The organism is Pseudomonas sp. MF08875, assembly GCF_059862525.1.
This window is the reverse complement of sequence record NZ_JCBCUW010000001.1, coordinates 1-54271: the sequence shown is the minus strand read 5'-3', so window position 1 is coordinate 54271 and position 54271 is coordinate 1. Positions and strand designations below refer to the sequence as shown.

At 61.0% G+C, this 54271-nt stretch carries 57 protein-coding genes and 2 tRNA genes (1 of these 59 cut by a window edge); 36 read left to right on the top strand and 23 right to left on the bottom strand.

Annotated features, from left to right (window positions below; genetic code table 11):
* From AC19YT_RS00295 to AC19YT_RS00275, 5 genes are all read left to right on the top strand, one after another.
* Positions 1 to 882, top strand: the end of a protein-coding gene (locus AC19YT_RS00295; RefSeq protein ID WP_500609523.1) for a TonB-dependent receptor plug domain-containing protein. Its footprint begins 1578 nt before the window's first position; the window shows 882 of its 2460 coding nt (coding positions 1579–2460); its start codon lies beyond the left edge, outside the window; the stop codon is at positions 880 to 882.
* A 12-nt stretch (positions 883 to 894) separates the two neighbouring features.
* Positions 895 to 1869: an aliphatic sulfonate ABC transporter substrate-binding protein gene (locus AC19YT_RS00290; RefSeq protein WP_256576504.1), complete on the top strand. Its 975-nt coding sequence runs from the start codon at positions 895 to 897 to the stop codon at positions 1867 to 1869.
* A 215-nt stretch (positions 1870 to 2084) separates the two neighbouring features.
* Entirely contained in the window at positions 2085 to 2861 is a 777-nt protein-coding gene (locus AC19YT_RS00285) for a 2OG-Fe(II)-dependent halogenase WelO5 family protein (protein ID WP_095107109.1), read from the top strand.
* 4 nt (positions 2862 to 2865) lie between these two features.
* The gene (locus tag AC19YT_RS00280) at positions 2866 to 3615 is read left to right on the top strand and encodes a tRNA-dependent cyclodipeptide synthase (protein ID WP_095107111.1); all 750 of its coding nucleotides are present in this window, start codon (positions 2866 to 2868) and stop codon (positions 3613 to 3615) included.
* Positions 3616 to 3738: 123 nt separating this feature from the next.
* A complete protein-coding gene (locus tag AC19YT_RS00275) occupies positions 3739 to 5163 on the top strand; it encodes an MFS transporter (protein ID WP_500599690.1) in 1425 nt (474 codons plus the stop codon).
* A 135-nt stretch (positions 5164 to 5298) separates the two neighbouring features.
* On the opposite strand, the gene AC19YT_RS00270 is transcribed toward AC19YT_RS00275, so the two are convergent.
* Complete coding sequence (locus AC19YT_RS00270) at positions 5299 to 6318, bottom strand: DUF4917 family protein (protein ID WP_500609522.1); 1020 nt, start codon at positions 6316 to 6318, stop codon at positions 5299 to 5301.
* A 158-nt stretch (positions 6319 to 6476) separates the two neighbouring features.
* On the opposite strand from AC19YT_RS00270, the gene yiaY reads away from it, so the two are divergent.
* Entirely contained in the window at positions 6477 to 7625 is a 1149-nt protein-coding gene (gene yiaY / locus AC19YT_RS00265; protein ID WP_095107117.1) for an L-threonine dehydrogenase, read from the top strand.
* Positions 7626 to 7667: 42 nt separating this feature from the next.
* Here yiaY and AC19YT_RS00260 read toward each other — a convergent pair whose 3' ends face one another.
* A complete protein-coding gene (locus AC19YT_RS00260; protein ID WP_095107119.1) occupies positions 7668 to 8903 on the bottom strand; it encodes an aminotransferase class I/II-fold pyridoxal phosphate-dependent enzyme in 1236 nt (411 codons plus the stop codon).
* 235 nt (positions 8904 to 9138) lie between these two features.
* Here AC19YT_RS00260 and AC19YT_RS00255 point away from each other — a divergent pair, with 235 nt between their 5' ends.
* The 4 genes from AC19YT_RS00255 (at position 9139) to AC19YT_RS00240 (ending at position 13732) form a co-directional block, all read left to right on the top strand.
* The gene (locus tag AC19YT_RS00255) at positions 9139 to 10053 is read left to right on the top strand and encodes a LysR family transcriptional regulator (RefSeq protein WP_095107121.1); all 915 of its coding nucleotides are present in this window, start codon (positions 9139 to 9141) and stop codon (positions 10051 to 10053) included.
* A gap of 132 nt (positions 10054 to 10185) precedes the next feature.
* Complete coding sequence (locus AC19YT_RS00250; RefSeq protein ID WP_500599695.1) at positions 10186 to 11397, top strand: CaiB/BaiF CoA transferase family protein; 1212 nt, start codon at positions 10186 to 10188, stop codon at positions 11395 to 11397.
* Positions 11394 to 12335, top strand: a complete 942-nt coding sequence (locus AC19YT_RS00245; RefSeq protein ID WP_095107124.1) for a hydroxymethylglutaryl-CoA lyase — start codon at positions 11394 to 11396, stop codon at positions 12333 to 12335. Before AC19YT_RS00250 ends, AC19YT_RS00245 begins: the two co-directional genes overlap by 4 nt.
* A gap of 56 nt (positions 12336 to 12391) precedes the next feature.
* Positions 12392 to 13732, top strand: coding sequence for an MFS transporter (locus AC19YT_RS00240; protein WP_095107125.1), 1341 nt, complete (start codon positions 12392 to 12394; stop codon positions 13730 to 13732).
* A gap of 6 nt (positions 13733 to 13738) precedes the next feature.
* Here the strand turns inward: AC19YT_RS00240 and AC19YT_RS00235 are convergent, their stop codons facing one another.
* Entirely contained in the window at positions 13739 to 14227 is a 489-nt protein-coding gene (locus AC19YT_RS00235) for a DMT family transporter (protein ID WP_095107127.1), read from the bottom strand.
* A 77-nt stretch (positions 14228 to 14304) separates the two neighbouring features.
* On the opposite strand from AC19YT_RS00235, the gene AC19YT_RS00230 reads away from it, so the two are divergent.
* The 4 genes from AC19YT_RS00230 (at position 14305) to AC19YT_RS00215 (ending at position 18057) form a co-directional block, all read left to right on the top strand.
* A complete protein-coding gene (locus AC19YT_RS00230; RefSeq protein ID WP_095107128.1) occupies positions 14305 to 15231 on the top strand; it encodes a LysR family transcriptional regulator in 927 nt (308 codons plus the stop codon).
* 108 nt (positions 15232 to 15339) lie between these two features.
* Complete coding sequence (locus AC19YT_RS00225) at positions 15340 to 15984, top strand: LysE family translocator (protein WP_095107131.1); 645 nt, start codon at positions 15340 to 15342, stop codon at positions 15982 to 15984.
* Positions 15985 to 16065: 81 nt separating this feature from the next.
* Positions 16066 to 17406 carry a sensor domain-containing protein gene (locus AC19YT_RS00220; RefSeq protein ID WP_095107719.1) on the top strand — a complete coding sequence of 447 codons (1341 nt, stop codon included), beginning with the start codon at positions 16066 to 16068 and terminating at the stop codon, positions 17404 to 17406.
* A gap of 150 nt (positions 17407 to 17556) precedes the next feature.
* Complete coding sequence (locus tag AC19YT_RS00215; RefSeq protein ID WP_500609521.1) at positions 17557 to 18057, top strand: DUF4142 domain-containing protein; 501 nt, start codon at positions 17557 to 17559, stop codon at positions 18055 to 18057.
* A gap of 193 nt (positions 18058 to 18250) precedes the next feature.
* Here the strand turns inward: AC19YT_RS00215 and AC19YT_RS00210 are convergent.
* The 5 genes from AC19YT_RS00210 to AC19YT_RS00190 form a co-directional block, all read right to left on the bottom strand.
* Positions 18251 to 18324, bottom strand: a tRNA-Gly gene (locus AC19YT_RS00210).
* Between the two features lie 145 nt (positions 18325 to 18469).
* Positions 18470 to 19354, bottom strand: a complete 885-nt coding sequence (locus tag AC19YT_RS00205; protein ID WP_500599699.1) for an alpha/beta fold hydrolase — start codon at positions 19352 to 19354, stop codon at positions 18470 to 18472.
* A gap of 307 nt (positions 19355 to 19661) precedes the next feature.
* Entirely contained in the window at positions 19662 to 20354 is a 693-nt protein-coding gene (locus AC19YT_RS00200) for a pseudouridine synthase (RefSeq protein ID WP_500609520.1), read from the bottom strand.
* Between the two features lie 33 nt (positions 20355 to 20387).
* On the bottom strand, positions 20388 to 20606 hold the full coding sequence (locus AC19YT_RS00195) for a cysteine-rich CWC family protein (RefSeq protein WP_500599701.1): 219 nt from the start codon (positions 20604 to 20606) through the stop codon (positions 20388 to 20390).
* Complete coding sequence (locus AC19YT_RS00190; RefSeq protein WP_095107146.1) at positions 20599 to 22086, bottom strand: sensor domain-containing diguanylate cyclase; 1488 nt, start codon at positions 22084 to 22086, stop codon at positions 20599 to 20601. Before AC19YT_RS00190 ends, AC19YT_RS00195 begins: the two co-directional genes overlap by 8 nt.
* Before the next feature lie 274 nt (positions 22087 to 22360).
* Between AC19YT_RS00190 and AC19YT_RS00185 the strand changes: the two genes are divergently transcribed.
* Positions 22361 to 22810 carry a DUF3757 domain-containing protein gene (locus AC19YT_RS00185; protein WP_500609519.1) on the top strand — a complete coding sequence of 150 codons (450 nt, stop codon included), beginning with the start codon at positions 22361 to 22363 and terminating at the stop codon, positions 22808 to 22810.
* A 178-nt stretch (positions 22811 to 22988) separates the two neighbouring features.
* On the top strand, positions 22989 to 23408 hold the full coding sequence (locus AC19YT_RS00180) for a hypothetical protein (RefSeq protein ID WP_500609518.1): 420 nt from the start codon (positions 22989 to 22991) through the stop codon (positions 23406 to 23408).
* A gap of 90 nt (positions 23409 to 23498) precedes the next feature.
* Here AC19YT_RS00180 and dspII read toward each other — a convergent pair whose 3' ends face one another.
* Positions 23499 to 24611 carry an enoyl-CoA hydratase/isomerase DspII gene (gene dspII, locus AC19YT_RS00175; RefSeq protein ID WP_500609517.1) on the bottom strand — a complete coding sequence of 371 codons (1113 nt, stop codon included), beginning with the start codon at positions 24609 to 24611 and terminating at the stop codon, positions 23499 to 23501.
* A gap of 132 nt (positions 24612 to 24743) precedes the next feature.
* Between dspII and ung the strand changes: the two genes are divergently transcribed.
* Entirely contained in the window at positions 24744 to 25439 is a 696-nt protein-coding gene (gene ung, locus AC19YT_RS00170) for a uracil-DNA glycosylase (RefSeq protein WP_095107154.1), read from the top strand.
* A 9-nt stretch (positions 25440 to 25448) separates the two neighbouring features.
* Here ung and AC19YT_RS00165 read toward each other — a convergent pair whose 3' ends face one another.
* The 5 genes from AC19YT_RS00165 to AC19YT_RS00145 are packed head-to-tail and all read right to left on the bottom strand — an operon-like array spanning position 25449 to position 29654.
* Entirely contained in the window at positions 25449 to 26477 is a 1029-nt protein-coding gene (locus AC19YT_RS00165; protein ID WP_500609516.1) for an AbrB family transcriptional regulator, read from the bottom strand.
* On the bottom strand, positions 26470 to 27984 hold the full coding sequence (locus AC19YT_RS00160) for a tripartite tricarboxylate transporter permease (RefSeq protein WP_500609515.1): 1515 nt from the start codon (positions 27982 to 27984) through the stop codon (positions 26470 to 26472). Before AC19YT_RS00160 ends, AC19YT_RS00165 begins: the two co-directional genes overlap by 8 nt.
* A gap of 1 nt (position 27985) precedes the next feature.
* Positions 27986 to 28444, bottom strand: a complete 459-nt coding sequence (locus tag AC19YT_RS00155; RefSeq protein WP_500599708.1) for a tripartite tricarboxylate transporter TctB family protein — start codon at positions 28442 to 28444, stop codon at positions 27986 to 27988.
* Between the two features lie 59 nt (positions 28445 to 28503).
* The gene (locus tag AC19YT_RS00150; protein ID WP_095107162.1) at positions 28504 to 29481 is read right to left on the bottom strand and encodes a Bug family tripartite tricarboxylate transporter substrate binding protein; all 978 of its coding nucleotides are present in this window, start codon (positions 29479 to 29481) and stop codon (positions 28504 to 28506) included.
* 44 nt (positions 29482 to 29525) lie between these two features.
* Positions 29526 to 29654, bottom strand: a complete 129-nt coding sequence (locus AC19YT_RS00145) for a hypothetical protein (RefSeq protein ID WP_256576518.1) — start codon at positions 29652 to 29654, stop codon at positions 29526 to 29528.
* A gap of 225 nt (positions 29655 to 29879) precedes the next feature.
* Here AC19YT_RS00145 and AC19YT_RS00140 point away from each other — a divergent pair, with 225 nt between their 5' ends.
* Positions 29880 to 30551 (top strand): response regulator, encoded by a 672-nt coding sequence (locus AC19YT_RS00140; protein WP_500599711.1) that lies wholly within the window; start codon positions 29880 to 29882, stop codon positions 30549 to 30551.
* On the top strand, positions 30544 to 31932 hold the full coding sequence (locus AC19YT_RS00135) for a sensor histidine kinase (RefSeq protein WP_095107166.1): 1389 nt from the start codon (positions 30544 to 30546) through the stop codon (positions 31930 to 31932). The genes AC19YT_RS00140 and AC19YT_RS00135 overlap by 8 nt, the downstream gene beginning before the upstream one ends.
* Here the strand turns inward: AC19YT_RS00135 and AC19YT_RS00130 are convergent.
* Both AC19YT_RS00130 and ygfZ read right to left on the bottom strand, forming a co-directional pair.
* Positions 31929 to 32750, bottom strand: a complete 822-nt coding sequence (locus tag AC19YT_RS00130) for an HDOD domain-containing protein (RefSeq protein WP_500609514.1) — start codon at positions 32748 to 32750, stop codon at positions 31929 to 31931. The genes AC19YT_RS00135 and AC19YT_RS00130 overlap by 4 nt on opposite strands.
* 36 nt (positions 32751 to 32786) lie before the next feature.
* Positions 32787 to 33728 (bottom strand): CAF17-like 4Fe-4S cluster assembly/insertion protein YgfZ, encoded by a 942-nt coding sequence (ygfZ, locus tag AC19YT_RS00125; RefSeq protein WP_095107170.1) that lies wholly within the window; start codon positions 33726 to 33728, stop codon positions 32787 to 32789.
* A 149-nt stretch (positions 33729 to 33877) separates the two neighbouring features.
* On the opposite strand from ygfZ, the gene AC19YT_RS00120 reads away from it, so the two are divergent.
* Together AC19YT_RS00120 and AC19YT_RS00115 are read left to right on the top strand one after the other, a co-directional pair.
* Positions 33878 to 34132, top strand: coding sequence for an FAD assembly factor SdhE (locus AC19YT_RS00120; protein WP_095107172.1), 255 nt, complete (start codon positions 33878 to 33880; stop codon positions 34130 to 34132).
* Positions 34116 to 34568, top strand: a complete 453-nt coding sequence (locus tag AC19YT_RS00115) for a protein YgfX (RefSeq protein ID WP_500609513.1) — start codon at positions 34116 to 34118, stop codon at positions 34566 to 34568. Before AC19YT_RS00120 ends, AC19YT_RS00115 begins: the two co-directional genes overlap by 17 nt.
* Here the strand turns inward: AC19YT_RS00115 and nadB are convergent.
* Positions 34537 to 36153, bottom strand: a complete 1617-nt coding sequence (gene nadB / locus AC19YT_RS00110; protein WP_095107176.1) for an L-aspartate oxidase — start codon at positions 36151 to 36153, stop codon at positions 34537 to 34539. The two genes, AC19YT_RS00115 and nadB, sit on opposite strands and share 32 nt — an antisense overlap.
* A 563-nt stretch (positions 36154 to 36716) precedes the next feature.
* Here nadB and rpoE point away from each other — a divergent pair.
* From rpoE to AC19YT_RS00090, 4 genes are all read left to right on the top strand, one after another.
* The gene (gene rpoE, locus AC19YT_RS00105; RefSeq protein WP_003172477.1) at positions 36717 to 37298 is read left to right on the top strand and encodes an RNA polymerase sigma factor RpoE/AlgU; all 582 of its coding nucleotides are present in this window, start codon (positions 36717 to 36719) and stop codon (positions 37296 to 37298) included.
* A gap of 32 nt (positions 37299 to 37330) precedes the next feature.
* Positions 37331 to 37915: a sigma-E factor negative regulatory protein gene (locus tag AC19YT_RS00100; RefSeq protein ID WP_095107178.1), complete on the top strand. Its 585-nt coding sequence runs from the start codon at positions 37331 to 37333 to the stop codon at positions 37913 to 37915.
* A gap of 8 nt (positions 37916 to 37923) precedes the next feature.
* Positions 37924 to 38889: a MucB/RseB C-terminal domain-containing protein gene (locus AC19YT_RS00095; RefSeq protein ID WP_500609512.1), complete on the top strand. Its 966-nt coding sequence runs from the start codon at positions 37924 to 37926 to the stop codon at positions 38887 to 38889.
* A gap of 245 nt (positions 38890 to 39134) precedes the next feature.
* Positions 39135 to 40562 carry a DegQ family serine endoprotease gene (locus AC19YT_RS00090; RefSeq protein ID WP_095107182.1) on the top strand — a complete coding sequence of 476 codons (1428 nt, stop codon included), beginning with the start codon at positions 39135 to 39137 and terminating at the stop codon, positions 40560 to 40562.
* 66 nt (positions 40563 to 40628) lie between these two features.
* Here the strand turns inward: AC19YT_RS00090 and AC19YT_RS00085 are convergent, their stop codons facing one another.
* On the bottom strand, positions 40629 to 42062 hold the full coding sequence (locus AC19YT_RS00085; protein WP_095107184.1) for a M48 family metalloprotease: 1434 nt from the start codon (positions 42060 to 42062) through the stop codon (positions 40629 to 40631).
* 96 nt (positions 42063 to 42158) lie between these two features.
* Between AC19YT_RS00085 and AC19YT_RS00080 the strand changes: the two genes are divergently transcribed.
* Together AC19YT_RS00080 and AC19YT_RS00075 are read left to right on the top strand one after the other, a co-directional pair.
* The gene (locus tag AC19YT_RS00080) at positions 42159 to 42398 is read left to right on the top strand and encodes a sulfurtransferase TusA family protein (RefSeq protein ID WP_095107186.1); all 240 of its coding nucleotides are present in this window, start codon (positions 42159 to 42161) and stop codon (positions 42396 to 42398) included.
* 29 nt (positions 42399 to 42427) lie between these two features.
* On the top strand, positions 42428 to 43498 hold the full coding sequence (locus AC19YT_RS00075; RefSeq protein ID WP_095107188.1) for an AI-2E family transporter: 1071 nt from the start codon (positions 42428 to 42430) through the stop codon (positions 43496 to 43498).
* A gap of 54 nt (positions 43499 to 43552) precedes the next feature.
* On the opposite strand, the gene AC19YT_RS00070 is transcribed toward AC19YT_RS00075, so the two are convergent.
* Together AC19YT_RS00070 and AC19YT_RS00065 are read right to left on the bottom strand one after the other, a co-directional pair.
* Positions 43553 to 44026, bottom strand: coding sequence for a peroxiredoxin (locus AC19YT_RS00070; RefSeq protein ID WP_095107190.1), 474 nt, complete (start codon positions 44024 to 44026; stop codon positions 43553 to 43555).
* Between the two features lie 11 nt (positions 44027 to 44037).
* Positions 44038 to 44598, bottom strand: coding sequence for a glycine cleavage system transcriptional repressor (locus AC19YT_RS00065; RefSeq protein WP_095107192.1), 561 nt, complete (start codon positions 44596 to 44598; stop codon positions 44038 to 44040).
* A gap of 318 nt (positions 44599 to 44916) precedes the next feature.
* On the opposite strand from AC19YT_RS00065, the gene dapA reads away from it, so the two are divergent.
* From dapA to AC19YT_RS00020, 9 genes are all read left to right on the top strand, one after another.
* A complete protein-coding gene (gene dapA, locus AC19YT_RS00060) occupies positions 44917 to 45795 on the top strand; it encodes a 4-hydroxy-tetrahydrodipicolinate synthase (protein WP_095107194.1) in 879 nt (292 codons plus the stop codon).
* A gap of 17 nt (positions 45796 to 45812) precedes the next feature.
* Positions 45813 to 46928, top strand: coding sequence for an NlpB/DapX family lipoprotein (gene bamC / locus AC19YT_RS00055; protein ID WP_095107196.1), 1116 nt, complete (start codon positions 45813 to 45815; stop codon positions 46926 to 46928).
* Between the two features lie 5 nt (positions 46929 to 46933).
* A complete protein-coding gene (locus AC19YT_RS00050) occupies positions 46934 to 47692 on the top strand; it encodes an MBL fold metallo-hydrolase (protein WP_095107198.1) in 759 nt (252 codons plus the stop codon).
* 28 nt (positions 47693 to 47720) lie between these two features.
* Entirely contained in the window at positions 47721 to 48434 is a 714-nt protein-coding gene (purC, locus tag AC19YT_RS00045; RefSeq protein WP_095107200.1) for a phosphoribosylaminoimidazolesuccinocarboxamide synthase, read from the top strand.
* Between the two features lie 83 nt (positions 48435 to 48517).
* Positions 48518 to 48607 (top strand) — tRNA-Ser (locus tag AC19YT_RS00040).
* A gap of 390 nt (positions 48608 to 48997) precedes the next feature.
* Complete coding sequence (locus AC19YT_RS00035) at positions 48998 to 49498, top strand: hypothetical protein (protein ID WP_044272802.1); 501 nt, start codon at positions 48998 to 49000, stop codon at positions 49496 to 49498.
* Positions 49470 to 49853, top strand: coding sequence for a hypothetical protein (locus AC19YT_RS00030; protein WP_152641137.1), 384 nt, complete (start codon positions 49470 to 49472; stop codon positions 49851 to 49853). The genes AC19YT_RS00035 and AC19YT_RS00030 overlap by 29 nt, the downstream gene beginning before the upstream one ends.
* A gap of 57 nt (positions 49854 to 49910) precedes the next feature.
* Positions 49911 to 50222 carry a cyclic-phosphate processing receiver domain-containing protein gene (locus AC19YT_RS00025; RefSeq protein WP_044272804.1) on the top strand — a complete coding sequence of 104 codons (312 nt, stop codon included), beginning with the start codon at positions 49911 to 49913 and terminating at the stop codon, positions 50220 to 50222.
* A gap of 19 nt (positions 50223 to 50241) precedes the next feature.
* A complete protein-coding gene (locus AC19YT_RS00020; protein ID WP_044272805.1) occupies positions 50242 to 51018 on the top strand; it encodes a hypothetical protein in 777 nt (258 codons plus the stop codon).
* Between the two features lie 43 nt (positions 51019 to 51061).
* Here AC19YT_RS00020 and AC19YT_RS00015 read toward each other — a convergent pair whose 3' ends face one another.
* From AC19YT_RS00015 to AC19YT_RS00005, 3 genes are all read right to left on the bottom strand, one after another.
* A complete protein-coding gene (locus AC19YT_RS00015) occupies positions 51062 to 51928 on the bottom strand; it encodes a GTPase family protein (RefSeq protein ID WP_052439779.1) in 867 nt (288 codons plus the stop codon).
* Between the two features lie 69 nt (positions 51929 to 51997).
* Positions 51998 to 52672 (bottom strand): hypothetical protein, encoded by a 675-nt coding sequence (locus AC19YT_RS00010; protein WP_044272806.1) that lies wholly within the window; start codon positions 52670 to 52672, stop codon positions 51998 to 52000.
* A gap of 214 nt (positions 52673 to 52886) precedes the next feature.
* Positions 52887 to 53909, bottom strand: a complete 1023-nt coding sequence (locus AC19YT_RS00005; RefSeq protein ID WP_044272807.1) for a replication initiation protein — start codon at positions 53907 to 53909, stop codon at positions 52887 to 52889.
* Positions 53910 to 54271 lie beyond the last annotated feature (362 nt).

Sequence of the window (54271 nt, the reverse complement as noted above, 5' to 3'; positions counted from 1 at the left end):
TTTCGCGCGCCGTCCCTGGCCCAGAGCGTGTTTTCCACCACCAGCACCGTCACCCAGTTCGGCGCCAACGGCACCACCAGTTCGGTGCGCACCAAGCAGATGCGCCCCGATTCACCGGAAGCCATCGCCCTCGGCGCCCGCGACCTGGAGCCGGAAACTTCGCGCAACTACAGCCTGGGCTTCACCGCCGAACCCATCGAACGCCTGCGCCTGACGGCCGACTTCTACCTGATCGACATCGACAAGCGCATCCTGCAAACCGGCATCCTCAAGGGCTCGGCGGTGTCGCAGATCCTTGTCGAAAACGGCCTCTCGCCCAACCTCGCCGGGCAGTACTACACCAACGCCGCCGACACCCGCACCAAGGGTGTGGACCTGGTGCTGGACTACCGCCAGTCCCTGGGCCAGTACGGCGAAGCGAAATGGAGCGTGGCCTACAACCGCAACAAAACCAGCATCCGCGACCTGGCCGATACCCCGGCGCAACTGGCGCGCCTGGGCTCGGGTTACGTGCTGTTCGACCGCCAGCAGCAGATCGACCTGACCGAATCCACGCCCAAGGACAAGTGGATCCTGTCCACTAACTACAAGGTCGGCGACTGGACCACCAACCTGCAACTGACCCGCTTTGGCGAATACACCGAAGGCTCCAATATCCCGGCCAACGACCGCACCTACAGCGCCAAGTGGATCACCGACATAGACGTGGCCTACGACGTCACCCAGAACCTCACCGTGGCCCTGGGCGCCAACAACCTGTTCGACGAGTACCCGGACAAAATCGGCCTCAAGGCCTGGGCCGGCACCTACGAATACGGCATGTTCTCGCCCTACGGCTTGGGCGGCGGCTACTACTACAGCCGCGTCAGCCTGGCGTTCTGATTGATGCGCCCAATGAACACACCCGCCCTCCCACAGGCGAGGCTTATACCGGCCCGCAGCACGGCTTTGGCGCTATGGCCGCTGCTGCTGTCGCTGCTGTGCGTTAACGCCCTGGCCGACACGCCGTTGCGGGTGTCGAGCCAGAAACAGTCGCTGAAGATCCTCCTGCAAGCCGCCGGGGAATTGGAGAACGTGCCATACCCCATCGAGTTCGCCTCTTTTGGTGCGGCGGCGCCGACGGCCGAGGCGTTGGCGGCGGGGGCGGTGGACATCGGTAGCCTGGGGGATGCACCGTTTGTGTTTGCCGCCGCGGCCGGGGCGCCGCTGAAAACCGTGGGGGTCATCAAGCTCAACGTCACCCAGACCGCCGTCGCCATTGTGGTCAAGGCCGATTCGCCGCTGCGCGACGCGGCCTCCCTCAAGGGCCAGCGCATTACCACTACCAAGGGCTCCATCGGCCATTTCCTGGCCCTGGCGGCGCTGCGCTCGGTGGGGCTGCATGGGCGCGACGCACAGTTTGTGTTCCTGCAACCGGGGGACTCGCGCAGCCTGCTGGCCAATGGCGGCGCACAGGCCTGGTCGACCTGGGACCCCTACACCAGCATGGTGCAGATGGAGGGCGGCAGCCGCGTGCTGGTCAGCGGCGAAGGCCTGTTCGCCGGGCACATGCTGCTGGTGGCCAACGACGCGGCGATCCGCGACAAACCGGCGCAACTGCGCGATTTCCTGCAACGCCTGGGCCGCGCCTACACCTGGGCCGACGCCCATCAGCAGGCGTTTTCCAACATCCAGGCCGGCTACAGCGGTTTGCCGGTGGCGATCCACGCCGCGTCTAACCGTTACGCCCGCGCCCACCGTATCGATGTCGGGCCGGCGGTGGTCGATGACGTGCAGCACACCGCCGACCTGTACCGCGAGGAGGGCATCATCCACGGCACTTTCAATGCCGCCCATTACTTTGACGGGCAATTCAACGAACCCAACTAACAGCGCGGTAAAGCGCGAACTGTAAGCCTTGCGCAGATCAACTATGCACCACTTTAAAGTGGCCGCTTATCGCGCCTATTTGCCTGATTTTCAATACATTTTTAAGTTAGGTGAATAGAGATAAAGGGTATTTCACAAGGGCTTTACAGCTACCTAAAGTTGCTGTGAAACAAATTGTTTCAGTGTTAAACATTCCAGGGATTCAGGGAGTTTGCATGTTTACAGTCACCACTGCCGAGCAACTTACCGCGCAGCATATTCTGGATGTCGTGGAGAAACGTTCCTATGGCGTCCAACTCAAAGGCTTCTGCCCGCCCGACACGCTGCACGTGGCCCGTGAGCGCCTCCTGCACCAGGACTTGCGCAGCGCCTTCAGCCAGCAAACCGAGTTCGTGCGCATCGGCAAGGCCTACATCGAGATCCAGGACGAGCGCAGTCGCGCCGAGTACCACGCCCAGGCGCCGGGCACTATCCGCCGCATCCGCGAACTGTTCCGCCCGCTGGCCTCGCCCATCGATGAACTGCGCCTGCTGCTGGACGAGACCTGGCCCCAGGGCGCGCACCTGCTGCAAGTGGACGGGCAAAAGTGTTTTGTCGGCATCGCCCGCTTTCAGGGCAGCGGTGTCGACCTCACGCCCCACACCGACGACCTGGAGCGCAATGCGCCGCCGGGCCACGAGCCGAAACTGCTTAGCCAACTGTCGACCAACATCTATTTGCAGATCCCCGAGGACGGCGGCGAGCTGGAGATCTGGGGCATCGAGCCCGACGAGCAGGAGTACCAGCGCTTGCGCGGCGAACGGGCCTACGGCATCGAGCGCCACCTGTTGCCGCCGCCGGATTTCGTCATCAAACCCGAGCCCGGCGACCTGATTCTGCTCAACCCGCGCCTGATCCACGCCGTGCGCCCTTCGGCCAGCAGCACCCGGGTCACCCTCGGGGTTTTTATCGGTTACTACGGCGAACACCAGCCATTGGCCTACTGGAGCTAAACCCATGAGCAGCGTGCAAGAAATCAACCTCAAGGCGTACTTCAACAAAGGTGGCGAAGACCACAGCTTCGACGGCAAGAAAGTGGTATTGGCGGTCAGCGTCGGCCAGGAGTACCACGAAGACCAGAAGCTGCGCTCTACCATCCACCTGATAAACCAGTCCGGTTTCAGCCACGTCAAAGTGGTGGTGGCCGACACCCTGCAACGCCACAACAAGCACGGCAAATCCCCGGGCGAAGCGTTGTCGGCGTCGATCCGCGACGGCGATGCGTGGCTGGCGCGCAACCAGGGCATCCTCGACGGCTTGCGGGTGCCGTACCACATCACCCGCTGGAACCAGGAACTGGCCAGCGACCACTACGCCGACCTGCGCCAACAGCTCAACGGGGTGTACCAGCAGCGTGCGGAACTGCGCGAGGCCATCGAAAGCACCATTGCCGTGTTCACCGACCGCTTGCGCCTGCGCGACGAGCACGCCGATATCGAACGGGCAGCGGCCCAGTGCCGCGAATACATCCTCGAAGAAATCCCCATCATCCTGCCGCTGTGGGCGGGCGAGGGTTATGACTACGTGCTCTACCCCCAGCCAATGACCGCCGCCATGGCCACCAGCCGCGACCTGCTGATCGAACCCCACAGCCCCGACCGCGTGCGCTGGCTGCCGCTCAAATTCAAAAAACGCGGCATCCCCATCCCCTTCAACCTGCCGGGCGTCATCCATCCCAACTGGTCCAGCGGGGCGATTGCGATCTAGCCCGCCAACGGGGGGGCAGCAGGCTAATTGTGGGGGCGGGCAAACCCGCTACTACAGAGCGTGCTGATTGCTCGGTAAGCGGCTTTTCTAATGGTTTTTTTGACTTTCAACCAAGGAGTTTCCATGGGCGTTTTTGCGCAACAGCAACGCAAGTGGTGGGCGTTGCTGGGGGTGAGCATTGCCAGTTTTCTCGGCTGTGTCGATTTCACCATCGTCAACACCGCGCTGCCGGCGTTGCAGGCCGATTTGGGCGCGTCGGTGGACAGCCTGCAATGGGTCATCAATGGCTTCATCCTGGCGCTGTCGAGTGTCATGGTGCTGGTGGGGCGCTTGGCGGACCTGCATGGGCGCAAGCGCGTGCTGTTCATCGGCCTTGGGGTATTTGGCCTGGCGTCGCTGGCGGCGGGGCTGGCGGGGCGGGTCGATGGCCTGATTGCCGCGCGGGTGGTGCAGGGCCTGGCCTGCGCGGTGTTGTACACCGCGTCCGGGGCGATTGTCGCCAGCACCTTTGCCAGTCATGAGCAGGGCAAGGCCTTCGGCGTGCTGTTTGGCGTCAACGGCGTGGGGCTGGCGGTGGGGCCGGTGTTGGGCGGGGTGATTAGCGCCGCGTTCGGCTGGCCATGGATCTTCCTTATCAACGTGCCGTTCGTGCTGCTGAGCCTGGGCATTTGCGCCTTGAGCGTCGATGAGTCGCGCAGCGGCGATACGGGCGCAACCCTCGATTGGCCCGGCGCGTTGTTGCTGCTGCTGGGCCTGCCGAGCCTGGTGCTGGTGATCGTGCAGGGCGCGGCGTGGGGCTGGACCTCGGCGCCGAGCTTGAGCCTGGGCGCCATTGCGGCAGCGGCATTGCTGGCCTTCGTCCAGGTGGAGAGGCGCGTGGCGGCGCCCATCATCGATGTGCAGTTGTTCGCCAACCGGCGCTTTGTCGCCGGGGTGGTCGCCAGTTTTGGCCTGGCGGTGTTCTATTGCGTGGCGTTTTTCGTGATGCCGCTGTACCTGGCACTGATCCGTGGCGAAGGCGTGCAGGCCAGCGGTTGGCTGCTGTTGCCCACCACCCTGGGGGTGGCGCTGTTGTCGCCGCTGGTGGGGCGCCTGGTGGACCGCAAAGGCCCGGCGCTGCTTATCAAAACCGGTTTGCTGCTGTTTGTGCTGTCGGCGGCGCTGCAAGTGGGCTTCGACCGCCAAACCTCGCTGCCCTACTTGCTGGCGGCGTTTGGCCTGATGGGCCTGGGCTGGGCGAGCATCCTCGGGCCGTCCACGGTGCTGGGGATCAGCGCCGTGCCCCAGGACGTCAGCTCGGTGGCCATGGGCTCGCTGATGACCTTGCACAACGTCGGCGGTGGCCTTGGGCTGGCGGTGGGCGTGGGGCTTTATCACCACTTTGCCGGGCCACTGGCGGGGGATGTGCAGGGGGCCTTCTTGCAGGGCTACCGGGCGGTGATGGTGTTCCTCGCCCTGGTGAGCCTGGCGGTGTGGGCGCTGGTGAGCCTGTTGCTGCGGGCGCCCGTGCCTGCGCCGCTGGCCGAGGAGGGCGCCCACGGTGGCTGAGTGCGGCGGGCAGATCCGCCTCGGTGCGTTCCTCTGCGGCGCCAACGCCTCGCTGAACGCCTGGAGCGCTGGCCGCTGTGGGAGCTGGCTCTGCCCGCGATGGCGCCCGGCCAGCCTCTACAAAGCGCCCCGCACTCAGCGCTCCACCGGCACCGCCAACCCTGGATGGGTCAGGGCGTGGGTGCGGGCGTCGAAGAAGTGCAGTTCGGTGTCCAGCCCTTCAAACAGCGCCGCGTAGTGGCGTTTTTGGTGCTGCACAAAGGCCGCGGTGCGGGCCTTGATGCCGATGGCCAAGGCCTTGGGCCGGGCCAGGCGCAGGGCTTGGACAAGGTGCTGGTCCTGCTCGCCCAAGTTATGGCCGAGGATGCACAGGGCACCGTGTTGGCCCAGCAATTGCTGGTGGCAGAACGACAGATAGTCGGAGCTGCGAATGGTCTTGAGCTTGTCCTGGCTGCTGCCTTCATTAATGAACAGCGGTACGTCGTCCAGGGTCTTGATCGTATTGTTGATGGCGAAACTGCCGAGCAGGCTGGCCTCGGTGCTGGTCAGCTTGCGCGCGGTGCCGTCGCTGTTGCGCACCAGGTGCAGGCCGCCGTGCAGGTACAGCACGCGGGTTTTGGTCGTGGCGGTGCGGTTGAGGTCGAAGCTGGCGTCGGCACCGTCGAACAGGTCGCTGAGGGCTTGGGGGGCATGCTGGATCGCCCAGGAGGTGAGCAGGTCGTAGTTGCTGGTGAACACCGTGGGGTAGCGCGCCAGTTCCTGGCTGAGGGTGGCCAGGGTGGCCGGTTTGACCAGGCGCCAAGGGATGTGCACGGCGTGCACGCTGTTGATGAGCGCTTCCTTGATGGCGTAGTAGCGGTTGCGGGGTGCCGCCGAGCTGACGGCCAGGGCTTTGTTGACGCGGCTGGTGGTTTTCAGCGCGCTCAGTGCCTGCTCGAACACCCGCGTGCCGAGGGCCTCGAACACGCTCAGTTCTGAAGGCCCCAGGGGCTTTTCTTCCACCGTGCGGGCGTTTTCGAACAGCGAGTCGTAGCCAAAATCGTCCCACACCGCGCGGCTGGCGCCATTGCCCAGCAGCAGGGCGGTGCAGTCGAGCGTGGCGCGCAGGGCGTTCCAGTCGGCGAGTTCGGCGTCAAATTCCTGGAAATCCTTCATTGCGGTTTTTCGTCTCAAGGCGTGTCGTTGGGCGGGGCGCAGACTCTAGCACGATGGGAAGTTGAGCCAGATCAACAACTGCCCTGACCTATGGGTCGATCCTGTGCGCATGCGTCGGGCCCTGTCATCGGCCCGGCCCCCATTTGAGAGGATTGGCCATGAGCAGCACGTTTTTTATTCCCGCCGTCAACATCATGGGCATTGATTGCCTGGAAGAAGCCATGGTTGCGATCCGCAACTACGGTTTCACCAAGGCCCTGATCGTCACCGACGCCGGTTTGGCCAAGGCCGGCGTGGCCACGGCGATTGCCGAGAAACTGGCGATGCAGGACATCGACTCGGTGATTTTCGACGGGGCCAAGCCCAACCCCAGCATTGCCAACGTCGAGGCGGGTTTGGCGTTGCTCAGTACCAGCCAGTGCGATTTCATCGTGTCCCTGGGCGGCGGTTCGCCCCACGACTGCGCCAAGGGCATCGCCCTGTGTGCCACCAACGGCGGGCATATCCGCGACTATGAGGGCGTGGATCAGTCGACCAAGCCGCAACTGCCCCTGGTGGCGATCAACACCACCGCTGGCACAGCCAGTGAGATGACCCGTTTTTGCATCATCACCGACGAATCGCGCCACGTGAAAATGGCCATCGTTGACCGCAACGTCACGCCGCTGTTGTCGGTCAACGACCCGGCGCTGATGGTGGCGATGCCCAAGGGCCTGACCGCCGCTACCGGCATGGACGCCCTGACCCACGCTATCGAAGCCTATGTCTCGACCGCCGCCAACCCGATTACCGACGCCTGTGCGATCAAGGCCATCGAATTGATTAGCGCTAACCTGCGTCTGGCCGTGCGCGACGGCAGTGACCTACAGGCCCGTGAAAACATGGCCTACGCGCAGTTCCTCGCCGGTATGGCGTTCAACAATGCTTCCCTGGGTTTTGTGCATGCCATGGCCCACCAATTGGGCGGTTTCTACGACTTGCCCCACGGCGTGTGCAATGCGGTGTTGTTGCCCCATGTGCAGACTTTTAACGCGGTGGTCAGCGCTGAGCGCCTCAGCCATGTGGCCCATGCCTTGGGCACGGATATACGCGGTATGAGTGCCGAGGAGGGGGCCCAAGCCGCCATCGTGGCGATTCGTTGCCTGGCCCAGGATGTGGAGATTCCCGCCGGTTTGCGCGAGTTGGGCGCCAAGTTGCAGGACATCCCGGTATTGGCCGCCAACGCGCTCAAGGACGCCTGTGGCCTGACCAATCCGCGTGCGGCGGATCAACGCCAGATCGAAGAGATTTTCCGCAGCGCCTTCTGACCTTCGCGCAGCGCCCGTGGCATGGCCATGCGCGGGCGCTGCTCAGTGGCGCACTTCGGCGCCCTGTTCGCCGAGCAAATCCCCGATTAACTCGCACAGTACCCGGATCACGTTGGGCTGCATGTCGGCACGCAAGGTGATTTTGAGCGCCGCTTCATGCCGCGCCACCAACGGGAAAAATATCGGGGCGGTGAGAAAACCGATCTTCGCCAACTCCCCCGCGACCCTGTTGGCCACCTCGGCCTTGCCACAGGGGATGAGGCGGATGGGCAGACCATTGGCCCGTTGCGGCGTCTGAATGAGGCGGTCGAAAAAGCGGATATTGACCTGAAGTTTTTCCTGCCATTGCGTGAATTCCCCCGTGCGGTGCAGGGCAACAGCCGCGCGGCCGGCGCCGATGCACGCTGCGTTCAAGCTTTGCGAACCATTGCCCGGCGCACCGTAGCGCAACGCCAATTGGCGCTGGCGCGGGTTGGCGAACATTACCGCTGCGCCGCTGGCGCCGAAGGCATTGGCCAGCGAGGCGACGACCAACAGGTCATCGTCCAGGGCGGGCACCCGGGGGCGCACCGAGCCCGCGCCGTACTGCCCAACGGTGCTCAGCCCGTGGGAATCGTCCAGGTAGAGGAACACGCCGTAGCGGTCCTTGAGGTACAGCAGGCTGTCGAGGTCGGCAACGCCGCCCATGGGGTACACCGCGTCGGCCACGTAGACGATTTTGGCGTAGCGCTTGCACAGGTCTTCCAGCACGTTCATGTCGTTGTGGGGCACGGTGATGACCTGGGTTTCATCACTGCACAGCGCCCGCAGGCGGCTCATGGAGCAATGGGCGCGGCGGTCAAACACCATCACCGGCGCGGTGTTGCCGGTCAGCGCGCCACTGGCCAACAAGGGCAGGATCGCGGCGCTGGCGGCGCTACACGACAGGGTGCTCAGGCAACAGGCGCCGAACAGTTCCGACAGCTCGTTTTCGTACTGCTCCAAAAGCGTTAACTGACAGCGCTGGCGCACATTGGCGACGCGCAGGGTGCCGGCGTCCTGCAGGCCCTGAATGGCGCCGGCGAGAATAGTTGGGTGGTAGTCCAGGCCCAGGTAGGAGGTGCTGCTGAAGTCGCGCAACTTGCGCCCGTGCTGGTCGAGCAAGTGGTTGGGGTTCTTCACCTCGACATGCAGGCCACACACACGCTGGGCCTCGGCCGCTTGCCAGTCGCGGTCGGCCAGGGCAATGACTTTTGTGTGGTGGATAAAGCGGTGCAAGGGTGATGCTGGGTGGTTCATGGGGCAGTCCTTTGTGTGAACAGTATCTGTTTCTTTTTGTGTCAGCTTGACGGGGCGTGACTTTACAGAGCCTTCATCACCCAGATGAATCGGCTGCTTCTCTTACGGCTGCGGGGCGCTGGATGCTTGCGTGTAGGCTTTTACTGATGCTGTTGTGGGGTCGTCCGCAAGCCCCCGTCGGGGCCAGTAACGGCGATATTCTGCCGCTCCCATCGCCCGCCCCGCTGAGCCTTTGATGCTGCATAAAAGCCTGATCCGTCGCCTGGACCTGATAACCCTGCAACTTTTTGTCGCCGTCCATGAGGAAGGCACCCTGACCCGGGCCGCCGGCCGTGAGGCCATCGCACTGTCGGCCGCGAGCAAGCGCCTGATGGAGTTGGAAGAAGCGCTGGGCATCGGCCTGTTCATGCGCCAAGCCAAGGGCATGGTGCTGACGCCCGCCGGGGAAACCCTGCTGCACCACGCCCGCAAAATGCTGTTCAACGTAGAGAAAATGGGCTTGGAACTGAGCGAACACAGCTTCGGTGTGCGTGGCTACGTGCGCATGTTGGGCAACCTCTCGGCGATCATTCAGTTTTTGCCCCAGGACCTGCGGGACTTTTCCGAGCACCACCCCCACGTCAAGGTCGACCTCGAAGAGCGCCCTAGCAGTGGCGTGATCCAAGGCGTACTCGACGGTGTGGCGGACTTCGGTATTTGCTCGCGTGACAGCGATGTCAAGACACTGGGCGCCGTGCCTTATCGCCACGATCAATTGATGGTGGTGATGCGCGCCGACCATGAGTTGGCCAGCGCCCGGGAACTGGCGTTTGTCGACACCCTGGGCAGCGACTATGTGGGCCTGCATGCCGCCAGTTCGATCAACATGCGCACCCACGCGGCGGCGCGTCAGGCCGGGCGGGTGCTGCGCCTGCGTATCCACGTGCCGGGGTTTGACGCGGTGTGCTGCATGGTGTTGGCCAACATGGGCATCGGCATCCTGCCGCAACGGGCCTTCGAACTGATTGGCCAGCCCTTGGGCCTGCATGCGGTGCCGCTGAGTGACGACTGGGCACGTCGCACGTTGATTCTGGTGGTGCGGGACGAGGCTTCGCTTTCTCCTGTAAGCCGCATGCTCTTCGAGCGGTTACGCTTGGTGCATGGCGTGTAGGAAACGGCTGGCCGTTTTGGCATCCATTGCCCGTTCGTATTTGGCGAAAGCCTGTTGCCAACTCACGGTTGGATTCCCCGCCCCGCGCTCCTCTAGCCTTGGTCGAACTTCCAAGAACAAGAGGTAAGCCCCATGAACGCCTCCACGAGCGAAACGACCGCCCTGTACGGGATCAAGGTCATTGAGATTGGCACCCTTATCGCCGCGCCTTTCGCCGCGCGCCTGCTGGCGGAGTTCGGCGCCGAAGTCATCAAGATCGAAGCCACCGGCCAGGGCGACCCGTTGCGTAAATGGCGAAAGCTCCATGAGGGCACATCACTGTGGTGGTACCTGCAATCGCGCAACAAGAAGTCCCTGGCGTTGAACCTCAAGTCCGCCGAGGGCGTGGCGCTGGTCAAACAACTGGCCACTACCGCCGATGTGCTGATCGAGAACCTGCGCCCCGGTGCGCTGGAGGCCCTGGGCCTGGGCTGGGATGAGTTGCATGCGATCAACCCGGGGCTGACCCTGGTGCGTATCTCCGGCTATGGCCAGAGCGGCCCGTACCGCGACCGCCCCGGTTTCGGCGCCATTGGCGAGGCCATGGGCGGGTTGCGTTACACCACCGGCACTCCGGGTTCGCCGCCGGCGCGGATGGGGGTGAGCCTGGGGGATTCATTGGCCTCGCTGCATGGCGTAATCGGCGCGCTGATCTCGTTGTTGCGGGTCAAGACCGGGCGCGGCGCGGGGCAGGTCGTGGATGTGTCGCTGGTGGAAAGCGTATTCAACGTGATGGAAAGCCTGGTGCCGGAGTACGACTTGCTGGGCCATGTGCGTGAGCGCAGCGGCGGTTCGCTGCCGGGCATTGCGCCGTCCAACACCTACCTGACGGCGGATGGCGCCTACGTGGTGATCGCCGGCAACAGCGACCCGATCTACAAACGCCTGATGACCGCCATCGGCCGCGAAGACCTGGCCCTGGCGCCGGAGTTCGCCCACAACGACGGGCGCGCGGCCGGTAGCCGGGTGCTCGATGCCGCTATCGGCCACTGGACGTCCAGCCTGCCCATCGAGCGCGTGCTGCACGTGCTGGATGCCGCCCAAGTGCCGGCCGGCAGGATCTATTCGGTGGCCGACATCGTCGCCGACCCCCACTACCAGGCGCGGGAGATGCTGCTGCAGGCCGAGTTGCCCGGTGGCACCCGGGTGAAGATGCCGGGCATCGTGCCCAAGCTTTCCGCTACGCCAGGGGCGGTGAACTGGTCCGGGCCGGGCCTGGGCCAGCACACCGACGAAGTCCTCGCGGGGCTGGGCTTGAGCGTGCGGCAGATCGAAGGCCTGCGGGCTGCGGGGGTGGTGCAATGATCTCGGATTTCTCCCAGACCCTGGTGATCCAGGAAGTGTCGCCCCGCGACGGCTTGCAGATCGAGCCGATCTGGGTCGAAACGGTGGACAAGATTGCGCTGATCGACGAACTGTCCCTGGCCGGCTTCAGCCGCATCGAGGCCGGCTCGTTTGTCTCGCCCAAAGCGGTGCCGGCGCTGCGTGACAGCGAGCACGTGTTCCAGGGCATTACCCGTCAGCCGGGGGTCGTTTATGTAGCCCTGGTGCCCAACCTCAAGGGCGCGCAACGGGCGTTGGCGGCTCGGGCCGACGAGCTGAACCTGGTGATGTCCGCTAGCCAGACCCACAACCTGGCGAATCTGCGCATGAGTTGCGAGGGCTCCTTCCTCGCGTTCGGCGAGGTGGTGGAGAGTGTCCGCGGTACGGCGGTGGGCCTCAACGCCACCGTGGCGACGGCGTTTGGCTGCCCGTTCGAGGGCAAGATCGATGCCGACCGCGTGCTGGGCATAGTCGACGGCTACCTGGAGTTGGGCATGCACGGCATCACCCTGGCCGACACCACGGGCATGGCCAACCCGTTGCAGGTCGAACGCCTGGTGCGCCGAGTGTTGCAGCGGGTGCCGGCGGCGCGCCTGACCCTGCATTTCCACAACACCCGGGGCCTGGGCCTGTGCAACGTGTTGGCTGCTTTCGAGGCCGGTGCACGGCGCTTCGACGCCTCCCTCGGGGGCTTGGGCGGCTGCCCGTTCGCGCCGGGCGCCTCAGGGAATATCTGCACCGAGGATCTGGTGAACCTATGCGATGAAATGGGCATCCACACCGGCATCGAGCTGCCCCTGCTGCTGCGCCTGTCCCGGCGCCTGCCCGCGTTGCTGGGTCATGAGCTGCCCGGCCAGGTCGCCAAGGCGGGCACTCCCCAACATCTGTATCCGGTGCCGCAATACGTCGCAGGGCTGTAACCCGGAAAACCATAAAAACAATCGGGCGCCTGCGGGCGACCCACTGGAGAAATTTCATGAGCCTGAATGTCCTGGGGGTCGGCGCGAGGCCGGCCACTTCTCAAGATGCCGAGCGGGCGGTGGTGCGCAAAGTCGCCTGGCGCCTGATGCCGCTCATCATGGTGTGCTACCTGTTCGCGTTTTTTGATCGCATCAACATCAGCTTTGCCAAGTTCCAGTTGCAGGCCGACCTGAGCCTGAGCGACACGGCCTATGGCCTGGGGGCCGGGCTGTTCGTGGTCGGCTATGTGATCTTCGAGGTGCCGAGCAACATGATGCTGTACCGGGTCGGCGCACGGCGCTGGATCGCGCGGATCATGATGTCCTGGGGCTTGGCCACGGCGGCCATGGTGTTCGTTACCGCCGAATGGCAGTTCTATGTGCTGCGTTTCCTGATTGGCGCCATGGAGGCCGGTTTCGCGCCGGGGGTGCTGTATTACCTGACGCTGTGGTTCCCTCAGCATTTCCGTGGCCGGATCACCTCCATGCTGTTCCTTGCCTCGGCTTTCGCCGGGTTGGTGGGGGCGCCGTTCTCGGGGCTGGTGCTGCAGCACCTGGATGGCGTACTGGCGATGCGCGGTTGGCACTGGTTGTTCCTGCTCGGAGGCTTGCCCTGCATCGGCCTCGGCTTGTTGGTACTGGGCCTGCTCAAAGACCGTATCGAAGACGCACCGTGGCTGAGCGCCGCAGAGAAAATGCTTCTGGCCAGCCGCATCGCCCAGCACGAACCGCACAAGCACGGTGGCTCCTTGCTCTCGGCGCTGCGCATTCCAGGGTTTCTGACCCTGGGCCTGATCTACTTCCTGATCCAGGTGGCGTCCTATGGCCTGAACTTCTGGGCACCGCAGATGATCCGCAGCGCCGGCACGGAGGACCCGGTGATGATCGGCCTGCTGACCGCCATCCCCTACGTCTGCGGCGCGATCACCATGGTCGTGATGGGGCGCTGGTCGGACGCCACTGGCGAGCGGCGCAAGTTTGTCTGTGGCCTGGTTAGCCTGGGCGCGGTGGGGTTCTTTTGCGCCGGGATCTTTGCCAGCCACACCACGTTCCTCATCATCGCCCTGGGCATGTTGGGCGCCGGGATCATTGCTTCGATCCCGGCCTTCTGGACCTTGCCGCCCAAGTTGCTGGCAGGGGGCGGGGCGGCGGCGGCCGGCGGCATCGCGGTGATAAACACCCTGGGCCAGTTTGGTGGGATCGTCAGCCCGGTAATGGTCGGCCGCATTCGCGACCTGACTGGCAGCACCACGCCGGCGCTGTACGTGATCGGCACTGCCGCGTTGCTCGCCGCGGCCCTTGTGTTGTGGGGGTTGCCGCAGAAGCTGCGGGCCCTGGACACCCCGCGGGCGGACTGACACCGATCAGTGGCTGGTGGCCAGGGCCTTGGCGGCCGAGCCACCGAACTGGATCAGCCCTACACCGGCAATCAGCAGGATGGCCCCCAGCAGGCGCGGCGGGGTCAACTGCCGCTCCATCAGGCCGAACCAGCCGAAGTGGTCCAGCACCAGGGACGCGATAACCTGCCCGGCCAGCGCCAGGGCAATGAACCCCGATGCGCCGAGCCGGGGCAGCAGCACCAGCGCCAGGGAAATGAAGCACACCCCGAACGCACCGCCGGCCCACATCCACAGCGGCGCCTTGCTGATAAAACCCAGGGATGGCAGCGGTAGGCGCAGCATCAGGATGATCGGCAACAGCACCGCGATACTCACCAGCAGCGAGGCGAGGGTGGCCCACAACGGGTGGCCCAGGCCGCGGCCGAGGTTCGCGTTGATCGCACTCTGGAAGGGCACGACCGCCCCGGCGATCACTGCCAGTAGTAAAAGGCCAAGCCAATGCAAAGGGTTCATGTGAAGGTTCCTGGAGGTTTTGCTGGACTCTAATGTATTCATAGTTTTAATTTAAATTCAGTTTTCAAATGTAGAACATGCACAAAATGAATGATCTGCGCCGTATCGACCTCAACCTGTTGGTGGTGCTGGACGCCTTGCTCAGCGAGCAACAGGTGACCCGCGCCGCCGAACGCCTGCATTTGAGCCAACCGGCGGTGAGCCATGCCCTAGCACGCCTGCGCGACATGCTCGGCGACCCCTTGCTGGTACGCGCCGGGGCTGGCTTGGTGGCCACGCCTCGGGCCTTGGAATTGGCGCAACCTCTGGCCGAGGCCTTGGCGCGGGTGCAGGCATTGCTGGCGCCGAGCCAGTTCGACCCAGCGTCGGCCAAGCGCCGGTTTCGCCTGGCGATGTCTGACTATGGCGCGGCGCTGGTGTTGCCAGGGTTGATACGCACCTTGCGCCAGCAGGCGCCGGGCATCGACCTGGTGGTCAGCCACGCCAGCCGCGAAGGCATGCTCGATGGCGTGCTCAACGGTGACATCGACCTGGCTGCCGGGGTGTTCCCCGAACTGCCCCATGAGCTGCGCAGCACCCCGCTGTTCGAGGAGCACTTCGCCTGCCTGGTGGATCGCCACAGCCTTGGCGCCGACGGCCAGCTCGACTTGCCCACGTACCTGGCGCGGCCCCATGTGCTGCTGGAGATGCGCGGCAGCGGCACCCCGGAAATCGAGCGGGCGCTGACAGCGATCCGCTGCCGCCGTCATGTGGCGGTCAGCCTGCCGCACTGGAGCGTCGCGCCACACCTGATCGGCGGCACCGACCTGATTCTCACTGTTGCCTCGCGGGGGTTGCGGGGTATCGACGACCCAGGGTTGGCAGTGGTGGCCCCGCCGTTCAGCATTCCCAACTTCAATTTCGTGCTTGCCTGGCACGAGCGCCGGGGTGGCGACCCGGCCCTCAATTGGCTCAACGGGCAGATTGAACAAGTGTCGGGCCGCGTGCCGCAGGCTCAGCGGTAGCTAGTAATCTTTAGCGCCTGAGATAGACTGCGGCGATTCGCCTCATGTCGTTTGGCCATCTGCCTTGGACATGATCGACCTTCATTACAGTTCTCGATGGAAAACGGGATGACGCCTTCCTTGCTGTTCGCGGTACTGGCTTCTGGTTTTATCTATGGCATCACCCCAGGCCCGGGCGTGCTGGCGGTGTTCGGCATCGGCGCGGCGCGAGGGCGCCGGGCGGGGGCGGGGTTCCTCTGCGGGCACCTGCTGGGCGATGTGGTGTGGTGTAGCACGGCGCTGATCGCCATTGTCGGTGCGCGGGTGATCGGCAGTACGGCGTTCGACGTGCTGGGCGTGCTTAGCGGCCTGTACCTGTTCTGGCTCGGCGCGCGGGCGCTGGGTGCGCGGCGCAACAGCGACCCGGCCACCCAAGGCCCGGCGCGGCAACCGTTCTGGCATGGCGTGGTGTTTGGCCTGACCAACCCCAAGGCTTACCCGGTGGCGGTGGCGACCTTCACGGCGCTGCTGTCCAGCCGTGCCGAACTGCTCAACTGGGAAATGCTGCCGTGGCTGATTTTCCTCAGTTTTATCGGCGGGCTGGCGGCGTACGCCATCCTGATCGCCGTGGTTGGCGCGCGGCACGTGCGTACCCTGTACCAGCGCCATGAGCTGGCGATCACCCGGGTTTGCGGCTTGATGTTCATCGGCTTCGCCATCAATGCCCTGTTGCACGCGGTGCCCGGGTTGCTGGCGAACAAAACCCTGGATTGACCCTCCAGGGAGCAGCGCTGCAGTAATGGCCCCAGGGACGGATACTCAATGCTGGATTTTTACGGGCAGTATCGACTCCAGATGGCAACCAAGAACTCCGCTCCACTGGCGAGCTACATCGATCTATTGCTGGATGCCGTGTGCGCGGTGGACGGGCAGGGGCGTTTTGTCTTTGTCAGCGCCGCGTGCGAGCGGATCTTCGGCTATACCCCCGAGGAACTGATCGGCCGGGCGATGATCGACCTGGTCCACCCCGCCGACCGCGAGCGCACCCTGCAAGCGGCGCGGGAAATCATGGGCGGTCAGCCCATGCCGAATTTCGAGAACCGCTACCTGTGCAAGGACGGGAAAATCGCCCATATCCTTTGGTCGGCACGCTGGTCGCCCGTGGATCAACTGCGCATCGCCGTTGCCCGCGACATCACCGAGCGCAAGTTGGCCGAGTCCAAACAGGCTGCGCTTTATGCCATCTCCGAAGCCGCCCATGCCGCCGAGGATTTACTGGCGTTGTTCGGCCGCATCCACCGCATCATCGGCGAGTGGCTGCCGGCGCTGAACTTCTCCGTAGCGCTGTACGACCACCAGTGCCAGCAGATCAGTTTTCCTTATCAGGTTCACGACCAGAACGCTGCGCCGCAGCCTCAAGGCGTGGACACGGCCAGCCTGTGCGCAGAGGTCATCCGCAGTGGCCAGCCGCTACTGCTCACGCCTGAGGACAGCGGCCGGTTGCCGGCCTTCGACGCGTTGGCCCATGACCTGCACTCTTCCTGCTGGCTCGGCGTGCCGCTGACATCCCCGCGCGGCACCATCGGCGCCTTGGTGGTCAAGAGCCCGCCGGGTGGGGAGCACTACACCGAGCAGGATAAGGAACTGCTGCAATACGTCTGCGCCCAGGTGGCCACCGCCATCGAGCGCAAGCAACTGCACGCGCGTTTGCAGCACATGGCACAGTTCGACCAGTTGACCCAACTGCCTAACCGCGAACTGCTGCGCGAACGGGTGCGGGCGGCGCTGACCCGCGCGCGGCAGGAGGCGGGGCGCATGGCACTGCTGTACATCGACCTGGACAAGTTCAAACAGGTCAACGACAGCTACGGGCACGGCGTTGGCGACCTGCTATTACAAGCCGTGGCCAGCCGCCTCAAGGGCTGCGTGCGCGAAAGCGACACCGTCGCGCGCATGGGCGGCGATGAGTTCGTCGTGCTGCTTGAAAAGGTGCACGAAGAAGAGGATGGCCGACGCGTGGCCGAGAAGATCCGCCAGGCCCTGAGCCAGCCGCTGCACCTGGGTGGCCATCTACTGACCATCGTGCCCAGTATCGGCCTGGCGTTTTACCCGCAGCACGGCGACGAAGACACGCAATTGTTCAAGCACGCCGACGATGCCATGTACGCCGAAAAACGACGCCAGCAAGCGCTCTGAACTGGGGCCGTTCGTCGTGGCCGCGACAAGTTTTTTAAACCTTTACGGTGCCAGGCATTCTGAAGTTGTGCGGGCGTCCCCCGCGCCAGTCACTCAGGAGGCAAGGCTAAGGCCTGCGCCTCAACTGCCATCTTCAAGGAGGGCGCGATCATGAGCCTCAAGGCCAGCCGATTACGCACCGTCAGTTTTTCCCTGCTCTTGGGCCTGTGGGCCAGCCAGGCCTGGGCCCAGACGCCCACGCAATTCATCGACGACGCTTCGGCCCAAGCCATCGCCGACATCGAACTGAACCGCATGGCCCACCAGAAAACCGAGTCCCAAGAGGTCAAGGACTACACCATCCAGGTCATCAACGACCGCACCACCGCCAACCAGCACCTGGCCAAAATCGCCAAGCAACTGGCACTGCCCGTGGCCGAGCGCAGCGAAGTGGTCGACAAAGCCAAACGCCTGATGCCCCAGGTCAAGGACGGCGACACCTTCGACCAGGCCTACGCCGCCGCTCAGGTGAAAAACACCGAACAAGCCATCGAACAACTGCAACAACAGGCGAAAACCAGCGAACTGCCGGAACTCAAGGCTTTTGCTGAAGAAACCCTGCCCAAACTGGAAGAACACCTGGAGCGGGCGCGGGCATTGGCGGGCAGGTAACACGAACCTCTGTTTTAGGTGGGCGTGGGCGCTTGTGATGGCGTCGATTGTCGCCGGGTGGAAATGTCCGGCCCATTCAGCGGCTTGTCGAAGCGGTGGCTTGCGAGATGACGGGGCACAAAAAAACCGGCGTATTAGCCGGTTTTTTAGGTTCGCTGTTTGCCACAAGGAGCGGGAACAGGCGAGGAATAAGTGGAGCGGGTGAAGGGAATCGAACCCTCGTTATCAGCTTGGGAAGCTGGAGTAATGCCATTATACGACACCCGCTCAGAGCGGCTGACTTTGTACCAGATGTGCGCTTGGATTTGAAGTTTTTCTTTGTCGGGTCAACACATTAGTGGCCGGTATTGAGAGAGCAAGCCCCACGTATCGGGTGTTTTGGCCGTGGCGTGGGGCTTGTTTGCAGGGCGGGTCAAAGGGCCAGTGCAGGGTGGGCCGGGTGGTGGAGGTAGCGCGGTCGGGTTTCGTGTTGGCCGGGTTTGAGGAAACCTATCAAGGCGTGGCGGGTGTCGCGGCAGGCGGCTTTGTGTTCCATGTCGAGGAAGTGCCCCGTGGCCTGGACGGTGCTGAAGCTGCTGTGCTGCACGTGGTCGGCGAACAGTTTGGCGTCGCTGGCGGCGGTGTATTCATCCCATTCACCATTGACGAACAGCACCGGCACGCTGATTTTTTTCGCGGCACGCAGGTAGCAACTGCGGTCGCTGGTGAGTACGTCGTTGATGTGAAAGCGCATTTGCCCATATTCGTGCTCGGCCAGGTTGCTGACGTGGCGGTAGTTGAAGCGCTTGAACAGGGACGGCAGGTGTTTGCCGATGGTGGAATTCACCAAGTGCCCGACCCGGTCGCGGTCCAGGGCGCCGAGGTAGCCAGCCCCGCGTTCGAGGTAGTCGAGCATGGGCGCGTTGATGACCGGCGAGAACGAACTGACCACGGCTTTTTCGATCCGTCGTGGCCGTTGGGCCAAGGCCATTAGCGTGGCCGCGCCGCCCCAGGAGAAGGACAGGATGTGCTCGGCGGCGAAGTGATCGATCAGTTCCAGCAGGATCTGCCCTTCGACGTCCTTGGTGAGCATTTTTTCATGGCGGTTGTGGGCCTTGGATTTGCCCGCGTAGGGCTGGTCGTAGAGCACCACATTGAACTGCGGGTGCAGGTTTTTCACGGTTTGGGCAAATGACGCAGTGGTGGCCATCGAGCCGTTGACCAGGATGATGGTTTTTTCTGCGGCATCTGCGCGATAGAACTCCGTGTAGACCCGGTACTGCCCCTGTATATCCAGCACGGCGATTTCTGGCCTCATGTCGTAAGACTCCTGGCAAGCAAGCGGGTATGCGCGCAACGTGAGTGTGCACGGGCTTTGTGACAGGTAGGCATACGCCTGCAAGTGAGGGCCCATGTCGATCCGCTGGGGCTGGTCGACGGGTGTTGTTATAGGCGGGCAATTTGCCGGAATGCGTTGAGCCTCAAGGGCCCAGGCCAGCAAATTTTTTATTGGAAGTGGCTTGTGACTGTGCGGTCATGTTACGGCCGACCGTTTGATTCAAGCAGGGCATCGGGCAACCCGCAAGTACCGAATGGCCATTGTCCTGCAACCTGCAGGGCCGACTTCAGATCTGCTGGATTTCATCCGGGGTTAAGGCACGGTACTGGCCCGGCGCCAGGGCCGGGTCAAGCACCAGCGGCCCCATGGCTTCGCGATGCAGGCGCAGAACCTTGTTGTCGAAGTGGCCGAACATGCGTTTGACCTGATGGTAGCGGCCTTCGACGATGCTCAGGCGTGCGGTCCTGGGGCCCAGCACTTGGAGTTCGGCGGGTTGGGTGGTGAGGTTTTCAAAGGCAAAGTACAGGCCGGCGGCGAATATCTGTGCGTAGTGCGGGCCGATGTCTTGCTCGGTTTCGACGTAATAGACCTTGGCCAGTTTGGTCTGCGGCTGGGTCAGGCGCCGCGACCAAGTGCCATCATTGGTCAGTAGCATCAGGCCGGTGGTGTTGAAGTCCAGGCGCCCGGCGATGTGCAGTTGGTGCTTGTCCGGTGCGGCGATCAGGTCCAGGACGGTTTTGTGCTCTGGGTCGCGGGTGGCGCTGACGCAGCCCTTGGGCTTGTGCAGCATTAGATAGCGCGCGGGCGTTGCAGCTTGCAGCAACTGGCCATCGCATTCGACCCGGCTGAACTCGCGCACGTCATGGTGGGGGTCGCTGACGGTGTGCCCGTCCACCTGCACGCGGCGTTCTGCCAGCAGCAGGCGCACCTGTTTGCGGTTGAAGCAGGGCAGGTTGCTGAGAAAGCGATCGAGGCGCATGGCTATCGGCGGGCGGCGAATGGGGCGCGCATGTTACTCCACGGCCGGGGCCGCTGCCTGCAACTGCGCGTCGACTTGCGCGCAGCGCGGGCACAGGCACGCGGCGTTACGCAGTTCGGGGGGCAAGGCCTGCAGCACGCGCGGGTCGATGCTGACGCTGTAGCACCAGCAGGCCTGGTCGGCGCTACGCGGGTCGGCCAGGGTGCAGCCGTTGCGGGCGCCGCAGGCCGGGCACAGTTCGGGTTTATTCATAGCTTGAGTGAGGCATTTCTACGCAGGTGCGGTTGCGGCCCGTCTGTTTGGCCCGGTACATCGCCTGATCGGCCCGGGACAGCAAGCTGTGCAGGGTGTCGTCGGGTTGCAGGGTGGTGAGGCCGATACTGACGGTTATTTGCAGGGTTTGCCCCTGATAGTCGTAGCGTTGTTCTTCGATGCGCGTGCGAATTTTTTCGGCAATCATCAGGCCATCCTGGCCGTCGGTGTCTTTGAGCAGCACGATGAATTCTTCACCGCCCCAGCGGCAGATGATGTCGGATTGGCGCAGGCAGCTTTCCAGGTCTCGGGAGAAACCGGCCAGCACCTTATCGCCGGCGAGGTGGCCGTAGGTGTCGTTCAGGCGTTTGAAATGGTCAAGGTCCAGCAGCATCGCGGCCAGGGGCTTGGGCTCGCGCTGAGCTTCGTGCAGCGCTTGCGCGGCCAGCAGGTCGAAGCCACGGCGGTTGGGTAGGTCGGTGAGGCTGTCGAGGGTAGCCTGGGTCTCGATCCGCCGTTGGTAACGGTTGACCACGCGGTTAAGCAGCGCCAGCACGATGAGCGTGACGATCAGGCAGATCAGCAGGTTCAGGTACAGCGACTGGCGGATCTCGCCCAGGGCGCTGTCTTCGCGCTTGTCGACGAACAGATACCAGTTCAGTTCAGGAATAAAACGCACATTAAGAAAGTGCTCCTGGCCTTGGGCCGAGTATTCATAACTGCCACTGTGGGGCTTGGGCAGTTTGGCCAGCAGGTCTTTGAGGCTTTCCAGGTCATGCAGCGATTGCCCGGCGCGCGCGCCTTGCGGGCCACCGTCGGCACCGGTGAGCACGAGCCGTCCCGTGGTGTCGACGAAGTACACGCTGCGCTGGTAGCGCTGCTGGTAGGTGTCGATCAGTTTTATCACCGCATCGACGGTCAGGCCCACACCAGCGGCGCCGATGAACTGGTTCGCGTAGTCGTAGACTTTGTAGTTGATGAAGAACGTCAGGCTGTCCTGGTTGGCCATGTCCAGGTCAACGTTGATCTCGTAGGGCGTGGCCATGTCGCGCACGCGGAAGTACCAGGCATCGCGGGGCTCATCGACGGCGATTTTCTTCAGCACGCCCTTGGCCTGGTAGTAGGTCAGGCTGCTGTTGGAGACGAAGAACGCGGTGTATGCGCCGTAGTGGGTCATCACTTCGTTGAGGTAGCGGGTCATCTGCCCCGGCTCGCGCTCGCCGGCCATCACCCAATCGCGCATGAAGGTGTCGCGGGCCATCATCGAGGAAATCAGGATGGGCCGTACCAAATCCTTCTGGATTTCCGAGTAGACGGTGTCGGAGGTCAGGGGCAGTTCGGTGTTGACGATGTTGTCGCGAATGGAGGCCCGCGAGGCGTAGTAACTCAGTAGCGAAGTGGCGAGGAAGCCACAGCCCAGCAGAGCGATAAGGGTGGTGACCAACCCGCGTTGGGAGTAGAGCGCAGAACGAAGCGGCATAGCGATTCCATGGCTAGAGACCTGATGGGTGCATTCTAGTGGCACCGAGGGTAAATGATGGAGGCATTTTCGGCCGCCTTGCGCTGCTGCAAAGCCGGGAAGGGGGGGAGTAACGAGTTGCCTGGCATTGTTCTTATTGTTGTTTGGGATTAAGCCTACAGAAAGTCCCATTGTTAAATTACTAATGCCCGATAGTCTCATCACTGTCCGCTGTAAACGTATTCGCAAGGAATCGAAACAGGCGGACTTAATTAACGACTATCAGGGGTTAGTTATGAAAATGAAATTTCTTGTTGCCGCGGCACCATTGTTTTTTTCCATGAGTTCGTGGGCCGTTAGTTTTGAAAGCTGCCCTGCACCGGCGGATATCACCGGTAAGTACGGCATCTACACGGCAACTACGGCCAGTGCCAAAGGCGAGTGGCTTGGCGTGCTCAGCCCGTCGGCAGTGCAAAACCAAAAAGTGGTGTCGTTTGAGAATGGAGTGTTCTACCCCAGTAACAATGCCAGTGGAACAGTGGGCACTGTGGGCTATTGCCAATATAAAGTGGGTAATGGTGAAGGCTTGAATATGCGTTATCGCCCGAACGAAAGTTCTGATGTTTTAGTACAGCTGAGGAACCTGGATAAGTGGAAGCAAGTTACCACCGAGATTGGCTTGGTGTTGTATGAATGCACCAACCAGGCACCGGGCGACTGTGCCTTCAGTGATGTCGAACAATAATTCGCGCGGATAACCGCAACCGCCAGGCAGCCACCCGGGTACCCTCGTTTGTATTCGGGTGTTGCTGAATGGCACCAGATTCCGTTTTTGTTGTCAGATATTTCGTCAGTCGGTGTATTTGCCGGCTGACGCCAACCAGCGTCGCTGGCATGGCCCATCAGCGGTCCAGGAGGCCGCCATGTATCGCCGAATTCTTCTGATTGTTGTGCTGGGTCTGTCTCTTGCTGCGTGCACGCCTTACTACGATGGAGGGTCGACGTACTACCGTTCCGAGGTCTACAGCACGCCGGCACCGGCCTATTACTACGGTGGCGGGAGTTACTACCAGGATCGCAATCGCTATTACAGCCCGGCCCCGCGTTATTACTCGGCGCCTCGTTATTACCAATCGGCTCCGCGCTACTACCAGCCTGCACCACGCATGGCCTACCGCGCCTACCCCAATCGCGGCTGGGACCAGCACCGCGGCCCGCGGGGTGACTATCGCGGGCGCGATGAGCGCGCCGAGCATGGCAACCGCGGCCACGACAGAGGCCACAACCGCGGCGAGCGTGATGGGCGGGGTGATCGCGGTCACCGTGGCGGGCACAACCGCTGAGGCTTGTCCTAGCCTATTACCGTTACTTAAAACGTTGAGCCGGAGGGGGCGAGCTTGCTCGCTCCCTCCGTCGTCTTGGGGTCATGAGCGTCAATACTCAGATAAATCCGCCAGCGGATGCCTGCCTTCCCAAGCCTTGTGAAAATGCGCCTCGATCACGGCTGGGGGAATGCCGTTGATATCGGGCCAGTGCCAATGGGGCGTCTGGTCCTTGTCGATCAGCCGGGCCCGCACGCCTTCGCTGAACTCGGGATGACGGCAGCAGTTGAGGCTCAAGCTGTATTCCATCTGGAATACCTGGGCCAACGACAAATGCCGTGCCCTGGCAATTTGCTCCCACACCAGATGCGCGGTCAGCGGGCAGCCTTCGGTCATGGTCTTGGCGGCGCGGGCCAGTAGCGGGTCGGGGTGGTCGCGCAGTTGGCTGATGGCCCGCCAGGCACCTTGCACGTCGCTGACATCCAGCCATTGATCGATCTCCCCACGCCGGGCCAGCCACTGGCCGGCGGGCACCTGCGCGCTGGCTTCTTGTTGCAGGGCCTTGAGTAGGCTGTTGAGCTGCATAGGCGTCTGTTCCTGCCAGTTGAGTTGCAGCAGCCCTTCGATCAACGCTTCCTGTTGTTCATCCAGCAAGAAGCGGTCGGCCAGGTCCAGGTCGAGGGCGTCGCGGCCGTTCAGGTGCGCGCCGGTCAGGCCGAGGAACAAACCGAGCTTGCCGGGCAGGCGCGAGAGAAACCAACTGGCACCCACATCCGGGTACAGGCCGATGCTGATTTCCGGCATCGCCAGGCGACTGCTGGGGGTGACGATGCGGATGTTGGCGCCTTGCAGCAGCCCCATGCCGCCGCCCAGCACGTAGCCGTGGCCCCAGGCGATCAACGGTTTGGGGTAGGTGTGCAGGCCATAGTCGAGGCGGTACTCGGCGGCAAAGAATCGCGCAGCCAGGGGCGGCACTTCACCGGGCTGGGCGCGGCAGGCTTGCACCAGGCTGCGCACTTCACCGCCCGCGCAGAAGGCCTTGGCGCCGTTGCCGCGCAGCAATACGCAGACGATTTGCGGGTCCTTGGCCCAGGCGTCCAGGCGTTCGCTCAAGCCCAGGATCATCGGCAGGGAGAGGGCGTTGAGGGACTTTTCGGCGTCCAGGCTGGCGATGCCGATGCGTGCGCCGTCGGTGCCGGTCAGCTCTTCAAAGTGCAGGTTCATCGTGACCTCAATCGGGAATTTGAGCGTTCAGTATGATCGCTGTGTAGGAAAGTGCCGGTTCTGCGTTAGATCAATTGACAAGCGCTGTGAGCTTTCCTAGGGTGCCGCCATTGTTTTTTCTGGACCCTTGCCATGACTTCCGACGACCGCATCAAACTGGAACCGAGCTGGAAGGAGGCCCTGCGCGCCGAGTTCGACCAACCCTATATGGCCGAACTGCGCGAGTTTCTGCGCCGCGAACATGCCGCGGGCAAGGAGATTTACCCGCCGGGTCCGATGATCTTCAATGCGCTCAATTCCACGCCTTTGGACAAAGTCAAAGTGGTGATCCTCGGCCAGGATCCCTACCACGGCCCCGGCCAGGCCCATGGCCTGTGCTTTTCGGTGCAACCGGGCGTACCGGCGCCGCCGTCGCTGGTCAATATCTATAAAGAGCTCAAGCGCGACCTGAACATCGACATCCCCAGCCACGGCTACCTGCAAAGTTGGGCCGACCAGGGCGTGCTGATGCTCAACACCACCATGACCGTGGAACGGGCGACCGCCAACGCCCATGCGGGTAAGGGTTGGCAGTTTTTTACCGACCGGGTGATCGAGATTGTCAGCGAGCACCAGCCGCACCTGGTGTTCTTGTTGTGGGGCGCCCATGCCCAGAGCAAGCAGAAACTGATCGACGCCACCAAGCATTTGGTGCTGACCTCCGTGCACCCGTCGCCGTTGTCGGCCTATCGCGGTTTTCTCGGCTGCGGGCACTTCAGCCGCACTAACAAGTACCTGGAGCAGAATGGCGAGGCGCCGATCGAGTGGCGTTTGCCGCTCGTCGTGTGAGGGTTTGGCTCAGTCCTGACGGTTCCAGTGGCGGAACAGCGGCTCGGCCAGAAACAGCACGAACAACAAGCGCATGACCTGCATCGCAGTGACCAGAGGCACCGACAGTTGCAGGGTTTCGGCGGTGAGGCTCATTTCCGCAATACCGCCGGGCATCATGCCCAGGGTCAGGGAGCGCAGGTCCAGGTGGGTCAGGGCGCTCAGGCCCAGGGCTGCGAGGGTGGCGATGAGCATGGTCAGCGCCGTGCCGACCAGGGTGCGGCCCATGAACGACGGGGCGCGGCGAAAAAACTGACGGTTGAAGTGGCAACCCAGGCCACTGCCGATCAGCCATTGGCCGACTTGGCTGCCGCCGTCGGGCAAACCGATGTGCAGATCCCAACCGATACTGACCGCCGCGCTCACCAGTAACGGCCCGAACAGCCAGGGGTTGGGCTGGCGCAGGCGTTGCCAGGACCAGGCGAGCAGGGCGCCCGCCGGGAACAACACGGCCAGCCAGCGCCAATCGACAGTGGCCGGGTGCAGCAGCGGTACGCCGTCACCCAACAGGTACTTGAAGGCAGCCGGCACACAGAGCACCACCACCAGTACCCGTAAGCTTTGCCCCGCGGCGACGCGGCTGAGCACGGCGCCGTTGCGGGCGCCGAGGTTGACCATCTCGCCGGAACCGCCCGGCATGCTGGAGAAGAACGCAGTGGCGCGGTCTTCGCCGGTGCGGCGCAGCAACCAGACCCCGACCACGCTGGACAGGCTGGTCACCAACGCACCGAAGAAGATCAGGCCGAAGTGGCTCATCACCTGCTCGATCACCACCGGGGTGAAGTGCAGGCCAATGCCGATGCCGACAATCCATTGCCCGCATTTGCGCCCGCCGGGAACTTCCGCTAACTGCCAGGGGGTGAGGCAGCGCACCAGGATGATCGCCAGCAACGAACCGACCATCCACGGCAGCGGCCAGCCGACCAGGCTGGCGAGGTAGCCGCCCGCCAGGCCCACCAATGGCGTGCCCCACCAGGCTTTAAAGGCCCGCTCAGACATCGGCGATAAGGCGCCGTTGCAGGGCGCGTTTGCGCCAGATACGCAACAGCGGCACCAGCAGCATGATGGCGGTCAGCACCCAGACCCCAAAGGTGATCGGGCTCGACCAGAGGATTTCCAGCGCGCTGTCGGAAATTGACAGCGCCCGGCGCAGGTTCTGCTCCATCAGCCCGCCGAGGATGAACCCCAGCAGCACTGGCGAGAGCGGGAAATCCAGCTTGCGCAGGATGTAGCCGAAGATGCCGATGGCCACCATCAGGAACAGGTCGAAAGTGGTGGCGTGCACGGCGTAGACGCCGATCCCGGTAATGATCGCGATCACCGGCACCAGCGCCCAGTTCGGTACGGCGAGGATGCGGGTAAAGAGGCGGATCATTGGGATGTTGAGGATCACCAGCATGATGTTGGCGATGAACAAGGAGGCGATCAGGCCCCAGACGATGTCCGGTTGCTGCTGGAACAACAGCGGGCCGGGGGTGATGTTGTACAGCGACAGGGCGCCGATCATCACCGCAGTGGTGCCCGAGCCCGGTACGCCCAGGGTCAGCATCGGCACCAGCGCGCCACAGGCCGAGGCGCCGATGGCGGTTTCCGGGGCGGCGAGGCCGCGCATGTCGCCTTGGCCAAAAGTGCCCTTGGCGCCGGCGATGCGTTTCTCGGTCATGTAGGCCACGGCGCTGGCCAGCGTCGCGCCCGCACCGGGCAACACGCCCATGATGAAACCCAGGAGGCCGCAGCGCACGTTCACCGCGAACACCGCCGAGGCTTCCTTGAGGTTGAACAGCATCCGCCCGGTGGCCTTGACCGCTTCCTGGCCACGGTGGGTTTTCTCCAGCAACAGGAGGATTTCGCTGATGGAGAACAGGCCCAGCACCAGCACCACGAACTGAATGCCGTCGGTGAGGTGGACATTGTCGCCAGTGAAACGGTACACACCGCTGTTGGCATCGATCCCCACCGTTGACAGAAACAGCCCGATCAGCGCCGCGATAAAGGTCTTGAGCGGTCGATCACCGGCCATGCCTCCCAGGCAGACGATGGCGAACACCATCAGCACGAAGTATTCCGCGGGGCCGAAGGCAATCGCCCATTTCGCCAGCAGCGGGGCGAACAACACCATGCCGCAGGTGGCGATGAATGCGCCAATGAACGAGCTCCAGGCCGACAGTGACAGCGCCACACCGGCCATGCCTTTGCGCGCCATCGGGTAGCCGTCGAGGGTGGTCATCACGGTGGAGGCTTCGCCGGGGATGTTGAGCAGGATCGAGCTGATGCGCCCGCCGTACTCGCAGCCCAGGTACACGGCGGCCAGCAGGATCAGCGCCGACTCCGGCGGCAGGCCGAGGGCGAAGGCGATGGGGATCAACAGCGCCACGCCATTGATAGGGCCCAGGCCCGGCAACAGGCCAACCACGGTGCCGATCAGGGTGCCGCACAGCGCGGTGACCAGGTTGTAGGGGCTCAGCGCCACGCCGAAGCCCTGGCCCAAGTAGCTGAAAGTATCCATATCAGTTCTCCAGGACGGCCAGCAGGCCCAGGGGCAGCGGCACGTCCATCAACGTGTCGAACAGCAGGTAGAGGCCAACGCTCATCAGGGTGGTCACCGCGATGGCAGGCAGCCAGCGGCCGCCATACAGGCGTGCCATGGGAATGCCGATCAGCATGCTGCTGAGGATGAAGCCCAGGGGCTCGAACAAGCTGGCGAAGAGCAGCAGCAACGCGACGCACAGGCCGATTTTTTGTAGGGTTTCGCGGTCCAGAGGCGGTTCGTCCTCGCTGTGCACGATGGGTGTGGGGCGAAACAGCATATAAAGCAGCGCCAGGCCCATCAGGCCCAGCATCAGCAGGGGAAAGGCCCTTGGGCCGACAGGTTCGTAGGAAAAAGCCGCCTGATAGGGCCAGGCCATGAGGGCCAAACCCAGGCACGCCAACAGCAGTGCGCCGGCGAAGATACGTTGTAACAGCATGGGGAACTCCTGGGCCGCGCGCCCGTTGCTCGGGGCGCGCGGCCGCTAGAAAGAGGCGATCACTGGATCAGGCCGAACTCTTTGGCCAGGACTTTGTAGTCGGCGACCTGCTTTTTCACGTAGGTGTCCAGTTCCGGGCCGGTCAGGGCGAATGGGAACAGCTCGCGTTGGTCGCGCAGCGTGGCGAAGTCAGTGGAGGCCAGCATTTTGTCGAAGGCGTCTTTCCACCAGGCGTAGTCTTCGTCGCTGACTTTCGGCCCCAGGTAGAAGCCGCGCACCACGGGCCAGACGATGTCGTAGCCCTGCTCCTTGGCGGTGGGAATGTCTTTCATTTCCGGTTCGTCCAGGCGTTGTTCGGCGAACACTGCCAGCAGGCGCATGTCGCCGCTCAGGATGTGGGGCATGGAGTCGGAAATATCGGTGCTACCGACCTGGATGTGCCCGCCCAGCAATGCGGTGGCGATCTCGCCGCCGCCTTCGAGGGCCACGTAGCGCAGGTCGCGTGGGTTGATCCCGGCGGCCTTGGCGATTAGCGCGGTTTGCATCCAGTCCTGGCTGCCGACGGTGCCGCCGGAGCCTATCACCACTTTGCTCGGGTCTTTTTTCAGGGCCTGGACCAAATCGTCGAGGCGCTTGTAGGGCGAGTCGCTTCTCACCGCGATGGCGCCGTAGCTGGTGCCCACCGCTGCGAGCCAGCGCACGTGGGTTTCATCGAAACGGCCGAACTTGCCCTGGGCCAGGTTCAGCAAGGAGCCGCTGGACCAGGCCACCAACGTGCCGGCATCGGCCGGGCGCTGGGCCACCACCGCGTTATAGGCCACCGCGCCCACGCCGCCGGGCATGTAGGTGACGCGCATGGGTTTGCTCAGGAGTTTTTCGTTGACCAGGGCGCTTTGCACCAGTTTGCAGGTCAGGTCGAAGCCGCCGCCGGGGGAGGCGGGGGCGATACATTCCGGGCGCTTGGGTTCGGCCAGCAACTGGCCGGTAAACAGCAGGCAACCGACGGCCAGGGCACATTGACGCAGGGATAGGGGCATGGTGGTCTCCAAGGGAGTTGTTGTTATGGGTGTGACGGGGCTTATCAGAGCACAACGCTGTAGCTGACCAGCAGGCGCATGTCATCGGCGCCGCGGGATGAACAGAGGGAGCGGTAGGTGGCGTTGCGCAGGAATCGGGTGGGCGGACGAAGACGGGGCTGTGCTGACCGCATCGTGGAACACTCCATTTATTGTTCTTATTGTCGAAAACGCATCGGGGCGTTTTTCGGGGAACTACGCTTGACCGCGTACCGCGGCCGAAACTGTCCGTGGCGGGACTCTAGCGGGCCAACCTTTCGCTAACCTTTCAGGTTTTTTTTGCCTTCACAGCATCGGATGCGCCTGTAAACTCCGCGCCCAAGAGTGGCGCCGACCCTTCCTGAATGAGGTACAGATCCATGCGTGTCCTGCTCGTCGAAGACCACCTGCAGTTAGCTGAAAGCGTCGCCCAGGCCTTGAAAAGCACCGGCCTGACGGTGGATGTGCTGCACGATGGGGTGGCCGCCGACCTGGCCCTGGGCAGCGAAGACTACGCGGTGGCAATCCTGGACGTGGGCCTGCCGCGCATGGATGGTTTCGAGGTGCTGGCGCGGTTGCGCGCCCGGGGCAAAAACCTACCGGTGCTGATGCTCACCGCCCGCAGCGACGTCAAGGATCGGGTCCACGGCCTCAACCTGGGGGCCGATGATTACCTGGCCAAGCCGTTTGAACTCACCGAACTGGAAGCGCGGGTCAAGGCCCTGCTGCGCCGAACCGTGCTCGGTGGCGAACGCCAGCAACGCTGCGGGGCGTTGGTCTATGACCTGGACACCCGGCGCTTCACCCTGGGCGAGGAACTGCTGACGCTCACTTCCCGCGAACAAGCGGTGCTCGAAGCCCTGATTGCCCGCCCGGGCCGGGTGATGAGCAAGGAACAACTGGCCTCCCAGGTGTTCGGCCTGGACGAAGAGGCCAGCCCCGACGCCATCGAAATCTACGTGCATCGCTTGCGCAAGAAACTCGATGGCCACCCGGTGGTTATTGTCACCTTCCGGGGGCTTGGCTACCTGCTGGAAAGCCGCGATGCATAAGCCCAGCAGCCTGCGTTGGCGCTTGTTGTGGAACCTGGCCCTGCTGCTGGTGGTGTTGATGGTGGCCAGCGGCTTGAGCGCCTATTGGAACGGCCGCGAGGCGGCGGACACTGCCTACGATCGCACCCTGCTGGCCTCGGCGCGGACCATCGCTGCGGGCCTGTCCCAGCGCGACGGCAGCCTGAGCGCCGATGTGCCCTATGTGGCCCTCGACACCTTCGCCTACGACAGTGCCGGGCGCATCTACTACCAGGTCAACGACATCCACCAAAAACTTATCTCCGGCTACGAAAACCTGCCCGGCCCGCCACCGGGTACGCCGCGCACAGATGATTACCCGGCCCTGGCACGCTTCTACAACGCCACCTATCAGGGGCAGAACGTGCGGGTGGTGAGCCTGCTCAAGGCCGTGATCGAGCCGAACATGAACGGTATGGCGGAAATCCGCGTCGCGGAAACCGACGAGGCGCGGGTGAGCATGGCCCGCAGCCTGATGGCCGACACCCTGTTGCGGTTGGGCATGCTGGCCATGGGCGCGCTGCTGTTGGTGTGGTTTGCCGTCAGTGCCGCGTTGCGCCCATTGGAGCGCTTGCGCACGGCGGTGGAAGAACGCCAGCCCGATGACCTGCGGCCACTGCCGTTGGTGCAGGTGCAGCATGAGCTGTGGCCTTTGGTGCGGGCGCTGAACCACTTCACCGAGCGTTTGCGCGGGCAGTTCGAGCGCCAGGCGCAGTTCATCGCCGACGCCGCCCACGAGTTGCGCACGCCCCTGGCGGCGCTCAAGGCGCGCTTGGAGCTGGGCCTGCGTGCCAGTGACCCGCAAACCTGGCGCCTGACCCTGGAAAGCGCGGCCCAGGGCACGGATCGCTTGACCCACTTGGCCAACCAGTTGCTGTCCCTGGCGCGGATCGAAAACGGTGCGCGGGCGATTGCCGAGGGCGGTGCCCAGCGTCTGGACCTGAGCCAATTGGCGCGGGAACTGGGCATGGCCATGGCGCCCCTGGCGCATGCCCGGGGTGTGGCCCTGGCGCTGGAGGCCGATGAGCCGGTGTGGTTGCTCGGCGAGCCGACGCTGCTCAACGAGTTGCTCAGCAACCTGGTGGATAACGCGTTGGCCCACACGCCTGCGGGTGGCAACGTGATTTTGCGCGTCGCCGCACCGGGTGTGCTGGAGGTGGAAGACGATGGCCCGGGCATCCCCCGCGAGGAACGCGGCCGGGTGTTCGAGCGCTTTTACCGACGCAGCGCCCAAGGCGCCGGTTCGGGCCTGGGGCTGGCGATTGTCGGGGAGATCTGCCGCGCACACCTGGCGCAAATCAGCCTGCACGACGGTGCGGGGGGCGGGCTGAAGGTGCGGGTAAGTTTTATTGCTGGCGCCTAGTAAAACATCGACCGGGATTCTTCCAGGTCGAGGCACAAGGTGGGGTTGTCCAGGTCAAGGTCCAGTTTGCGGAACGCCGGAACTTCCTGCAGGTCGAGCCGCGCCAATGGGTGCCGGGTGCCCCGGTGGCAGTAGAGCGTGGCCACTTGCACCAGGTCGACGTAATCCAGTTGCAAGGATTGGCGGGTGAAATCCTGGTACAGGCCGGGCAGCTTCACCAGCCGTTCCGGGAATTCCCAAACACTGAGCAGTTTGTCCCCCAGCAACGGGTGGATGTGTTCGATCACGTGGTTGAGGCTGACCGGGTCGGACAGCAGCTCATAGTGGTCTTCGGCGTAAGTGAGAATCGGCAGCACGCCGATTTGGTGTACCAAACCACCGAGGGCCGCTTGGTCCGGCATCAGTTGGCTGTGGCTGCGACACAGGGCGTAGCTGACGCCCGCCACTTCCAGGCTGCGGCGCCAGACTTCGCGCATTTTCTGCTCTACCACCTCGGAACGGGCGTGGAAGATCTGCTCCATCACCAGGCCAATGGCCAGGTTGCTGCTGTAGTTGACGCCCAGGCGCGTGATCGCGGTGTGCAGGTCGGTGACTTCCTGGGTGGCCCGTAGCAGAGGGCTGTTGACCACTTTGATAAGGCGTGCCGACAGGGCGGTGTCGCGGCCGATCACTTTGCTCAGGGTGCTGACGCTGATTTCCGGGTCTTCGGCGGCCTTGCGTATGCCCAGGGCCACCTCCGGCAGTGTTGGTAGGACCAGGTCATCGTTGTCGATGGCGGCCACCAGATCCCGTTGGACTTTTTCTGCCAGCTTGCTCATTTCTGCTCTCTAGGGTGTTGCAAAAAGGTGCTGCGCTTAACGCTGGATTTCACGGTCGCGATCCAGAGAGTAAGGCAGGTCGAGCAGGTGCAGGGCCGGGCCTTCGAGGGTGGCCAGGTGAATATCGCCCGCTTCAGCGGCTTCGGCCTGTAGCACGGCCAATAGTTCCATGCCGGTTGCGCTGCGTGCGGCAATCACCACTTCACCGATGGAGCTGGCGTGGCTGGGCGCAAAGAGCGGCGTGCCGGGCTCGGGCAGGACGCTGGCGTCCAGGGCCAGGCGATAGAGGCGGCGCTTGAGTTTGCCCAGGTACTGCATGCGCGCGACGATTTCCTGGCCGGTGTAGCAGCCCTTCTTGAAGCTCACGCCGCCCACGGCTTGCAGGTTGAGCATCTGCGGGATGAACAGTTCGCGGGTGGCGGCCATGACCTGGCCGATGCCGGCCCGCACCTGCCCCAGCAGCCAGGCGTTGAGATCGCCCTCGGGCAGGTGGGTGGCGAGGGTCTGGTGCAACGCCTCGGCCTGTTGCGCCGCCGCCCACAACTCGGCGCGGGCTGGGGAGACGCGCACGGCGATCAAGCCATTGGCGCGGACGACGGCGTCAGTCTCGGCCGGCAGGTCCAGGCCCAGGGCGCGCAGCGCGGCATCGCCGTCGTTCAGGCCAAAACGCACCCAGGCAGCGCTTTCGTCGGTCAATTTGGATTTGGAGAACACGGCGTATTTCTTCAGGTCCGCCAGTTGTGGCTCCACCAGCTCGCGGGCCATGGCCAGCAGGCAGCCATCCCCTTCAAGCAGGATGCGAAAGCTCGATTGCATGCGGCCCTTTTGCGTGCAGCGCGCGCCCAGGCTGGCGTGGCTTTGGCTCAGGTAATCGAGGTTGCAGGTTAACTGGCCTTGCAGGAACTTGGCCGCGTCCGAGCCGCGAACAGCCAGGACACCTTCATGGGACAGCGTGCAGAAAAAAGCGGAATCGGCCATGGGTCATCGCAGGGTAAAAAGTCTGGGGCACATCATAAGGGGGCGCCCTGGAAATGGGTAGTTTCCAAAGGATCGGCGGTGGCCGACCAAAGCCGACTGGCCCTGGCCATTACGGGCTGTATACTTGCGCCCTATTTGAGGAGCGTTCCATGGTCGAAGACGTTGAACTGAATCGCCTTTACTGGCACAGCCGCCGCGGCATGCTTGAGCTGGACGTGTTGCTGGTGCCGTTCGTCAGGGAGGTTTACCCCCATCTGAATCAGGTTGACCGCGACTGCTACGTCAGGCTGCTCGAATGCGAAGACCAGGATATGTTCGGCTGGTTCATGGAGCGCAGCGAATCCGAAGACCCCGAGTTGCAGCGCATGGTTCGCATGATCCTGGACCGTGTTCAGCCCAAGTAATCACTTTGAATGCCGCTGGCATGCCTCACGGTACCTGCTGGCGGCCTATCTCCTGGCCCAGCTGTTCGCGCTGGGTTCGTTGCTTGCCCTTGATATTGGCGGTTGGGCACGTCTGGCCGCTGTCGTGTTGTGCCTGGGCCACGGGGCCTGGACCCTGCCGCGGCATATCCTGCTGACCCATCCCACAGCCTTCTGCGCCCTGCGTCGTGACGCTGACGGCTGGCAACTATGGAACGCCGCCGATGGCTGGCAGGCCGTGCAATTGCGCCGTGACAGCCTGGCGCTGCCGATGATGGTGGTGCTGCGTTTTCGCTTGCGCGGCCAGCGCCGGGTACGTGCGGTGTGTGTGCCGCGCGATGGGCTGGCGCCGGAGGTGCATCGGCGCCTGCGGGTTCGTCTCAAGTTCAGTCGGCGTAGGTGGGCGGCACCAGAATAGTGTCCAGGGCCTGTTCCAGTTGGTTCGGGTAATCGAGCGTGTAGTGCAGCCCGCGGCTTTCCTTGCGTTCCATGGCGCTGCGGATCATCAGTTCTGCTACCTGGGCGAGGTTGCGCAGTTCGATCAAGTCCCGGCTGACCTTGTAGTTACTGTAGAACTCGTCGATCTCATCGAGCAGCAAGCGCACCCGGTGCTGGGCCCGCGCCAGGCGTTTGTTGGTGCGCACGATGCCTACGTAGTCCCACATGAAGCGCCGGAGTTCATCCCAGTTGTGGGCGATGATGACGTCTTCGTCGGAATCGGTAACCTGACTGGCATCCCATGCCGGCAGGGTGTCAGGCGCGCCGATCCGGGGCAGCTGCTCGACAATGTCGGCCGCTGCCGAGCGGGCATAGACAAAACACTCCAGCAGCGAGTTGCTGGCCATGCGGTTGGCGCCGTGCAAACCGGTGAAACTGGTTTCGCCAATGGCATACAGGCCGGGCACATCGGTGCGGCCCTGCTGGTCCACCATCACACCGCCGCAGGTGTAGTGCGCAGCGGGCACCACCGGGATGGGTTGGCGGGTGATGTCGATGGAAAACTCCAGGCAGCGCTCATAGACGGTGGGGAAGTGGTTCTTGATGAAGGCTTCGGGCTTGTGGCTGATGTCCAGGTACACGCAGTCGATGCCCAGGCGCTTCATCTCGTGGTCGATGGCGCGGGCCACGATATCCCGGGGCGCCAACTCGGCGCGGGGGTCGAAACGCTGCATGAAGCGCTCGCCGTTGGGCAGCTTTAGGTGGGCGCCTTCCCCTCGCAGGGCTTCGGTAATCAGAAAACTCTTGGCCTGCGGGTGATACAGGCACGTGGGGTGGAACTGGTTGAACTCCAGGTTGGCCACGCGGCAGCCCGAGCGCCAGGCCATGGCAATGCCATCACCGCAGGCACCGTCGGGGTTGCTGGTGTAGAGGTAGACCTTCGCCGCGCCGCCAGAGGCAAGCAGGGTGAAGCGCGCGCCGTAGGTGTCCACTTCGCCAGTGCCACGGTTGAGCACATAGGCGCCCAGGCAGCGGTCACCGTCGCGGCCCAGGCGTTTTTCGGTAATCAAGTCCACGGCGACCCGTTGCTCCAGCAACTCGATGTTCGAGCGCTGCCGGGCTTGGGCCAGCAGGGTCTTGAAGATCGCGGCGCCCGTGGCGTCGGCAGCGTGGATGATGCGCCGATGGCTGTGCCCGCCTTCGCGGGTCAAGTGGAACTCGAAACCGCCGTCCTCGGTGCCGGATTGTTCGTCGCGAGTAAACGGCACGCCTTGATCGATCAGCCATTGGATGGCTTCGCGGCTATGCTCGACGGTGAAGCGCACGGCATCTTCGTGGCACAGACCGCCGCCGGCATTGAGGGTGTCTTGGACATGGGATTCGACGGTGTCGGTGTCATCCAGCACGGCGGCGACGCCGCCCTGGGCCCAGAAGGTCGAACCGCTGGCCAGGTCGCCCTTGCTCAGCACGGCAATGCGCAGGTGGCCGGGCAAGGTCAGGGCAAGGCTCAAACCGGCAGCGCCGCTGCCAATCACCAGAACATCGTATTGAAACTGTTGGCTCATTTCAGGATTCCGCTCGATGCGACCCGGGTCGGGGTTGGCGCAAGACACCTGGAACGGCGAGTCAAGACAGCCACACAGGCGACTAGTATATAGAGGGGTGGATCGGCACAATAGCCGGGCGTTCATGGCATTGTGAAACTACCGTGACAGGTACTATTAGCTGGCCGGGTCTAAAGGCTGCTGCTTTCACGAAGAATTCCGCCCTAGGCGAATATCGACGATGAAGGGCGCTTTTTCCCGACATGGTTGCACAATGTTCATCGAAGGCGGTTATAACGCTGGGAACTTTTACTGTGCCGTCAGGCTCAATAGAAGGTTGCCCGTAGGAAAGGGATAGCGTCGGTTATTGCGGGAAACGGGTGAACCGGTTCCCGGAAAAGGGTCGACGACAAGATTATTCGCGCAGCCGGCCATGCCCGAGCTGCGTTTTTCGTGTGTGCCAGATCAGAGCTCACAGGAAACTTGCTTGGAGGGGGAGAACTTTTGCGAAAAGCCCGAGTCTATGTTTGCAAGTCCGGTCATTTGGTAATGCAAGCCTCCTCTGAGTTCATCGAGGAGTGTTCATGCTAACCCAGGAAGAGGATCAGCAGCTGGTCGAGCGCGTACAGCGTGGCGACAAGCGAGCGTTTGATCTGCTAGTGCTGAAATACCAGCACAAAATTCTCGGGTTGATCGTGCGATTTGTGCACGACACCCATGAAGCCCAGGACGTTGCACAAGAGGCCTTTATCAAGGCTTACCGTGCGCTTGGTAATTTTCGCGGCGACAGCGCCTTTTATACATGGCTGTACCGCATCGCCATCAATACGGCGAAAAACTATCTGGTTTCCCGCGGTCGCAGGCCACCGGATAGTGATGTCAGTTCTGAAGATGCGGAGTTCTATGATGGCGACCATGGTCTTAAAGACCTTGAGTCACCGGAGCGGGCCCTGTTGCGTGATGAGATCGAAGGCACAGTCCATCGAACCATCCAGCAATTACCAGAAGATTTGCGCACAGCTTTAACTTTGCGTGAATTCGACGGTCTGAGTTACGAGGACATTGCAAGCGTCATGCAATGTCCAGTGGGTACCGTGCGCTCCCGGATTTTCCGCGCTCGGGAAGCCATCGATAAAGCCCTGCAGCCGTTGTTGCAGGAAAACTAAAGACAGCGGCGACAGCCAAGAGAGGAACCGCCATGAGTCGTGAAGCCCTGCAGGAATCGCTGTCCGCAGTGATGGATAACGAAGCGGACGAACTGGAATTACGTCGGGTATTGAATGCCTTTGACGAGACTGAAACCCGCGATACCTGGGCTCGTTATCAGGTTGCACGGGCAGCCATGCACAAGGAGTTGTTGCTCCCTCGCATGGACATCTCGGCGGCTGTCTCCGCAGCCCTGGCTGATGAAGCCGTGCCGGCCAAGGTTACTCGCGGCCCGTGGCGCAGCCTGGGTCGTCTGGCGGTTGCCGCGTCCGTGACGGTCGCTGTGTTGGCAGGCGTGCGCCTGTACAACCAGGACGATATCGCTGGCGTCGAATTGGCCCAGCAGTCCCATCAGGCAACCCTGGCCGCACCGCAGGTCAAAGGTCCGGCAGTGTTGGCAGGCTACAAGGAAAGCTCCGAGGTCGCAGGCCCCATGACCAACGGCGTGATGCAGGCTCAGCCGCAGGATCAGCGCGTGCCAGGTTTCTTGCGCCAGCATGCTCAGCAGGCCGCCCTTAAAGGGACTGAAAGTGCATTGCCTTACGCTCGTGCGGCCAGCCAGGAAGTCGCTAAGTAAGGAGGCGCATGCGCGTTTTACCTCTAGCGGCAACGATGCTTTTGCTGAACGGCTGGCTCATCGAGCCAGCCCATGCCGATGAAGCTGCGCAATGGTTGAATCGTCTGAGCCAGGCGCAGCGACAGCAGAGTTTCCAGGGGACTTTCGTTTACGAGCGTAACGGTAGTTTTTCTACCCACGAAATCTGGCACCGCGTCCATGATGGCACCGTTCATGAGCGTATGCTCCAGCTCGATGGCTCCGCGCAAGAAGTGGTGCGAGTCGGTGGCCGTACCCAGTGTGTCAGCTGTGCTTTTATCTCTGGGTTAGGGGCGGCGCCTGAAGCGTCTGCCGAGGCCTTGGATCCGCAAAAACTTAAGAAATGGTACGACCTTGCCGTCATTGGCAAGTCGCGTGTCGCTGGGCGCGCGGCAGTGATTGTCGCCCTGACGCCCAAGGATCAGCATCGTTATGGCTTTGAGCTGCATCTGGATCGGGAAACCGGCTTGCCGCTTAAGTCGCTTCTGCTGAATGACAAGGGGCAGTTGCTCGAACGATTCCAGTTCACTGGGCTGGACACTGACGACATCCCCACTGACGCACAGATGCAGGCTAGCCGTGAGTGCAAGCCGGTAGCGCTCTCCACCGATCAGGTTGCGGCCGCAAACGTGGAGCAAGCCTGGCGTTCAGACTGGCTGCCGGCAGGCTTCGAGTTGGCCAATAGCAGTGCGCGTATTGATCCTGAGACCAAGACCACCGTCAGCAGTTTGATGTATGACGACGGCTTGGCGCGCTTCTCGGTGTTTCTTGAGCCGGTGAATGGCGCTGAGGTGATGGATACGCGGGTGCAGTTGGGCCCTACGGTTGCGGTCTCTCGGCGTTTAGCGACGCCTGAAGGGGAAGTGAGAGTGACCGTCGTGGGCGAAGTGCCGATGGGTACTGCTGAACGGGTTGCGCTCTCGATGCGTTCCAACACATCTCTCCCCAAGCCGTGAATTCGCATATGGTGCTCATCAAGCGGTTTATTGGTTGTGCAAGGCCAGCAATGTCCACGCCATCCTTGAGATCTCGAAATGTTTGGTGAGTATTTCAATTTGCAAAAACCACATTTTTTTTCTATAGGTCAGGGCCGCTCGGCTCTGGCCTTGTTTTGTTGTTCCCGGAACAAAAGCCCCGGTGTAGCCTCTGTGCCGGCTTTTGCTCCATATTGCTTAACCATGTTCGTCGTAACGGGAGCCGTATGTCGATACCACGTTTGAAGTCCTATTTATCCATTTTTGCCACCGTCCTGGTGCTTGGGCAGGCTGTCCCGGCGCTGGCGGCCGATTTGCCTGACTTTACGCAGTTGGTCGAGCAGGCATCGCCTGCGGTGGTGAACATCAGTACCACTCAGAAGCTGCCGGACCGCAAGGTTTCCGCGCAGATGCCGGACCTGGAAGGCTTGCCGCCGATGCTGCGTGAGTTCTTCGAGCGCGGCATGCCCCAGCAGCCCCGTTCGCCGGGCGGTGGCCGTCAGCGCGAGGCCCAATCCCTGGGCTCGGGTTTTATCATCTCCCCCGATGGCTACATCCTGACCAACAACCATGTGATTGCCGACGCCGACGAAATCCTGGTTCGCCTGGCCGATCGCAGCGAGCTCAAGGCCAAGTTGGTAGGCACCGACCCACGCTCCGACGTGGCGCTGCTGAAAATCGAAGGCAAGGACCTGCCTGTGCTGAAGCTGGGTAAGTCCCAGGACCTGAAGGCTGGGCAATGGGTCGTGGCGATCGGTTCGCCGTTTGGCTTTGACCACACGGTCACCCAAGGCATCGTCAGCGCTATTGGCCGTAGCCTGCCGAACGAAAACTACGTGCCGTTCATCCAGACCGACGTGCCGATCAACCCGGGCAACTCCGGTGGCCCGTTGTTCAACCTGGCCGGTGAAGTGGTCGGCATCAACTCGCAGATCTATACCCGTTCCGGCGGCTTCATGGGTGTGTCCTTCGCGATCCCCATCGATGTCGCGATGGATGTGTCGAACCAGTTGAAAGCGGGCGGGAAGGTCAGCCGTGGCTGGTTGGGCGTGGTAATCCAGGAAGTGAACAAGGATTTGGCCGAGTCGTTCGGCCTGGACAAGCCGGCCGGTGCGCTGGTGGCGCAGATCCAGGATGACGGCCCGGCGGCCAAGGGCGGCCTGCAAGTGGGTGACGTAATCCTGAGCATGAATGGCCAGCCCATTGTGATGTCGGCAGACCTTCCGCACCTGGTTGGCGCACTCAAGGCCGGCTCCAAGGCCGCGCTGGAAGTTATCCGTGAGGGCAAGCGCACCAATGTCGAGCTGACGGTCGGTGCTATCCCTGAGGAAGGTGCGGAACTGAGCGCCTTGGGTAAATCCGGCGTTGAGCGCAGCAGCAATCGCCTCGGCGTAGCGGTGGTTGAGTTGACCGCCGAGCAGAAGAAAGCCTTTGACCTCAAGGGCGGCGTGGTCATCAAGGAAGTGCAGGACGGTCCTGCGGCCCTGATCGGCCTGCAACCTGGCGATGTGATTACTCACCTGAACAACCAGGCCATCGGTTCGGCCAAGGAGTTCACGGATATCGCTAAGGCGTTGCCGAAGAACCGTTCGGTATCGATGCGGGTGCTGCGCCAAGGGCGCGCCAGCTTCATCACGTTCAAACTGGCTGAGTAACGGTCGCAACAAAAAAACCGCCTCCAGGGAGGCGGTTTTTTTGGGTCTGCCATTTACTGGCGAGGATCAGCGCATCATGTCCTTGACCATCTGCTCCTGGTCCATCAACTCCCGCTGCCGGGCATCGATGCGCGACGACAGCGGGAAGTTGCTGCCGGCGCGGCGCTTGGCGAAGTCCAGTTGCTGGATGGCCTGGCGGTAATCGCCCACCAGGGCGAAATATTCGGCGCGGGCCTGGTGCAGGCCGATGATGTTGCCGGAAAGCCCGCGGGTTTCGGCCACCATATACCAGACATCCGGATCGTCGGGGCGGGTCTTGAGTAGGCTTTCCAGGGCTTTCTCGGCATCGGCGGCGCGATTCTGTTTGAGCAGCAGATCGACGCGCACTTCGTTGAGCGGATAGTTGCCCGGGTATTGGGTGAGCATCCGCTCGACCCGCGACTGGGCGTCGGGCAGACGATTGTTGGTGATGTCCAGGTCGACCTGGGCCAGGTTGTAGGTGATGTCGTTGGGGGCCTTGGCCAACAATTGCTTGAGGTTCTCCCGCGCTTCGTTCAACTGGCCGCCCTTGATCTGGGCGATGGCTAGGCCATAGCGCGCCACGTCGTTTTTCGGGTTCTCTTCGAGTTGGGCGCGAAAGCGCTTGGCGCCTAGGCCGGGGGTTTCTTCGTAGATCAGTTGCACCCGGGCACGCACCAGTTGATAGCGCAGGCTGTCTTCGGTGCCGCCGGGGCCGGCCTGTTCGGCGCGGTTGCGGGTGTCGGCGATACGGGATTCGGTCACCGGGTGAGTGAGTAGAAATTCGGGCGGCTTGGCATCGAAGCGGTACTGGCGCATCAGGCGCTCGAACATGGTGGGCATGGAGCGTGGGTCATACCCGGCCTTTTCCAGGTTGAGGATGCCGATGCGGTCGGCTTCCTGCTCGTTTTGCCGGGAGAAGCGGCGCTGTTCCTGGATCGCTGCGGCCTGGGTGCCGGCAATGGCCGCGATCCCGGCATCGCCGGCCCCCGCGGCGGCGACGATGATGCCGGCCAGCAGGGCGGCCATCATCGGTACCTGCATGCGTTGCTGGGCCTCGACACCACGGGCGAAGTGGCGTTGGGACAAGTGGGCCAGTTCGTGAGCCAGTACGGACGCGTATTCACCCTCGGTCTGGGCGTTGAGAAACAGGCCGCCGTTGACACCGATGATCCCGCCAGGTGCCGCGAAGGCGTTGAGTTGCGGGCTGTTAATCAGGATGAACTCCAGGCGCCGATCATTGACCTGGCTGGTCTCCACCAGTTTGTACACGCTGGTTTCGACGTAGTCCTTGAGTTGCGGGTCGTTGAGTTGCGACACCTGGCTGCGCAGCAGGGCCAGCCAGGCGCGGCCCAATTGGTGTTCCTGTTGTGGCGAGACAATGGCAGAACTGGCGTCGCCGAGTGACGGCAAGTCGTCGGCGAAGCCCGGTGAGGCGAGCAGGCAAGCGAGCGTCAGTAGGGTAGGGCGCAGAAAAGTCATGCACAAAGCCTTAATCGACAAAGGCCTTACTGTAGCCGGACAGTTGCGATCAGACCAGATAATCTAGGCGGCTTGAAAACTGTCAGGAGTGGCTCGATGAGCGATGCTGTGGCGCACGACGCCGAACTGGACGCCAGCGGTCTGAACTGCCCGCTACCGCTGCTCAAGGCCAAGCTGGAACTCAATCGCCTGGCCAGTGGCGCGGTGCTTAAGGTGATCGCCACCGACGCCGGTTCCCAGCGCGACTTCCGCACCTTTGCCCGATTGGCCGGTCATACGCTGCTGCATGAAGAAGACGAGGCAGGCGTCTACCGCTATTGGTTGCGCAAGGCCTGAAGCCGGTATTGATTGCCTAAGGAAGTTAGATGTTCAAAGTGCTACGCGATTGGGTTCAGCGTTACTTCTCCGATGAAGAAGCCGTGGTGCTGGCGGTACTGCTGTTTTTGGCCTTTACCGCCGTCCTGACCCTGGGCGGCATGCTGGCGCCGGTACTGGCGGGAATGGTGCTGGCCTACCTGATGCAAGGCCTGGTCGTCAGCCTGGAGCGCTTGCGGGTGCCCGGTGGCGTGGCTGTGGGCCTGGTGTTCGCCCTGTTCATGGGGTTGTTACTGGTGTTTATCCTGGTCGTGGTGCCGTTGCTCTGGCATCAGGTCATCACCCTGTTCAACGAATTGCCCGGGATGCTGGCTAAATGGCAATCGCTGTTGTTGCTGTTGCCTGAGCGTTATCCCCACCTGGTTTCCGACGAACAAGTGCTACAAGCCATCGAGGCCGCGCGGGGCGAGATCGGCAAGTTCGGGCAATGGGCACTGACGTTTTCGCTGTCGAGCCTGCCGTTGCTGGTCAACATCATGATCTACCTGGTGCTGGTGCCGATCCTGGTGTTCTTTTTCCTCAAGGACCGCCAGATGATCGGACGTTGGGTGCGCGGTTATCTGCCCCGTGAGCGTGCGCTGATTACCCGTGTGGCGCAGGACATGAACCGCCAGATCGCCAACTACATTCGTGGCAAGGTGATCGAGATCTTCATCTGCGGTGGCGTGACCTACATCGCCTTTGTCACCCTGGGCTTGAACTATGCCGCGCTGCTGGCCCTGCTGGTAGGGGTGTCGGTGGTGGTGCCCTATGTCGGGGCGGTGGTGGTCACGGTGCCGGTGACCTTGATCGCGCTGTTCCAGTGGGGCTGGAGCGATCAGTTCATTTACCTGATGGCGGTGTACGGCATCATCCAGACCCTCGACGGCAACGTGCTGGTGCCGTTGCTGTTCTCCGAGGCGGTCAACCTGCACCCGGTGGCAATCATCTGCGCGGTGCTGTTGTTTGGCGGGTTATGGGGCTTCTGGGGGATTTTCTTCGCCATCCCGCTGGCCACCCTGTTCAAGGCTGTGCTCGATGCCTGGCCGCGCAAGGAGGCGGTGGTCGCTCCGTTGCTCTGACGTTTGGGTGGGGTCGCGGGCAGGCTTGGCGCTGCCCGCGAAGGGTTTGAGCAATCAGGCCTTGTCGAGGGCCTGGGCGGCGGCCAGCACCGCCTCCACATGGCCGGGCACCTTCACGCCACGCCATTGCTGGCGCAGCACGCCGTCCTTGTCGATCAGGAATGTGCTGCGGTCAACGCCCATGTATTCCTTGCCATAGAGCTTCTTGAGCTTGATGACGTCGAACAATTGGCAGACGGCTTCGTCCTTGTCGCTGATGAGCTCGAACGGGAACGCCTGCTTGGCCTTGAAGTTTTCATGGGACTTCAAGCTGTCGCGAGAAACGCCGAACACCTCGGTGTTGGCGGCCTGGAACTGCGGGTAATGATCGCGAAAACCCTGGCCCTCGGTGGTGCAACCCGGCGTGCTGTCCTTGGGGTAGAAGTAGAGCACCACCTGCTTGCCCTTGAGCCCGTCGAGGCTGAAGGTCTGGCCGCCGGTGGCCGGGGCCTCGAAGTGGGCAACGGGTGTATCGATGGCAACGGCCATTGAATGCTTCCTTACATGGGGTTCTGTGGGCGCCAGGGTTCGATCAGGGCATCCAGGTTCAGCGCGTCGGCGAAATCCAGGAACTGATCGCGCAACCAACTGATCTGCACGCCGGGCGGCAGGGTCACGGTGAAGGTTGCGTTTAGCATGGTGCCGCCGGTTTGCGGGGCCAGGTAAGTGTCGCAGGTGAGGTTTTCCAGCTCGACGTGGTGGTCGATGAAGAACTGGCACAGTTCGTTGACGATGTCCGAGCGGTACGCCGCGCTGACATACGCCACGTAGGGCAAGGCCTCGGGACGGTTCTCCAGTGCGGCGCTGCGCACCACATTGACGGTGAAGGCGTGCTTCTTGGCCAGTGACGGCAGGCCGGCTTCCAGGCGCGCCAGGGCGTCCCAGCTGCCGGAAATCTGCAGCACCAGCGCACTGCACTCGCCGTGGCGAGTCAGCCGGGAGGTGACCACCGCGCAGCGATTTTCATGGCTGGCGCGGCACAGGACGTTAGTCAGCTCCATGGGGTTGGCGCCAAGGGCACTGATAACAAGGAATTGTTCGCGAACTGTGGGGGTGGACATGCAGCATTCCTAAAGCGATGAGCGGTCGGTGCCAGGGCGGGTCCGTGTAGGGCAACTGCGCAGCCTTGGGCCCATGGCAAGTTCCCTGGCAACACTGCCACCCTCGGTCCCAAGAGTCTGGGAACCGGCAGCAACAGCGCTTGAACAGGGGGGCTTGAGCCAAAAACGAAGGCTGGAATCCGCCACACGGGCTAATCGGCACCGATCAAAGCCTGAGAGGGTAGCGAAAACCATCGCTAAGGGGAATGGTACTTCGCTTGTGCAAGCATCTTGTCGCCAGTACCATTACCGCTCTCTTTTTCCGGCAGGAGCGGTTGCATGATTGCGGGCAGTATGGTGGCACTGGTCACACCCATGGATGCACAGGGTCGTCTCGACTGGGACAGCCTGAGCAAACTGGTGGACTTTCACCTGCAAAACGGCACCCACGCCATCGTGGCAGTCGGCACCACGGGTGAGTCAGCGACCCTGGACGTGAACGAGCACATCGAAGTGATCCGTCGCGTGGTCAAGCAGGTTGACGGGCGCATCCCGGTAATTGCCGGTACCGGCGCCAACTCGACGCGCGAAGCGATCGAGCTGACCACTAACGCCAAGACCGCCGGCGCCGATGCCTGCCTGCTGGTCACCCCGTACTACAACAAGCCGACGCAAGAAGGCCTGTACCAGCATTTTCGCGCCATTGCCGAGGCGGTGGACATCCCGCAGATCCTCTACAACGTGCCTGGCCGTACCGCGTGTGACATGCAGGCCGAGACCGTAATCCGCCTGTCCACCGTGAAGAACATCATCGGCATCAAGGAAGCCACCGGCGACCTGCAACGCGCCAAGGCCATCCTTGATGGCGTGAACAAGGATTTCCTGGTGATTTCCGGTGACGACGCAACCGCCGTCGAACTGATCCTGCTCGGTGGCAAGGGCAACATCTCCGTGACCGCCAACGTCGCACCGCGTGACATGAGCGACCTGTGCATCGCGGCCCTCAATGGCGAGGCCGACAAGGCCCGGGCCATCCATGAAAAACTGATGCCGCTCAATAAAACCCTGTTTATCGAATCCAACCCTATCCCCGTGAAGTGGGCTTTGCATGAGATGGGCCTGATGCCGGACGGTATCCGTCTGCCGCTCACCTGGCTCAGCCCTGCCTGTCACGAACCGCTGCGGCAGGCCATGCGCCAGTCCGGCGTCCTGGTTTAATTGAGGAAGCACTACGCATGAAGCGATTGGCCGGACTTTCCGCACTTGCCTTGATTATCTCCAGCACCAGCGGCTGTGGATGGATCTGGGGCCCGGAAGGTTACTTCCGCGACCGTGGTAGCGATTACCTGGAAGCACAACAGACTGCACCGATGCAATTGCCGCCAGACGTCACCACCGCCAAGCGTCTGGACCCGCTGTTGCCGATCCCGCGCAACGTGGCCGACGACAGCGTCAAAGGCGAGTACGAAGTGCCCCGCCCGCAACCGCTGTCGGCCCTGGCCGATGCCAGCGACTACAGCCTGCAGAAAAGCGGCGAGTCGCGCTGGGTCATGGCCCAGCACGCCCCGGCCGAAGTCTGGCCGGTGGCGGTGCAGTTCTTCCAAGACAACGGTTTTCGCCTGGATGAACAGCGCCCGCAAACTGGTGAATTCACCACCACCTGGCAGCGCGCTGACGAATTGTCGGCGTCCATGGCCAAGCGCCTGGCCAGTGCCGGCATCGCCGCCGACAGCGAAACCCGCGTACGGGTGCGCATCGAGCCAGGCGTGCAACGCAATACCAGTGAAGTCTATGTGGTCAGCGCCGAGCGTCCTGCCGGCAGCACGGCCAATGTCGAGTTCACCAACCGTTCGCTCAACGCTGGCCTGGACGCGGCCCTGGTGGACGAAATGCTCGCCAGCATGACCCGCAGCGCCGAGAAGGGCGGTTCCGTGTCCCTGCTCGCTGCCCGCGATTTCGATACGCCGAGCCGTGTCAGCCTCACCGAGGACGGCAGCGGCAACGTCGTGCTCAACCTGGGTGAAGACCTTGACCGTGCCTGGTCGAGCGTTGGCCGTGCTCTCGAGCAGGGCGAATGGCGCGTTGAAGACATCAACCGCAGCCTGGGCCTGTACTACATCAACCTCGCCGAAAAAGCCGAGAAGAAAAACGACGAGCCAGGCTTCTTCGGCAAGTTGTTTGGCAGCAAGCCGGCCAAGGAAGAAATCGAAGCCCGCGCCGAGCGCTATCAGGTTCGCCTGAGCAAGGTCGGCGACAACGTGCAAGTCACCGTCGAGAAAAACATCAACACCGTTGCTCCCGCCGAAGTGGCGCGCAAAGTGTTGGGCGTCATTCAGGACAACCTGGGTTAATCATCATGCGTTTTGCCGTTCTCGGCAGCGGTAGCCAAGGGAACGGCACGCTTGTGGCCTGTGATGACACGTATGTCTTGGTCGATTGTGGTTTCTCCCTGCGGGAAACCGAAAAACGCCTGCTGCGCCTGGGTGTGAACCCGGCGCAGTTGAGCGCGATACTCGTGACCCACGAACATGCCGACCACGTGCATGGCGTGGGTTTGCTGTCTCGGCGCTACGATCTTGCGGTCTACCTCAGTCGCGGCACCCTGCGCGGGATGCGCAAACCCATTGAGCCGGCAGGTTTTCTGGCCGGTGGTGAACAACTGCGCATCGGTGCGCTGGACATTGACGTGATTGCTGTGGCCCATGATGCGCAAGAGCCGACGCAGTACGTGTTCAGCGATGGCCAGCGGCGCTTCGGCCTGCTGACCGACCTGGGCTCGTATTGCGCCCGGGTGCTGGATAGCTACCGTGGCCTGGATGCTTTGATGATCGAGTCCAACCACTGCCGCGACATGCTTGCCCGTGGCCACTACCCGTACTTTCTCAAGCAGCGGGTCGGCGGCGAACTGGGACATTTGAACAACCACCAGGCAGCGCTCCTGGTGTCCGAGTTGGGTTACAAAGGCCTGCAACACCTGGTCCTGGCCCATCTGAGCAGCAAGAACAACCTGCCGCAGCTGGCCCGGCAATGTTTCGTCGACACCCTCGGGTGCGACCCGGACTGGCTGCAACTGGCCGATCAAGATTCAGGGCTCGACTGGCGACATATCGCCTAGCCCATCTACTTAGCAAGCGGAGCCCATCATGGAAAAACGTGAAGAACTCTACCGCGGCAAAGCCAAGTCGGTTTTCAAGACCGACGACGCCAACCGCTTGATCCTGCTGTTTCGCAACGACACCTCGGCGTTCGACGGCAAGCGCATCGAACAGCTGGACCGCAAAGGCATGGTGAACAACAAGTTCAACGCCTTCATCATGCAGAAACTCGAAGCGGCCGGTGTTCCGACCCAATTCGACAAACTGCTGGGCGACAACGAATGCCTGGTGAAGAAACTCGACATGATCCCGGTCGAGTGCGTCGTACGTAACTACGCCGCCGGCAGCCTGGTCAAACGCCTCGGCGTGGAAGAGGGCCTCAAGCTCAATCCCTATACCTTCGAGCTGTTCCTCAAGGACGACGCCAAGGGCGACCCGTTCATCAACGAATCCCACGTTGTGGCGTTCGGTTGGGGTACCGCCGAGCAACTGGCGCGCATGAAAGAGTTGTCCCTCAAGGTCAATGACGTCCTGAGCAAACTGTTCGACGACGCCGGCCTGCTGCTGGTGGACTTCAAGCTGGAGTTCGGCGTGTTCCACGACGGCTCTATCGTCCTGGGCGACGAATTCAGCCCGGATGGCTGCCGCCTGTGGGACAAAGACACCGGCAAGAAAATGGACAAGGACCGCTTCCGCCAGGGTCTGGGTGGCGTGATCGAAGCCTACGAAGAAGTCGCCAACCGTCTGGGCGTACCACTTTAATCGACGCAAGCATCTGATAGCACGGATTTTTTTGCTCTTGGGGGTTCGCTTAAGGCAAATGTGCTGTTATGATGCGCGCCGTTGGAGAGATGCCAGAGTGGCCGAATGGGACGGATTCGAAATCCGTTGTACCTTCACCGGTACCTAGGGTTCGAATCCCTATCTCTCCGCCATTATAGAAAATCCTTTGTAAATCAATGACTTACGAAGGTAGCGAAACGGCGATTTGTAGCAGTGGTTTGTAGCAATTTTTGTAGCTACCCACGACGCATAAATCGCCGTTTTTTTGTGCCTGTCTGAATCACCCCCGCCCTTATCCTGCTCCTGCAGCGAAGCTACGCAATAAAACCGCTGACTACGTGCGTCTATATGGCTGTGGCTCGTTACAAGCCTCATCCAGCTGCAGGGCGGTATTGGCCCTTGGGAAAGCGTTCGATACCTCTGAAACGCTATTACAGGGCACTGGCTGCGCCGCTTTCAACGACCATCACCAGAGGCCGCAAAATGATTTTTCAGGTTGGATTGGTTAGGATCGCTGAGCACCTTCCAGTCACGGACGAAAAATGTCAGAGCACTCGTTGCATTCCTCATATCGTGAAAAGCTGATTGAGCACCTGCTCATTGGCGAGCTGCTGAAATTCTCGTGGCTTAGCAAAGACTTCACCCTTGAGATAGCGAAGCCGGAAGTCGATAACTCAGGCTACGACATCATTGCTGAGTCAAATGGGGTCATCAGGCATATCCAGCTCAAGGCGGCGTTCGTGGGGTCAGCGACGGCATCGCAGAAGATCCATATCGCCTTGGCAAAGAAGCCATCTGGTTGCGTGGTGCTGGTCTATTTCAACAATGAAACCCTCGAGCTGGGGCCATATTATTTCTATGGGGCGGCACCGGGGTTTCCCTTGCCAAGTCTGGATCATCTGAAAATCGCGAGGCACACGAAAGGCGATGCGGGTGGCGTAAAAGCGGAAAGGCCCAATATTCGAGTGTTGAACAGAGGGCAGTTCGAAAAGCTGAATACGGTAAATGACCTGTATGAAAAGCTTTTCGGTAGATCTCCCTAACCTGAGCAAAACCGAGATGCTGACGAGGGCCGCAATTCAAGCGCACATTCGTAGCGCAGGCGAAGAGGTGAGCCGGTGGCGTGCTTGGGGCTACAAGGCTCCGAGTGATCCGACGCCGCTGTTGCGTGAGCACACGCCTTCAGGCTACGAGGATTGGTTCGTTGTCGAGAAAGGTAAAGCCATATGGTGGGTCTACTCAAATTCGTCAGACGGTGGGAGCTGGTCGAGCGAGGGAATCAAGATCACCGGCTTTCGCATAGATTTTGACGAGTCAATCGCTCAGAACATTTACGAGCTTGTGTATCAAACGATCACTGCTGAAACACCTAAGCAAAAAAATAATCTCCGGGTCTGACGCAAATCGACACCTCAAAGGGCTTCTACGCAATCGCATGTCAAATGGATCAGCGTGATGAAGGTTTTTTTGGATGATGAACGCCCTACGCCGGATGGCTGGATACGGGCCTATTGGCCCGATGAAGTGGTCAGCCTGCTTATGACCGGGACTGTTGAGCTGCTGAGCCTCGACCATGACTTGGGAGATGATCAGCGCGGCACCGGCTACGACGTGATTCTTTGGATTGAGCGTGAGGTGGCATTGAATGGCTTTTCACCTCCTACGATACTGATTCATTCTGCGAATCCTGCTGCTGCACAAAGAATGAAAGCCGGGGTAGAGTCTGTGGTAAAGCTGATTTCCGAATCAGCTAAAACTTGGAAGTAACCAACGCGAGGAATGGATTGTGGCGGTAAATCAGAATGTTCAGACGACGCTGAACGCGCTCTATGAAAAATTCAAAAGTGATGTAGTGCTATCAGCGGACTTTGCTGAGCGTGCATCTCCACCCCTCCTGCTGAACGTTTCAGATGCTTGGGTAAATGCTGAAAAGCGTGTTTTGGTCGTCGGGCAGGAGACGCTGGGGTGGGAGTGGTATCCCGGTGATTATTATCCTGAGCTAAAAGCACCCATAGAAAACTTCTCTGACTTTCAGAAAACACATAACGGTGTTGAGGCGTTGACTGCTGGCTATCGAGACTTCGAGTTTGCACGCAAGCAGCCAGAAAACTACAACAGTCCGTTCTGGCGAGCCTACCGGAGCGTTCGAAGCGCCTTGGGTGAAGAGGTCGAGGGGCCGGAGACTGCGGTGTTATGGACCAACCTGTTCAGGATGTCTGTGGACAACGGCAGCGTATACGAAAATGCGACCGCCGAAGAGGCGGCGCTTCTGCGTGAAGCCGGTTCGGCATTGCTGCTCGCTGAAATTGAAGCCCTTGCACCAACGTCGATTATCTTCTTCACAGGGCCGAACTATAATGCCCACCTCTATGCGATGTTTCCGGGTGTCGAGTTGATGGGCTTTGAGCAATATGAGATGGAGAAGACCTCGATGCTCTCACACCCTAAATTGCCGGTCCTCAGTTTCAGAACTTACCACCCAGCATATCTGTCACGAAGCGGGCAGTGGGGGATAATTTCGGAGATAAATGCTTGGCACCATACCGCGCAGGTGAAGGTTTAAAGAAAGCCTTGAAAAGGGGAGCTTAGCTCCCCTTCTTGCTAACTCAGAACCATTTTTTGAACCAGCCGCTTACGACAGAAGCTGCAGCAGCGAAGATTTTAGGCGCAGAGTCAATCAGCTTATCAACCACTTTATCTTTTACGGTATCCCAAGCATCACCAGCAAAATCTTTGATGCTATCCCACACGCCTTTTTCGGCTTTTTGCCGGGACTCGTTGCTTACGTTGTCCTCCTTTGCTTCCCTTGCGAACGAAAACTTTTTTTCGTTGGGTAGAACCTCTACGATAAGGTCAACGAGTTCAACAACGTTATATTTCTCGTTCGGATTTTCCTCGCCCACCGCTACGGAAATAATATTTTTCGCAGAAATGTCAAAGCGGCGAGAAACGTCCCTTTCTTTGATCGCAACGTTGGCGACTTGTTTTTCACTTGGCGTGAAATTATCCCAATCCCATTCGCGATGGGGGTTAGTCTTATCTACCTGAGTGATAACAAAAACTACTGGCAAGCCTTCGCGCTTACCGAAAATCTGTTGATACGCATCAAGGCCGGATGCGTAGTTTCGGTCATCTGCTTTGATGGTCCAAAGCACGAGATCCAGCTCTGGTGCAAGGCTTTCGTAAAGTGCGACATATTCCTTCTGGCGCGCAGGATCTTCGCCGATGCCCGGAAGGTCAATCAGTTCGATGCCAGTCTTACCTGTCCCGATGAAAATGCTTTGTGGCTCGCGGGTGCAAGCCTCAACGTCACTGATTTTCGCGACATTTTTGCCGAAAAGCGCGTTACAAAGGCTTGACTTTCCTACACCAGAGTTACCAAAGATGCCCACTTTTGGTGTGTAGTTACGAGTTTGTTCAATTTTGTCGAGGATAGCTTGTAGCGAGGGGTTTTTCGGACCTTCGATTTGCATTTATCAATCCCTGTAATAGGCGGTGGTAAGCATAATCCAGTGTCTTTATCGGCTGCCGCCCAAAAAACTTTAGTGCCTTTTAGATATGGTTTGGGTATATTTTATCTCGACAACCGCAATCGCCATATCAAGTGGCTTTCGCGTCTTATCCCCTTTCGCCCAGTGGGAGATTGGCTCATACGCTTTCAAGGCATAAGCTACTTTGTTTCTTGCTCTTGGCTGGTTTGTTTTTCGTGCTTCTGCTTGTGCATCAAGCATTGCTACAATTTTTGACTCAGGCCGTTTGGTGGTGAATACCATGTAGTTGGTCTTGAGCTTTTCTCCATCGTGAGCAATTTTGCTCACGTAGGCTAAACGCTCAAAATCTTTCAGAAGGTGGGCACTTCGAGCGCCGCGCTTGAATTCGAGAATATGGGCAGGTAGATTTTTTTTACCTGTTCGAATAACGAGATCAAACCTTCCATTACCACGCAGGTTCTCATCTTGGAGCAGATCCTCAATTTCGCTTTCATCAACGCCAGCATCGCTGAGTGTTTGCTTAACCGATGCTTCGAGATGATATCCAAAATTCGCAAATTCATTAGCAAAATGCTCAGCAACATGGACTGCCATGAAATATTCTGGCATTCGTGCAAGGGGTAGTTGCGCATTTTTGTTTGCTTTGTCGCTGGCTTTTAAGAGACCCTCAATAATCTGATTGATGCGATTGCTGGGAGAGGATTTAGTTTTTGAATTAATTTTCATGCTGAACTTCCCTACCGTGCTTGTCGGAGTAGTATATGGTCATGGTGACGAGGTCTTCAAGTGTTTGACGTTCAATTTGAAGCAGAACGACATTTTGCAAATTTTTGTTATGATTTTTTGAAAAAATAGGAGGGATTTAATAGGAGAGAGCAATCTCCAAGATAAGCCTACGGCTATTATCCTGATATAGTTAAATTCCAATATTTGTCCGCGATTAGGTACTTTTAGGTTTTCCAAGCTCATACCATTTGGTTCTCCCAATACCTAACTTAATCCACGGCTTCTCCTTAGAAGCATTTGGACGATCCTCGTTAACTCCATTGGTTTTTCTGTAGTAGTAAGTAGACGCTGGAATTCCTTTAAGCTCCCAAGGCTTTTCTTCGTGAATCACTGGCCTGCCACCCCCTTTCAAGCCAGATTGTCTGGCACGCTCGCTTTTCAGTTCAGCCAGTCTTTCTACTGAGAAATTCTTGTTTACGAAGTCATAGACACTACGCACGATTGAACGGACTTCGTTAGCTCCCAGCGGTGCCGCAAAGCTATTCAGAAGGTCTGCATGGGTTTCGAGATTTGAATGGAAGTCGTCATGCATAAAATTCTTGTAAGCCCATACTCTCAGTGCTTCGAATAGCATACAGTTGCGACTCGTTGAGTAACCAGCAGCCTGCTCCTTTTGCTTTTTCGATATCTTATGAGCCGCCACCATGTCCGTGTCAACGAAGTCATTTAGGTATCCAAGGTCATAAGGCTCGCTCTCAAACGAAAGTGTTCTCCACCCTTTATTGAAGGGGTTCTTCGTAAGCGTTGCGTTATATGCAAGGTCTGCGCCCAGCTTAATCGCCAAGCCAAGCTCCACATCTGAGTAATAGTTGTATGGCTTTTTACGCCCGGTCACATCGTTCTTGATGCTCGTTTCAAGCATGTATGTAAGATGAGCATGCCCGTTGTCCGGGTTTATCACCACGAGGTGAGGGGAGGGCAGATTTCTGTCGTTCCAGTCAAAAGAGGCCGTTTGTCTATCCACATCGAACAGCATGTAATAGATATGGGTTTTACTATTTGGCTGGATATGTCTCGATTTTAGAGCCACGTTGTGTCCGGCTATTTTCTTACCGTAAAAATAGTCATCTGTGTAGTATGGCTTTAATGGAAGATTAGATTTGTATTTTTCTAATGTTTTTTCGATTAATGCGCAGTTGTTTCCAAATAAAGTGTTATACTGATTCTGTTGAAGCATTGTTATAATTAAAATGTTGGCACATTCAGTATAACAAATGGAATCGTAAAATCTCCCGAAAGGGAGATTTTTATTATAATGCTAAAAATATTTGGTTATTCGAAAGTTTTGATGATTTAAATGCTAATATAAATTAACAGCTTGGATTTGACTTTGATTCTGACCTTTTTAATTACTGGCTGTTGTTGACTTCATTTTGATATTTTGTTTGCCCTCTTTGGAGGGCTTTTAGTTGCCTGAATTCATAGAATAAGCGCAACGCTTGAAACGAGAGGCAGAGAGCCAGCCACCGGTAGAATCCAGGCTCTCACACCGAAGGATTCAAGCGCAGATGACTACGCATTACCGGCAGCTGACTCAGG

What these genes read in the sequence shown, in the direction of transcription:
- AC19YT_RS00290 (WP_256576504.1), top strand. Translation starts at nt 895, where the DNA reads ATGAACACACCCGCCCTCCCACAGGCGAGGCTTATACCGGCCCGCAGC.
- AC19YT_RS00285 (WP_095107109.1), top strand. Translation starts at nt 2,085, where the DNA reads ATGTTTACAGTCACCACTGCCGAGCAACTTACCGCGCAGCATATTCTG.
- AC19YT_RS00280 (WP_095107111.1), top strand. Translation starts at nt 2,866, where the DNA reads ATGAGCAGCGTGCAAGAAATCAACCTCAAGGCGTACTTCAACAAAGGT.
- AC19YT_RS00275 (WP_500599690.1), top strand. Translation starts at nt 3,739, where the DNA reads ATGGGCGTTTTTGCGCAACAGCAACGCAAGTGGTGGGCGTTGCTGGGG.
- AC19YT_RS00270 (WP_500609522.1), bottom strand. Translation starts at nt 6,318, where the DNA reads ATGAAGGATTTCCAGGAATTTGACGCCGAACTCGCCGACTGGAACGCC.
- yiaY (WP_095107117.1), top strand. Translation starts at nt 6,477, where the DNA reads ATGAGCAGCACGTTTTTTATTCCCGCCGTCAACATCATGGGCATTGAT.
- AC19YT_RS00260 (WP_095107119.1), bottom strand. Translation starts at nt 8,903, where the DNA reads ATGAACCACCCAGCATCACCCTTGCACCGCTTTATCCACCACACAAAA.
- AC19YT_RS00255 (WP_095107121.1), top strand. Translation starts at nt 9,139, where the DNA reads ATGCTGCATAAAAGCCTGATCCGTCGCCTGGACCTGATAACCCTGCAA.
- AC19YT_RS00250 (WP_500599695.1), top strand. Translation starts at nt 10,186, where the DNA reads ATGAACGCCTCCACGAGCGAAACGACCGCCCTGTACGGGATCAAGGTC.
- AC19YT_RS00245 (WP_095107124.1), top strand. Translation starts at nt 11,394, where the DNA reads ATGATCTCGGATTTCTCCCAGACCCTGGTGATCCAGGAAGTGTCGCCC.
- AC19YT_RS00240 (WP_095107125.1), top strand. Translation starts at nt 12,392, where the DNA reads ATGAGCCTGAATGTCCTGGGGGTCGGCGCGAGGCCGGCCACTTCTCAA.
- AC19YT_RS00235 (WP_095107127.1), bottom strand. Translation starts at nt 14,227, where the DNA reads ATGAACCCTTTGCATTGGCTTGGCCTTTTACTACTGGCAGTGATCGCC.
- AC19YT_RS00230 (WP_095107128.1), top strand. Translation starts at nt 14,305, where the DNA reads ATGCACAAAATGAATGATCTGCGCCGTATCGACCTCAACCTGTTGGTG.
- AC19YT_RS00225 (WP_095107131.1), top strand. Translation starts at nt 15,340, where the DNA reads ATGACGCCTTCCTTGCTGTTCGCGGTACTGGCTTCTGGTTTTATCTAT.
- AC19YT_RS00220 (WP_095107719.1), top strand. Translation starts at nt 16,066, where the DNA reads ATGGCAACCAAGAACTCCGCTCCACTGGCGAGCTACATCGATCTATTG.
- AC19YT_RS00215 (WP_500609521.1), top strand. Translation starts at nt 17,557, where the DNA reads ATGAGCCTCAAGGCCAGCCGATTACGCACCGTCAGTTTTTCCCTGCTC.
- AC19YT_RS00205 (WP_500599699.1), bottom strand. Translation starts at nt 19,354, where the DNA reads ATGAGGCCAGAAATCGCCGTGCTGGATATACAGGGGCAGTACCGGGTC.
- AC19YT_RS00200 (WP_500609520.1), bottom strand. Translation starts at nt 20,354, where the DNA reads ATGCGCCTCGATCGCTTTCTCAGCAACCTGCCCTGCTTCAACCGCAAA.
- AC19YT_RS00195 (WP_500599701.1), bottom strand. Translation starts at nt 20,606, where the DNA reads ATGAATAAACCCGAACTGTGCCCGGCCTGCGGCGCCCGCAACGGCTGC.
- AC19YT_RS00190 (WP_095107146.1), bottom strand. Translation starts at nt 22,086, where the DNA reads ATGCCGCTTCGTTCTGCGCTCTACTCCCAACGCGGGTTGGTCACCACC.
- AC19YT_RS00185 (WP_500609519.1), top strand. Translation starts at nt 22,361, where the DNA reads ATGAAAATGAAATTTCTTGTTGCCGCGGCACCATTGTTTTTTTCCATG.
- AC19YT_RS00180 (WP_500609518.1), top strand. Translation starts at nt 22,989, where the DNA reads ATGTATCGCCGAATTCTTCTGATTGTTGTGCTGGGTCTGTCTCTTGCT.
- dspII (WP_500609517.1), bottom strand. Translation starts at nt 24,611, where the DNA reads ATGAACCTGCACTTTGAAGAGCTGACCGGCACCGACGGCGCACGCATC.
- ung (WP_095107154.1), top strand. Translation starts at nt 24,744, where the DNA reads ATGACTTCCGACGACCGCATCAAACTGGAACCGAGCTGGAAGGAGGCC.
- AC19YT_RS00165 (WP_500609516.1), bottom strand. Translation starts at nt 26,477, where the DNA reads ATGTCTGAGCGGGCCTTTAAAGCCTGGTGGGGCACGCCATTGGTGGGC.
- AC19YT_RS00160 (WP_500609515.1), bottom strand. Translation starts at nt 27,984, where the DNA reads ATGGATACTTTCAGCTACTTGGGCCAGGGCTTCGGCGTGGCGCTGAGC.
- AC19YT_RS00155 (WP_500599708.1), bottom strand. Translation starts at nt 28,444, where the DNA reads ATGCTGTTACAACGTATCTTCGCCGGCGCACTGCTGTTGGCGTGCCTG.
- AC19YT_RS00150 (WP_095107162.1), bottom strand. Translation starts at nt 29,481, where the DNA reads ATGCCCCTATCCCTGCGTCAATGTGCCCTGGCCGTCGGTTGCCTGCTG.
- AC19YT_RS00145 (WP_256576518.1), bottom strand. Translation starts at nt 29,654, where the DNA reads ATGCGGTCAGCACAGCCCCGTCTTCGTCCGCCCACCCGATTCCTGCGC.
- AC19YT_RS00140 (WP_500599711.1), top strand. Translation starts at nt 29,880, where the DNA reads ATGCGTGTCCTGCTCGTCGAAGACCACCTGCAGTTAGCTGAAAGCGTC.
- AC19YT_RS00135 (WP_095107166.1), top strand. Translation starts at nt 30,544, where the DNA reads ATGCATAAGCCCAGCAGCCTGCGTTGGCGCTTGTTGTGGAACCTGGCC.
- AC19YT_RS00130 (WP_500609514.1), bottom strand. Translation starts at nt 32,750, where the DNA reads ATGAGCAAGCTGGCAGAAAAAGTCCAACGGGATCTGGTGGCCGCCATC.
- ygfZ (WP_095107170.1), bottom strand. Translation starts at nt 33,728, where the DNA reads ATGGCCGATTCCGCTTTTTTCTGCACGCTGTCCCATGAAGGTGTCCTG.
- AC19YT_RS00120 (WP_095107172.1), top strand. Translation starts at nt 33,878, where the DNA reads ATGGTCGAAGACGTTGAACTGAATCGCCTTTACTGGCACAGCCGCCGC.
- nadB (WP_095107176.1), bottom strand. Translation starts at nt 36,153, where the DNA reads ATGAGCCAACAGTTTCAATACGATGTTCTGGTGATTGGCAGCGGCGCT.
- rpoE (WP_003172477.1), top strand. Translation starts at nt 36,717, where the DNA reads ATGCTAACCCAGGAAGAGGATCAGCAGCTGGTCGAGCGCGTACAGCGT.
- AC19YT_RS00100 (WP_095107178.1), top strand. Translation starts at nt 37,331, where the DNA reads ATGAGTCGTGAAGCCCTGCAGGAATCGCTGTCCGCAGTGATGGATAAC.
- AC19YT_RS00095 (WP_500609512.1), top strand. Translation starts at nt 37,924, where the DNA reads ATGCGCGTTTTACCTCTAGCGGCAACGATGCTTTTGCTGAACGGCTGG.
- AC19YT_RS00090 (WP_095107182.1), top strand. Translation starts at nt 39,135, where the DNA reads ATGTCGATACCACGTTTGAAGTCCTATTTATCCATTTTTGCCACCGTC.
- AC19YT_RS00085 (WP_095107184.1), bottom strand. Translation starts at nt 42,062, where the DNA reads ATGACTTTTCTGCGCCCTACCCTACTGACGCTCGCTTGCCTGCTCGCC.
- AC19YT_RS00080 (WP_095107186.1), top strand. Translation starts at nt 42,159, where the DNA reads ATGAGCGATGCTGTGGCGCACGACGCCGAACTGGACGCCAGCGGTCTG.
- AC19YT_RS00075 (WP_095107188.1), top strand. Translation starts at nt 42,428, where the DNA reads ATGTTCAAAGTGCTACGCGATTGGGTTCAGCGTTACTTCTCCGATGAA.
- AC19YT_RS00070 (WP_095107190.1), bottom strand. Translation starts at nt 44,026, where the DNA reads ATGGCCGTTGCCATCGATACACCCGTTGCCCACTTCGAGGCCCCGGCC.
- AC19YT_RS00065 (WP_095107192.1), bottom strand. Translation starts at nt 44,598, where the DNA reads ATGTCCACCCCCACAGTTCGCGAACAATTCCTTGTTATCAGTGCCCTT.
- dapA (WP_095107194.1), top strand. Translation starts at nt 44,917, where the DNA reads ATGATTGCGGGCAGTATGGTGGCACTGGTCACACCCATGGATGCACAG.
- bamC (WP_095107196.1), top strand. Translation starts at nt 45,813, where the DNA reads ATGAAGCGATTGGCCGGACTTTCCGCACTTGCCTTGATTATCTCCAGC.
- AC19YT_RS00050 (WP_095107198.1), top strand. Translation starts at nt 46,934, where the DNA reads ATGCGTTTTGCCGTTCTCGGCAGCGGTAGCCAAGGGAACGGCACGCTT.
- purC (WP_095107200.1), top strand. Translation starts at nt 47,721, where the DNA reads ATGGAAAAACGTGAAGAACTCTACCGCGGCAAAGCCAAGTCGGTTTTC.
- AC19YT_RS00035 (WP_044272802.1), top strand. Translation starts at nt 48,998, where the DNA reads ATGTCAGAGCACTCGTTGCATTCCTCATATCGTGAAAAGCTGATTGAG.
- AC19YT_RS00030 (WP_152641137.1), top strand. Translation starts at nt 49,470, where the DNA reads ATGAAAAGCTTTTCGGTAGATCTCCCTAACCTGAGCAAAACCGAGATG.
- AC19YT_RS00025 (WP_044272804.1), top strand. Translation starts at nt 49,911, where the DNA reads ATGAAGGTTTTTTTGGATGATGAACGCCCTACGCCGGATGGCTGGATA.
- AC19YT_RS00015 (WP_052439779.1), bottom strand. Translation starts at nt 51,928, where the DNA reads ATGCAAATCGAAGGTCCGAAAAACCCCTCGCTACAAGCTATCCTCGAC.
- AC19YT_RS00010 (WP_044272806.1), bottom strand. Translation starts at nt 52,672, where the DNA reads ATGAAAATTAATTCAAAAACTAAATCCTCTCCCAGCAATCGCATCAAT.
- AC19YT_RS00005 (WP_044272807.1), bottom strand. Translation starts at nt 53,909, where the DNA reads ATGCTTCAACAGAATCAGTATAACACTTTATTTGGAAACAACTGCGCA.